Raw genomic sequence first — 51,024 nt, forward strand, 5'->3', positions numbered from 1 at the left:
AGAGGGCGATAAAGATAATATTATCGGGGTTATTAATATTAAAGAAGTGCTGACCGCCTGCATCAGCGGCGAGGTTTCTGTTGATTCCACCATCTCTCAATTCGTGAATCCGATCATTCATGTGATTGAATCTGCGCCGATCCATGATTTGCTTGTCAAAATGCAAAAAGAAAGAGTCCACATGGCAATCCTTTCAGATGAATACGGCGGAACTGCCGGACTGGTGACGGTAGAGGACATTATTGAAGAAATCGTTGGCGAAATCCGCGATGAGTTTGATATTGATGAAATCAGCGAAATCCGCAAAATCGGCGAAGGCCATTACATGCTGGACGGTAAAGTCTTGATCGACCAAGTGAACGACCTGCTCGGCATTCATTTAGAGAATGAAGAAGTCGATACGATCGGCGGCTGGTTCCTTACTCAGAAATACGATGTTGAAAAGAACGATTCAATTATCGAAGAAGGCTGTGAATTTATTATTAATGAAATTGACGGCCACCACGTCGCTTATATTGAAGTGAAAAAGCTCGCAGCAGAAGAGCTGATAGAAGTTGGAGAGTCGAAAGAAGCATAATTTGAAAAAGACACCCTTTATTGGGGTGTCTTTTTTTATTCTGGTTCGTTTTTGACGTGATCATACCTCTCTTCTGAAAACTGCTGCTAATAAATCGGTCATCCGCGGGAACTCTAAAAAGGTGCAACTGCGAGAAAAACGAACATCTCTGCATTATTATCGAAAAGGAGCGAAAACATGAAAGTTGTCGTAACTGGAGCAGCAGGTAAAATCGGACGCTGGGCTGTAAGAACAATATTAGAGGCCGGCCATGATGTGACAGCATCAGACAGAGTATTAAAAGAAGAATCCGCATCGAAAAAATTTATTCAAGCTGATTTACGGGATTACGGTCAGGTATGTCAGCTAATTATGGGCTGTGACGCTGTGATTCACCTTGGGAATATCCCTACAGATGTCAGGAATACATCACAGGCGATATTTGAAAATAATATGCTTGTTAATTTTAATATCCTGGAAGCCTGTAAAGATTTTAAAATCCGTAAGCTTGTGTGGGCTTCAAGTGAAACGGTGCTGGGATATCCATTTGTGCCGGACGAGCTCAGTTACCTTCCCGTAGACGAGGAGCATCCAACGATCGTAAAGTCATCTTATGCGATGGCAAAACGGCTGACCGAAATCCTCTCAGATATGTATTCAAAGCTGATCAATACACAAATTGTCACTCTCCGCTTTGCGAATATATATGAGCCTGATGAGTACGAAAAAATCCCAGGCATGCACTGGAACGAGCAGCAAAAGGATATTCAAAAGAAAAACGCATGGGCGTATTGTGATGTCAGGGATGCTGCACATGCTTGCCTTCTAGCACTCGAAAAAAACAATCTCGGAAATGACGTCTTCCATATTACTGCACCCGATACCATCATGAAAGAGCCGAGTGAAGACTTAGTAAAACGATTTTTCCCCGATGTATCTTTAAAGAGAGATATAAAAGGATATGAAACGCTGATGGCAATCGATAAAGCCCAAAAGGTCCTTGGCTATGAACCGCGTTATACATGGCGTTCTGTATTAAATAATGACGGCTCTCTTAAAGCACTGCCAGAGGATCAGCTATCATTATCAAAAATATAAACATCACAAAAAAGCAGCAGGCGATCACCGGACTCCTGCTGCTTTTTTTATATCATAATCATCTAAATTGATATCCAAATCCATTTTGAGGGCCATCTTCGCCAACTGCTTCCCCATATAGGGGCCCATTGTTAAACCAGACGATCCAAGACCGTTTGCCACTATGATCCCATTCCAGCCGGGAAGAGATCCGATCACCGGCACATCGCCTGGTGTAAAGGGGCGTAAGCCGACTCTTGCCTCTTGAAAGGTGCTGTTCGCTAAGCCGGGAGCCATTTCTAATCCTTTGCTCAGAAGTTCCTGCAGCCCGCCAGCCGTTATCCGCACATCACGTCCGCCTATCTCATCTTCACGTGTCGCACCGATGGCTATTCTATTGTCATGATAAGCTAAAAGATATTCTTTGGAAGGCGGCATCACTGCAGGCCAGCTGTCGATATGATTTACATTCGGCACCTGCACATACACAATTTGCGCTTTTTGCACACTTACTTTGAAGTGAATTCCCAAAGGCGCTAACAATTGGTCTGCCCAAACACCGGCACAAACAATAACCTCGTCAGAAGAATAGATTTCATTACCGACAGTTACGCCTGTGACACGATTCGAATGATGTCGAAGCGCAGCATCACCTTTTAAAATGACTGCACCGTTTCTTTGAGCAGATCTCAATAATGTATCTCGCAGCACTTCTCCATCCACGCGGGCGGCTCCGCTTATATGAACAGAATGGTACCGTCCAGCCAGCAGAGGAAACAAATCAGCTGTTTGGTTTTCATGAAGAAAGGTAATCTCACCAATTTCCGCGGCAGCTTGTTTACGCTCCCGCACACGTTTTTCGATCTTTTCTATCATTTCTTTATCGTGATGAATACTGAGAGCACCGACTTGAGCATAACCAATGTCCGTCTCGCCTTCTTTTCTAAGTTCTTCTATGAACCGAGGATAAAAGCGCGCTCCGTCCTTTGCCAGCCGGTACCAAGCCTGATCACGGCGAGGAGACAGCCATGGACAGATAATGCCTTTCGCTGCATGGGTGGCCTGGCCCTTATCTTTCCGATCTATAACAAGAACCTCTGCACCCATTTTGGCTAGCTGATATGCTGTTGATGCTCCCAAAATTCCAGCCCCGACTATTATCATTTTTTTCATGATCCGTAACCTTTCCCAATGATCAATACCTCATTTAGTATAGCTAATGGCCCAGGAAATTATAAACAATCGGGAAATGGGTGAATGCAATGACTGATGAATTAGAGTTGTTCCAGCTTCTTTTCAAGCTCTTTAATGCTGTTATTCAAAGCCTCTGTCATAGCCGCCAGCCTTTCCTTAGACGGAAGATGGGCAAAATCGGCCTGCTGCAAAGGTTTACCGATAATCAGCTTCATTTTTCCTTTTTTGAACAATGCCTTTCCGCTTGAAGGTCCTTTATAAGCGGCCGGAACAAGGGGCGCTTTCCCCATTTGCGCAATTGTCACTGCGCCTCTTTTTAAAGGCACATCCTCAGAGGTTCTTGTTCCGCTTGGGAAGATTCCGACAATTTCTCCTTCTTTCAGCAGCTTAATCGGCGTTTTAATGCTGCTTGGGCCGGGATTTTCCCGATCTACCGGAAAGGCATGAATTTTCTTCAGAAACGAACCGATCCATTTATTTTGAAAAAGCTCTTTTTTCGCCATGTAGTGTATTTGATAAGGAAGAATCCCGACTCCGAGTGTGATCACATCAACCCAGCCAGAGTGTGTACACGCGATGACAAAACCTGAATCGGCCGGAAGGTTTTCTTTGTTATACACCTTCACTCCTCCGCGAAGAGAAAGAATAACTTTTAAAGCATTTGCACAAAACTTATACATATCGCACTTCCTTTGTCGTAATCAATGATTCTTTCTGTTACTTATTATAACAACATTTTTTATTACCTGGTACTAATTTTTAAGATTTCTCTTTTCTTAACGTCAAAAAGCTGAGGAATCATCCTCAGCTTTTTGTTATATGCCCTCTCTTGTCGGAGGCGCCATAAATTCCGGTCCGACCGGGTTTGATATCGTCTGTTCCAATATGGTATTGATGTCTTTTTTATCTTCACTGCTCAGCGTCCAGCCGGTAATTTCTGATACCGCCTCTATTTGCTCAGGTTTTCTAGCCCCCCAAAGGGCGATCCCAGCTCCCGGCTGGTCTAAAATCCATCTGACGGCCAGATGAATCACTGATTTTCCATACCGTGTCTTCGCCAGCTCATCTAATTGATTGACAGCAGAAAGATACTCTTTAAATCTTGGCTTCTGGAATTTCGGATCGTGATTTCGGAGATCGTCTCCCTCAAACGAATGATCTTCTGTCATTTTTCCTGTTAACAGCCCTCTGCATAAACTGCCGTACAATAGTGTTGTCATCTGTTTGTCTTTCGCATACGGAAGCACATTCTCTTCAATTTCCCTTTCAAACAGATTGTAAGGAGGCTGGATTGTATGAAGCGGAGCAACAGCCCGAAATGTATCCATTTGTTCAACTGAAAAATTACTGACGCCGATCGCGCGGATTTTCCCGGCATCATATAATTCCTTCATCACTTCTGCTGTTTCCTCTATCGGGACAAGCGGATCAGGCCAGTGCACCTGATATAGATCGATATAATCCGTCTGAAGACGTTGCAGGGAATCCTCGACCTCCTGTATAATTCTCGCTCTGTTAGCATGGCGGAACAGCTGATTGTTTTTCCAATCCAGCGCCGTTTTAGTGGCAAGAACAACCTGATCTCTTGCCCCATGCTGCTTGATCGCCTTCCCGACAATTTCTTCGGACTGTCCGAAGCCATACGCCGGCGCGGTGTCAATCAGTGTGATCCCCTTATCAAGAGCGGCGCGGATGGTTTCGATCGATGTTTTTTCATCAGTGCCTCCCCACATGGTTCCGCCGATCGCCCATGTGCCGAGTCCAATTCGGGAGGCTTTTATTCCTGTGTCTGAGATACTGGTGTATTCCATTGTGCCACTCCTTCACTTTTTCACTATGGTTTCCCTGATGGAAAAAATGTTAAACATTTCTCACCACTATCTTTCAGGGCAAATTTTCGGTACTATAGAGTAATGGTGTTTAATTACGTATTAAAAAGCCGTTTGCATGTAATGTGCAACTTTAAACCTTTCTTATGCGTGTATAACATAGAGGGGAGAAAAGGCAGTGACGATCGATGAAATTTACCAAATGTACATGAATGATGTTTACAGGTTCCTGCTCTCCATGACAAAAGACAAGCATCTTGCCGAAGACTTGCTGCAGGAAACCTTTATGCGGGCATACATACACATTCACTCCTATGATCACAGCAAAGTAAAGCCCTGGCTTTTTCAAGTGGCGCGGAACGCCTTCATTGATTACGTCAGAAAGCATAAGAAAGAAGTAACCATTTCTGATGATTTGATTGGAAGTCTCTTTCAAACTGCTGTTCAGAGCCCTGCCCATCAGGTAGAGATAAAGGAAGTGCTGACTGGTTATATGTCCGAGCTCCCCGATAACTATCGGGAGGCGTTAACACTATATTATTTAAAAGAATTAAATTACAAAGAAGCATCCCATATTATGAATATTTCAGAGGCGAATTTTAAAAGTGTTTTGTTTCGTGCCAGACAGCGGCTGAAAGCACTTTATAATAGAGGTGTTAATGATGAATGAAGAATTTAAAAAGCGTTTTGATCAATATAAAAACGGTGAAATGAGCGATCAGGAAATGACCGCGTTTGAAGAGGAACTTGAGAAGCTCGAAGTGTATCAGGAAATGATTGATAGTGAGCTGCCAGACGATCATGATTGGGATGTCGACATCAGTCCTGAAAAACAAAAAGCCATTCTGGCCTACGGCAAACGGAAGTCTTATTTGCGTATTTCCGCGCTTGCCGTCATTTCGACATTAATGATTTTGCCGCTATGTACGCTGGGAAGCTACCTCTATTACGGAATGGGAGGAAAACACAGCACCGGCAATGAATTTATGGAAACTGCCGCAGTCACTGTAGCCCTGACTATGCCAAATGTTCTTGTCGATACTTCTGGACTGAAGAGCCAGGTGAAGCTGTTTGGCATGAATACAGAATTCCCGCTGCAAAAACAGATTGGCACAAAAACGGCCGCCGTGGGGAATGAACGGGTGGAAATGTTTTATGACAGAGTGAAAGCGCCGGTCGTCAACTACTATGACTTAGAAATCCATAAAGCCGGCCATTACTTTACACACCCATCAAGCGGATCTGAACAAACAACCGCAAAAGCAGAAAAAACATTAAAAACTTTGCCTGAAGGGACTGTTTCCGAGGTCTACCTTTCTTATGACCGGGCATATCCGACAAAAGAAGTGTATCAAAAATTCAGCGGCTATGATGTAAGCTTTTTGTGGAACGCGGTTGAAACAGAGAACAATACAAAGGATACCCCTTACGCAGAGCCGCTTGGCTACCCAGGGAAAGATTCAAAGTTCCTGACTGCGCTTAATACAAAAGGCAAGTCAAACGGCGACCAATTTATCGATGCTTTAACTTACATATCGAAGCACGAGAAATGGGCGCAGGTCATCTCAAAACGAAAAGATTTAAAAGTGGACTCCCGCTTGGATTATGTAGAGAAAAATGGTGTTAATGTATACGGCTCAGTCGTTACAGGACCGACCAAGGAAATCCAGCGCATGCTGAAAAACAAATCAGTAAAATCAGCAAATGTCGGCGAGGTGGAATTATGGAATTGGTAAGAATTTTTAAAGAACATAATGTATTTGGCTGGATATCTGTCGGGACAGCAATTCTGTCTTTGCTCTTGCTTAATTTGGCGATTATCAGCAATGTGACCTCTTATTCTTATCAAATGCTGCCGTTTGCCATGGCCGCCGTTCCGTTTGGCGTTATCGAGCTTTTCATCAAAAGAGGACGCACGGGTCCCGGCCTGCTCGGCGTTGTACTTAATCTCTTTGTGATTATCTGTGTGTATACCATCGTATCAGTGGATACCAACTTACAGTTTGGCTTTTAGCAGAAAAGACGCCTGAAACGGCGTCTTTTTTATTACAGCTGTTTTCTGAATAAATAACTTTCAATCGTAAATCCCATTTTATCCTTATAAAATCTGTGGGCGTCTTTGCGCTGAAGGCCTGATGAAAGACTGACAAGAGGATAGCCCGCATCTCTCGCCCAGTTTGCCGCATAATCCAAAAGAAGTTTGCCGTACCCTTTAGATCTATGAGACCCGCTTGTGACAAGATCCGCTATCCATACGTACTCTCCTTTATGAAGCGAGACCCTTGGCAGTGCGCCGCACAGCGCCCTGATCGCTTTATCCTCATATAAGGCAAACAGCATATACGACTCTTTTTGGACACAGCGCTCCAGCCTATGTAAATACGTCTTTTCATCCAGCTCTGTTCTTAATTCACGCATTACCGGATATGCTTCCATCCATTCTTCTCTAGTCGTTAATTGTTTGATATGAAGCATCTTATCAATCCCCTCTCCATTCGTTACAATGATAATATCCGATTTATGGCATTCACCAAATAGCCAAAACCTGAAAAAATGACCACGTCAGGTGCAAAGGAGAGATAAAATGGATATCACGCCGTTTCTGGACAAAACAAGCAAAACACCGCTGTATGAACAGCTTTACACCTATTTCAAACAAGAAATGACACATGCCAGAATCACCAAGGGAATGAGGCTTCCGTCAAAACGCAGGCTCTCCGGCTTGCTCGGTGTCAGCACGGCAACGGTAGAACGCGCCTACGAGCAATTAACCGCTGAAGGATATGTCAAAAGCAAGCCTAAAATCGGCTGGTTTGCGGCAGAAATTGAACCTGAGTTTCCGGCTGCTCCAGTATCATATCAACCGCCTCCTCAATCGGTCACTCATAAAGAAATAGAACCTGTTATTAACTTTCATCAAGGAAATGTCGACCCGGTCCACTTTCCCTTTAACGCTTGGCGAAAAAGCATAGTGAAAAGTCTCGATCTGTATTCTGAACAATTTCACACCTCAGGCGATCCTCAAGGAGAACCTGCACTCAGAGAAATGATAGCCCGATTTGTCAGACTGTCACGGGGTGTCAATTGTGACCCCAGCCAGATTATTATCGGAGCAGGCACTACTGTCCTTCTGCAAATTCTTTGCCTTACGCATCAGCCGGGAACAAAAATCGGTTTTGAAGAACCGGGATTTCACCGTTCAAGACGAATGTTTGAGGCCAATCACATGAACGTGATTCCCATTTGCACTGATGAAGAAGGAGTCCTGCCGGCTATCCTTACACACGAGAGCCCGCATCTTGTCTATACGACTCCCTCGCATCAATTCCCGCTCGGGAGCATAATGACGATCGCCCGAAGACAGGAACTGTTATCTTGGGCAAAAGAGGCAAACTCATTTATTATTGAGGATGATTATGATGGAGAATTCCGCTACAGCGGGCAGCCCATTCCATCTCTGCAAGGCCTTGACCCGAATGGCAGGGTCATTTATCTCGGCACTTTTTCAAAATCATTGCTCCCTTCCTTGCGGATCAGCTATATGATTCTTCCTGCTGCACTTATTGAACCCGTAAGAAAAAATGCGCTTTTGATGAAACAGACCGTCTCTTCCCATAATCAATTGGCATTGGCAGATTTCATTGAAAACGGCGAATGGCAAAAGCATTTGAACAGGATGAGATCCTTGTATCGAAAAAAACACGCTGTTCTGCTGGAAGCGATACGAACTGAACTGGGAGACAGTGTGGAGGTTCTCGGAAAAAACTCGGGGCTTCACATCCTGCTCCGGCTTATGTTTTCAGCCAGTGAGGATGAAGCAATAAAAGCCGCTGCCAAAAACAGAGTGAATGTCTATCCGGTATCTCCATCGTACAAAAGCCAGCCGCCGTTTGTTTCTGTCTTAATCGGTTATGGAGGGCTTTCTGAAGAGGACATCCGGCTCGGTATCAAAAAGCTGAAAACCGCATGGGAGCCGCTGATGAAATCATAAAAAACAAAAAAACAGGCCCCCAACGGAGCCTGTTTTTCTAAAAGGATATAATCCCGATTAAATTTAAGAACACAATAATAATAGCCAGCGGCACAACGAAACGGAGCAAATAAAACCATATATAAAAGAATGCTTTTCCGGGATGCGATCCTTGTCTCATTTCTGCCCACAGCTCCTGTTTCGATATTTTCAGCGGAATAAAAATAGAAATTAACAGGGCGCCTAATGGCAGCAGAACATTGCTGACAGTAAAATCGACAACGTCAAAAAACGTCTTATCAAATATGCGCACATCGCTCAGCATGCCATAAGATAAGCAAGATGGGATACCGACTAAGAAGATTAAAAACCCGCTTGTCCATGACAGTTTTTTCCTCTTCGTTTCATCGCCTTTGCCGATAATGGCTACAATCATTTCCACCATTGAAAAGGCAGAGGTCAGTGCGGCAAATAAAAATGCGACAAGAAAGCCGATGAAAAACAGGATGCCGAACGGAAGCTGTTCAAAAACGGCCGGAAGCACTGTAAACAGCAAAGTCGGACCTTCATTCGGCTCCAATCCGAAGGAGAAAACCGCAGGAAAAATAGCCAGGCCTGCCAAAAGTGTCACAATGATATTCATGACGACAATGGAGGCTGCAGACCGCGGGATATTTTGCGTTTTCGGCAGATAGGAGCTGTAAGTCACCATGACCGAAACCCCCAGTGTTAACGTAAAGAAAGCCTGTCCCAGCGCAAATAAAACAGACTCCGGCGTCAAATCGCCGAAATGAGGCACAAGCAAAAATTTCACGCCTTCAATCGCATGATCCAGCGTGAGCGACCGAAGAACAAGCAGGACAAACAATATAAACAAAATCGGCATCATCACCGCGCTTACCCGTTCAATCCCTTTTTGAACCCCTCTGGCGACAACCAGCACAGTCAGCACCATAAAGATAAGCTGAGCCGCGAGCGTCTGCACGGGATTTTGAATAACAGAACCAAAAAGTGCACCGTACTGTTCCTGAGTGAGTCCTGACAGTGAACCTGATGCTGTTTTCACTATATATAGTAAAATCCATCCTCCGATAACACTGTAAAACGATAAAACTAAGAAACAAGCCGCTACGCCGACCCATCCTGTGAGAAACCAAGCTGTTCGCGGCGCTTCTTTTTTATATGCATCAATGGCATTCGTTTGGTTCCGTCTTCCAAAGATAAATTCTCCCACTAAAAGCGGATAGCCCAAGAGAATGGTAAATAGCACAAAAATAAGGAAAAAGGCGCCTCCTCCATTCGTCCCCGCTACATAAGGGAACTTCCAAATCGCGCCTAAGCCGATAGCTGATCCAGCGGCAGCCATGACGAAACCGATTTTTGAAGCCCATTGGACTGGTTTTTGCTCAGACAATGATGTCACTTCCTTTCCAGCCTATATTATCTCTTATTTTCATGCTTATTTCTATATATTCATTTGATGAGAATAGAAAAGAGAGCGGCCAGGGTAAGCCGCTCTCTTCTTTGAGAGTTATTGATTTAATTTTGAATGCTTTCTTGAATATAAGAAATAGATCGCCATGCCAATTAACAGCCACACAAGGAAGCGGACAATCGTTACCCATCCAAGATTAAAAATTAAGACCAGGCAGAAAAGAATTGCTAAGCCCGGGATAACCGGAACCCCTGGGCATTTAAAAGCTCTCGGGAGATCAGGCTGTTTCTTTCTCAATACGATAACCGCCACAGAAATCAGCACAAACGCTGACAGCGTTCCGATGTTTACCAGCTTGGCAAGCTCATCAAGCGGAACAAGTGAACCGAGAAGCGCCGACATAATGCCGAAAAACCAAGTCGCTACATAAGGTGTTTTATGCTTCGGATGAACCTTAGAAAGCGAGCCCGGAACCAGGCCGTCACGAGACATAGCAAACATAACGCGTGTCTGTCCATAAAGCATCACAAGCATAACCGTTGTCATTCCCAAAACCGCGCCGATATCGATAATGCCTGCCACCCAGTTTTGCCCCGCGCTTTGAAGAACGAGAGAAACCGGATGATCGACGCCTGCAAACTGGGCAAACGGAACAACCCCTGTCATGATGGCTGATACAGTAACATATAAAATCGTACAAGCCAATAATGAGAAAATAATTCCTTTCGGCAGATCCTTCCCAGGGTTTTTCGTCTCTTCCGCAGCAGAGGATACAGCGTCAAATCCGATAAAAGCAAAGAAAACGAGCGCCGCTGCGCTGAATACGCCGCCAAAGCCCATTGGCATAAACGGCTGCCAGTTATCCGGCTTCACGTAAACAGCTGCCACCGCAATAAATAAGAGAACGACCAGCACTTTTAAAATGACCATTATGTTGTTGACTCTTTTAGATTCTCTGATACCTAAATAAAGCAAATACGTAATCGCAAGAACAATGACAAACGCAGGCAGATTAAAAATGGTAAATGTTCCTTTTACAGCCCCCGGAGCAGCCGTTAAGGCAACCGGAAGATGAATGCCCAGCCCGGACAAAAATGATTGAAAATACCCGGACCACCCGACTGAAACGGCACTTACCGCCAGCATATACTCTAAAATTAAATCCCACCCGATAATGAAGGCCAAAAGTTCTCCCATTGTAGCATAAGTAAATGTGTACACGGAACCTGAGACAGGCACACTTGAAGCAAATTCAGCATAAGACAATGCAGCGAATAAACAAGCCAGCGCTGCGACAACAAATGAAATGGTCAGTCCGGGTCCGGCAGTTACCGCCCCTGTCCCCGTCAGTACAAAAATCCCAGTACCAATAATGGCCCCAATCCCAAGCAATGTTAAGTCAAACGCCCCTAATTCTCTTTTTAAGGATTTTTCTCCATTTGTTGCAGCGATTAAATCTTGTATGCTTTTCTTCCTAAATACGCTTCCTTTCATTCCCCTTCAACTCCTAGCTGATGATTTCTTTATATTTTATTTGAATTTTCTGAATTCATGAGCGATAATGGCCGTTTTTCTTTTTTTCTACTATATTTGTACTGGTGATGAATCATTCCTTTCTCCTACTCAATATTATATATAAAAATCTGAAAATGAAAACTAAATTTTTAAAAAATTCGACAAATTTCTGCGGTAACATATTTTCATGCACAAAAAACCAGCAAATCTGCTGGTTTTTTGTACATTATGTTGAAATAAAACGGCCGCCATTTACATGAATCGTCTGTCCCGTCATATAGGAAGATTCGTCAGATGCGAGCAAGACGTACGCCCCCGCATGCTCAACCGGCTGTCCCGGTCTGCCCATCGGTGTATCAAGTCCATGCTGTTTCACTTTTTCTTCCGGGAATGTCGCCGGAATCAGCGGTGTCCAAATCGGACCGGGCGCCACCGCATTCACTCTGATGCCTTTGTCCGCAAGAGATTTGCTCATTGATCGTGTAAAGGAGACAATTGCCCCCTTTGTACTGGAATAGTCAATTAATGCGGTATCCCCTTCATAAGCGGTAATCGAGGTCGTATTAATGATTGCGCTCCCTTCTTTCAAATGAGGCAAAACTTTCTTCGTCATATGAAACATTGAAAAAATGTTCGTGCGGAAGGTTTTTTCAAGCTGTTCTGTTGAAATATCAAGAATACTGTCCTGCGGGTGCTGTTCAGCTGCGTTGTTAACCAAAATATCCAGCTTCCCAAAATGGTCTACGGTTTGCTGTACAGCCTGTTCACAATGCTTCTCATCTCCGACGTCACCCGGGATCAGCAGGCAGCGGACGTTTTCCTGTTCAATCTGTTTTCGCGTTTCCTCCGCGTCAGAATGTTCGTCCAGATAAAGAATGGAGACGTCCGCCCCTTCTTTTGCGTACGCGATTGCTGCCGCTCTCCCGATTCCGCTGTCGCCTCCTGTAATGATCGCGACTTTTCCTTTCAGTTTTCCGCTTCCTTTATAATCACGGTCCTCTGATAAAGGAAGAGGATTCATTTCGGACTCAATACCCGGCTGCCGGTCCTGCCGCTGCGGTTCTTGTCCTTCTGTTTGTCTGTCCATTGGGTTCATATTGATCACTCCTAGACATGATAATACTGATCGTTTACCACATCACAGCAGCGAATAAACCGCAAAATATGTTTATAAAAGTACTTCTTCAGGAATAGCCCCTGTATATTTAGCTGACGGGCGGAAAATCATGTTGTTTTCTGCTTGTTCCAGCACGTGTGCGCACCAGCCTACCATTCGGCTTGCTGAAAACGTCGGTGTAAACAATTCATCATCAAAATCAATTGCCTTCATGACAGCAGCTGCATAAAATTCAACGTTTGTGTACAGCTTGCGGCCCGGTTTGTAGATGTCCAGCAAACGAATCGCTTCTGCCTCTACATGCAGCGCCAGATCCAAATCACGGTCATCGCCTGCAACCTCTTCAGCTTTCTGTCTCAAAGCTTCTGCCCGCGGATCTTTCGTCTTATACACGCGGTGCCCAAATCCCATCAGGCGTTCTCCTTTTTCAAGCTTTGCTGTCAAATACGCTGCAGCATTCGCTTTTTCTCCAATGTCTTCAAGCATTTTCGTCACAGCAGATGGAGCCCCTCCATGAAGCGGGCCTTTCATCGTGCCAAGCGCCGCGGTAATGGCCGATACCAAATCACTCTCTGTAGACAAAGTGACCCGTGCCGAGAAAGTTGATGCATTCATGCCGTGCTCCATGGCCAGAATCATATATGTTTCAAGCGCTTTCTTTTTTGCTTCTGAAGGCTGTTCACCTGTGAGCATATAATAATAGTTTTCGACATGTCCGTACTGGGAAGATGGCTCAATGGATTGCTCGCCGCGCACCCAGCGTTTTCTGTAAGCGATAATGGACGGCGTGATGGCAATCAGCCGAATCGCTTCTTCTATTTTTGGATAAAACGTGTACGTATTTTCCCCTAATGCTGAAACAACCGTTCTCAGTACCGACATGTCGTCCATGTTGTTTGGCAGCGACTGAATCAAACGCCCGATGCGGTCAGGCAGGTTTCGCTCCGCAATCAGCTTTTTTTCAAATGTCTGTAATTCATCTGATGCCGGCAGTTTTCCAAATAAAATCAAGTAAGCGGCTTCTTCAAAGCTGTGATGCAGCGCGATGTCTTTTGCATGATGCCCTCTGTAGATAAGCCGACCTTTTTCGCCGTCAATATGGCTGATTGATGTGTCCACACATGTAATTCCCTTTAATCCGTAATGTACCATTTGTATTCCCCCTATCCTTTTCTGTTATTATAGTAAATATAATTTTTAAAAAATATTGAATATTTTAAAGGGAATTAATTAAAAATCTTAATCAGAGGGAGAATGGAAATGGATTTCAAATGGCTTCACACCTTTGTGACCGCAGCGAAATATGAAAACTTCAGAAAAACAGCAGAAACGCTTTTTTTATCTCAGCCCACTGTAACCGTTCATATCAAGCAATTAGAAAAAGAAATCAGCTGCAAGCTGTTCGAGCGAAAAGGCAGGCAGATTCAGTTAACCGATGAAGGCAGGGCTTATTTGCCGTTCGCACTGAGGCTGCTTGATGACTATGAAAACAGCATGGCAGAGCTCCACAGAGTGAGACAAGGCTACTCTCAAACCTTACAGCTCGCGGTTTCGCCGCTTATTGCCGATACCGTGCTTCCATCTGTTATGAAACGATACACTTCAATGAATACCGAAACAGAAATTGCAGTGAAAATTTTTGAATCGGCAGAAATCTCGTCTCTGATTAAAGCCGGCGAGGCGGATATCGGACTGAGCTGTTTAAAAGTCCAGTCTTCTTCTTTAACATGCCACTGTTTATATAAGGACCCTGTCGTCCTCGTTGCGCCTCCTGATCAGCGTTTCACATCAGACGAAGAAATTGATGCCAAAGAGGTGCTTGAGCAATACCTGCTTTTGACCCACAATCATCCTGACTACTGGGACGACTTACTCCGTCAAGTCAGAGTGACTTTTCCATTTGTGAGAACAATGAAAGTCACACAAACCCATATAACGAAACGGTTTATAAAAGAAGGACTTGGCGTTTCATTCCTCCCCTTATCTACAGTAAAGCGCGAATTAGAGGAAAAACAGATGATCAGAATTCCTTACCATTCTGTGCAGCTGCCTTATGCCGGTGCTTATGCGATCGCCCTTTATGAAAATAAGAAGGAAAAAAAGTTTTTGGACTTTTTATCACATTTTCATTTTTAGATGTAACCAAAACGAAGATGCTCCGTCTAATGAAAAAAACCCGTTCTATGAACGGGTTACTTCGTAAAATTAGAATCTTTTCGCACCGAGGTAGCGAGGCTTCCAGTAGCTGTTGTTCAGGCTGCTGATTTGTACACCGTCAGATCCTGCATGAACGAAACTGTTGTTTCCAATGTAAATCCCCATGTGAGAAGGGCCGGATTTATATGTTGTAAAGAAGACGAAATCACCGACAGACGGGCTGGCAATGCTCTTCATGGAACTCCAGTATCCTGCAGTGCTCGTTCTTGCCACACTTGTTTGTTTGTTTAATACGTACCAAATGAATCCGCTGCAGTCAAAACCGGAAGTTGTTGTTCCGCCCCATTTGTACGGCGTTCCAGTTAGCGCTTTTGCATCAGAAACCAGTTTGCTTACGTTAAGTGATGTAGATGATACTTTGCTGCTTGAACTAGATGAAGGTTTAGAGGAAGTGACAGGTTTTGAACTTGTTCCTTTCACCTTCAATACTTGTCCGACATAGATTAAATCTGATTTTAAGCCGTTGAGACTCTTTATTTTGCTAACCGTTGTGCCGTATTTTTTCGCGATTTTAGATAGACTGTCGCCGCTTACTACTTTGTAAGTAGAAGTTGCAGACGTAGACACGCTTGATGAGCCGGAGCTGCTTGAACTGCTTGAGCCCTTCACTTTCAGAACTTGTCCGATACGCAGAAGATCTGATTTTAAGCCGTTCAGTTTTTTCAGTTCATTGATCGTCATGCCGTATTTTTTCGAAATCTTCCAAAGACTGTCGCCGCTCACTACTTTGTATGTAGAAGAAGATGAACTGCTTTTTGAACCTGATGCTGCCGATTTACCGTTAATAGATAAAGTCTGTCCTGCGTAAATAATATCGGAATGAAGCTTGTTTTCTGATTTAATTTTACTTATTGTGGTGCCGTATTTTTTTGAAAGATCCCATAACGTGTCGCCTTTTTTCACCTTGACGCTTTGTGCAGATGCCGCTCCTGCAAATAAGGTCGATCCTAAAACTACTGCTGTTGTAGCTGTAATGATTTGCTTTTTCATGTTTTCCTCCCTAAATATGTATATCTATTATTATCTCTTTTTTTAATTAATCATCTTGTTTTCTATTATAAGGATGGATTCCCAACAGAAATAGTCTTGACTTCACGTGACAAATTTCTTAATTATTCGTTTTCAAAAAAAGTTTTTAAGGGTATTAAATATTTCATTTTCATTTCAAAGGTGACAAAAAACGAGTGCTTTTGTCATGTTTTTTGGGCGGTTTATCAACATTTAGGAAATAATTGAAGATGGTTTTGGGGATTTATGACATAGCGAAAGAATGTGGAACTTATAGGTTTCGATAAAAACTGCGGGCAATTGCAGTTTTTTTATTTAAACAACCATATCACGCATAAACCATGAGGTAAAGATTTTTCCGGAAAAATGAATGCTTTGATGAAAGAAAGGCAAGATAACGGACACAGACAATTTATATTCATCACAATCATTTACCTAATGTTTACAGGATCAACAGCCGCACTTAACAAACATTCCCTATCGTAATAAGCAGAACAAATTAAAGGAGGCCTGCAAAAAAATGAGTCTGTTTCAAAAAATGAAATCAAAATTGCTGCCAGTCGCAGCTGTTTCCGTGCTTACAGCCGGTATATTCGCCGGTGCAGAGCTGCAGCAGACCGAAAAAGCAAGCGCCAAAAAACAAAACAAAGATGAGATCAGAAATGTCATTGTGATGATTGGGGACGGCATGGGAGCATCATACATAAATGCCTACCGTTCCATGAAAAATAACGGTGAAACACCGAACAACCCAAAGTTAACTGAATTTGACCGGAACCTGACAGGCATGATGATGACGCACCCGGATGACCCTGACTATAATATTACAGATTCAGCAGCCGCCGGAACAGCATTAGCGACAGGCGTTAAGACATATAACAATGCAATTGGTGTCGATAAAAACGGAAAAAAAGTAAAATCTGTGCTCGAAGAAGCCAAACAGCAAGGCAAATCGACTGGGCTTGTCGCAACGTCTGAAATTAACCACGCCACACCCGCAGCATACGGCGCCCACAATGAATCGCGGAAAAACATGGACCAAATCGCCAACAGCTATATGGATGATAAAATAAAAGGCAAACAAAAAATTGACGTTTTGCTTGGCGGCGGAAAATCCTACTTTACCCGCAAGGACAGAAATGTAACGAAAGAATTTAAACAAGCGGGCTACAGCTATGTGACAACAAAACAAGCGCTGAAGAAAAATAAAGATCAGCAGGTGCTCGGGCTTTTTGCAGACGGAGGGCTTGCTAAAGCGCTCGACCGCGACAGCAAAACCCCATCCCTGAAAGATATGACTGTTTCAGCAATTGACCGGCTGAATCAAAATAAAAAAGGATTTTTCTTGATGGTTGAAGGCAGCCAAATTGACTGGGCCGCTCACGACAATGATACTGTCGGAGCCATGAGCGAGGTTAAGGATTTTGAACAGGCCTATAAAGCCGCTATTGAATTTGCGAAAAAAGATAAACATACGCTTGTGATTGCAGCTGCTGATCATACGACAGGCGGATTTACCATCGGTGCAAACGGCGAAAAAAATTGGCATGCGGAGCCGATTTTGGCCGCGAAAAAAACACCTGAGTTTATGGCCAAAAAAATCAGCGAAGGCAAACCGGTCAAAGATGTGCTCGCCCGCTATACAGATCTGGATTTCACACGTGAAGAAATGAAAAGTATTGAAGCCGCTTCACAGGCTGACAAAAGCAAAGGCGCCTACAAAGCCATCATCAAGATTTTCAACACCCGCTCTAACAGCGGCTGGACCAGTACCGATCATACCGGTGAAGAAGTACCGGTATACGCGTACGGCCCCGGAAAAGAGAAATTCAGCGGACTGATCAACAATACCGACCAGGCAAAAATCATATTTAACATTTTGAAAACAGGAAAATAAAAAGGATGCAGAACACTGCATCCTTTTTTCTTATAAATACCTGCGGTGAACCCCTTTTCCGTCATACGAAAACATCACTTGCTTATCCTCCAGCACAGATTCGATATGCACGCTTCTTCCCCACAGCTGGTATAAATAAGGAAGTACTTTCTCCAAGTATTTCAAATCCAGTTCTATGCCCTCATACCAATGCTTAATTAAGAGCTCGTTATTTTTCAGATAATCGCCTTCGTTTACTGTCAAATACGGAAATCCTCCGTTTACCCGCATGCTCACAAGCTGATCGCGGACAGCCTCCCACTCTTTATCGACGATTTTGTAGTCTCTGCCCTGCTTTTGGAACAGGTAAAGATCCTCGCGCATCACTAAATCTTTTGTTAAATAATTGCGGATGAATGAGATATCTGATTCAATCTCTCTGACCTCAAACATTTTCTCCCGGCCTGAGTTCGGCTTGACGCCCATTTTCTTCATTTCCTCAGTCGGATTGTTATACCGTTCCTCAATATCTTCAAAAATCTTCAGTCCCAAATAATAAGGGTTGATTCCCGTTTTTGACGGCTGGACAACCCCGGCATTCAGCTTGGCGAACTCTATCGCTTCATCAGAGGTTAAATCAAGCTCCCGGATAATTCTTTGATGCCAGTATGAAGCCCATCCTTCATTCATAATTTTTGTTTCCAGCTGAGGCCAAAAATAAAGCATTTCTTCTCTCATCATCGTCAAAATATCACGCTGCCACGGCTCAAGTTCCCTTGAATGCTCTTCAATAAAAAGCAGAATATCTTTCTCGGGCCGCGGCGGGAAAGGTTTTTTTGATTTTTTCAGTTGTTTTCTCGGTTTCTTTCCATCTAAATTCCATAGATCATCGTACGGCGTAGCCATTTCCTCAAACTCTTCTTCCTCATCATCCACACTCCACTGGAGCTTCGGACGCACCAAAGAAGGATCGATATGCTCCTGGATTGAAAGGATCGCGTCTAAAAAGGCCTCCACTTCCTTTATTCCGTGAATCCGTTCATAATACTTAATCCGCTCCGCCGTTGCCGCCATGCTTTCCACCATGTCACGCTTCGTGTTTTGGAAGCGGCAGTTGTTTTTGAAAAAGTCACAGTGGGCGAGAACATGGGCGACAATCAATTTATTTTGAATCAGTGAATTGCTGTCCAGCAAAAAGGCGTAGCATGGGTCTGAGTTAATGACAAGCTCATAAATTTTGCTTAATCCAAGGTCATAATGCAGTTTCATTTTGTGAAACTGTTTCCCGAAGCTCCAGTGGCTGAATCTTGTCGGCATCCCGTACGCGCCGAATGTATAAATAATTTCAGCCGGGCAGATTTCATATCTCATCGGATAGAAATCAAGGCCGAATCCTTTTGCAACTTCGGTAATTTCCTCAATTGCCCGCTGTAATCCCTTTTTCTCCTCCGCGTTCAACCGAATCCCCCCTACTTGGACTTATCTATAATGTATGAGCCCGCCTGATAAAAGATGATAAGTCACATTTTTGCCTAAAAAAAACTCGCCCTGCACATTGGCCTGTTTGCCAAATGTGTCAGTGGGTAAAAACAGACCATATTACGAAAAAAAGGAGCGATACCAATTGAATGCAGCAGACATGTTTTCTTCTTATCTCAGTAAATTGCCAAACCTCATCATTGCTTTGCTTGTCTTATTAATCGGATGGGCTATCGCCAAAATCATTGAAAAAGCGGTGTACAAAGGGCTCAGAAAAACAAAAATCGACGACAAGATCTTTGCTGAGAAAAAGCCGTCACGCTATTCATCGGAAAAAATCGTAAGCAAGGTCGTTTATTTTATTGCTTTGATTATCGTCTTTATTTTATTCTTTAACATTTTGCACCTGACAACAGTGGCTTCGCCTTTTGTCAGCATGCTTTCTGCTATTGCAGCAGCTGTTCCGAGCGTGCTGAAGGCCGGATTGATTCTGCTGTTAGGCTGGGCGGCAGCTTCTGTGTTAAGCTTTCTTGTCAAAAAAATCGGGATGAAGCTGAACACGAGCGAAAAACTGCGCAAATGGAACTTGGTATCTGAAGGGAAAGATATTCACCAGGCAGTTAACGCCGCTTCACAAATTGTCTTTTACCTCGTGCTGCTCATATTCTTGCCGGGAGTCTTATCTTCACTGAATATCAGCGGAATTTCAGGCCCGTTTACAAATATGATGGAAAGCGTACTCGCTTTTCTGCCGAAATTATTCGCTGCGGCGCTGATCGTTTTAATCGGCTGGCTCATCGCCCGCCTGGTCCGTGACATCATCACAAATTTCCTAGCAAGCATCGGTACAGAAAGATTCGCTGCTCGTATGGGATTATCCATTTACTTAAAGGATACAAGCCTTTCAGCTGTCATCGGAACCATTGCTTATGTGCTGATTTTAATTCCGGTTGTCATTTCAGCGCTTGATCGTCTTGATGTCGCCGGCATTTCTCAGCCAGCCGTCTCTATGCTCAATACCATCTTAAACATGCTTCCGAATATCATTATCGCCATCGTACTGATTTTAGCCGGTATATGGGCCGGAAAATGGGTAAACACAATGGTGTCCGGACTGCTCCGCCGTGCAGGCTTTGATTCTTTATTAGGAAAAATGGGCGTAGAGCCTGGCGCATCCGCAAAGCTGTCACTCTCCCAAGTTGTCGGTATGATTGCGCAAATCATTGTGATCCTGCTGTTTACAGCCGAGGCGCTGCAAATTGTTCAGCTGCATTTACTCGTTGAGATCGCAGGAGGCATCATCGCGTATCTGCCGAATGTCCTTGTCGCAGTATTTATCCTCGGAATCGGCCTTTACGCCGGAGAATTGGTGCGCAAGGTACTGGCCAGCATGATCAAAGGTCAGGAGTTCAAATCTTTAGCTGCGATTGCAAAGTATACAATCATCGCACTGGCTTTCTTTATGGCACTAGATCAGCTCGGAGTCGCTGACACAATTGTCAATTCCGCATTTATCATCGTGCTTGGCGGATTCGCACTTGCATTCGGTTTATCATTCGGTCTTGGCGGAAAGGATTTTGCTTCACGTTATCTTTCTAAATTCGAACGCAAAATTCAAAACACCGAGGTTGATACGAAAAACCGTTCAAAACAAAATCCTTCCAATGACATGAATTAAAAAAAAGCGTGTGCCCAGCAGGGTGCACGCTTTTTTAGGGAAATTCCTTTTTTTTCATTTTATAATAGATTATGATAAGATATAGAAAATGTCTTATTCCGAGGTCTTAATATGAAGTTAACAAATTATACAGATTATTCATTACGAGTTTTGATTTTTCTTGCTGCAGAACGTCCCGGAGAACTTTCAAATATAAAACAGATCGCCGAAACGTATTCTATTTCAAAAAATCATCTCATGAAAGTCATATACAGGCTCGGTCAGCTCGGATATGTAGAAACGATACGCGGACGTGGAGGCGGCATACGTTTAGGCATGGATCCTGAAGACATTAATATTGGAGAGGTCGTCAGAAAAACAGAAGACGATTTTAATATTGTTGAATGTTTTGATGCGAATAGAAATCTCTGCATTATTTCTCCAGTGTGCGGCTTAAAACACGTGCTTAATGAAGCGCTTATGGCCTATCTTGCCGTTTTAAACAAATATACGCTGCGAGACCTTGTCAAAAACAAAGAGGAAATTATGCAGCTTTTGAAAATGAAGGAATAGTTGATGATTCCTTCTTTTTTTATGCCCTTTTTCCTGCTTTCTGTTAAGATAATATGACTGATTTTAAAAAAAGGCAAAACGATGAGTTGAATCTGCCGATATAAAAAAGAAACAGCATATTCAAAATCATTGGGGGAAAAAGGAGAGCTCAGATGAAAAAGAAATTAGCAGCAGGGCTGACAGCATCCGCGATTGTCAGCACAACACTAGCGATTACACCCGCTGAAGCAGCAACGATTAAAGTCAAAAGCGGAGATTCCTTATGGAAGCTGGCGCAAAACTACAACACAAGTGTAGCGGCCATCACATCCGCCAACCATCTTTCGACTACCGTCCTGTCAATCGGCCAGACGCTTACCATCCCAGGCAGCAATTCCGGCACTTCATCATCTTCTTCAGGCTCAACAGCAAAGAAGAGCGGAAATTCTGTTTACACAGTGAAAAGCGGCGATTCACTATGGCTGATTGCCAATGAGTTTAAGATGTCGGTACTGGAACTGAAAAAGTTAAACGGATTGAGCAGCGACATGATTCGTGCAGGGCAAAAATTAAAAGTATCCGGAAAGGTTTCTTCAAATTCCAGTTCCGGCACTTCAAGCAGCTCTAAATCATCTAAATCGAGCTCAAGCTCTTCAGCTTCGACTGGCACTTACAAAGTGCAGCTAGGTGATTCGCTTTGGAAAATCGCGAACAAAGTCAATATGTCCATCGCTGAATTGAAGGTATTGAACAATTTAAAATCAGATACCATTTATGTGAATCAAGTGTTAAAAACAAAATCAGCGGGTTCTAATTCGTCATCCAAAGACAATTCATCCAAATCGAATCAATCAGCATCAGCAACAACGAAGTACACCGTAAAAAGCGGAGACTCACTTTGGAAGATCGCAAACAAATATAACCTGACTGTACAGCAAATCCGAAACAGCAACAATCTGAAATCAGACGTTCTGTACGTCGGACAAGTGCTGAAGCTGACCGGCAAATCAAGTTCCGGCACATCAACAACACCGTCTTCGTCAAATTCAAGCTCCGGCACAACGACGACTACATATACGGTGAAGAGCGGGGATTCCTTATGGGTGATCGCTCAAAAGTTCAATGTGACAGCCCAGCAGATCCGGGAGAAAAACAACTTGAAAAACGATGTCTTACAAATCGGCCAGAAGCTCACGATTACAGGCAAAGCTTCATCTTCAAATTCAAGTTCCGGATCTTCAGGCAGCACGATCTCAACAAGCGCGAAGATTAACAAAATGATCGCGGCCGCTAAGGAGCAGCTTGGCGTTCCATATCGCTGGGGAGGAACGACACCGGCCGGATTTGACTGCAGCGGATTCATTTACTATGCGCTAAACAAAGTGACATCTGTGTCCAGATTAACGGCGGCCGGCTACTGGAACACCATGAAATCTGTCAGCCAGCCTGCAGTCGGAGACTTTGTCTTCTTTTCGACATACAAAGCCGGCCCTTCTCATGTCGGAATTTACCTCGGAAACGGGGAATTCATTAATGCCAACGACTCAGGGGTTGTCATTTCAAATATGAACAACTCATACTGGAAACAGCGCTACCTCGGAGCAAAGCGTTATTTCTAAAAACAAAACTGTATGGCCTTTGTCGGCTGTACAGTTTTGTTTTTAAAGACGAAACACATTGATGCTGATCATATGTTTTGTCACAGGGTGAAAATAAACCTCCGCACGCACGGAAAATGTTTCATCATTCTGTTTGACGGTCACCCGAAAGACATCCTTTGTCTGCTGGTCATTCACCTCGGTCCGCCCCATATAAGCGTAATCGGAAAAAGAAGCCCCTTTATATTCATCTTGAATTTTACTCCAAGCGAGCTGTTCCCACTTTTGAACAGACTCGTTCATGTTTTCTGAATGCCCTTTTGCAGCCATCGATAAGATGATGAAACCGCAAAACAGAAGCGCAATGGCATACGGCAGAGATTTCATGTTTTCAGTCTCCTGTACCCAGATTATTTTCATCTTAGGTTTTCCAAAACCGCTTGCTTCATTCAGACATTTTCATTTTATGTCTCCCTCATATTGCTACCCCAGTTCTGACGCAGACGCCAAGTTTTGCCCCGTCAATAACAGCTGATGCGGCATAAACTAATCCTGAACTTCTCACACAGGAAAGGAGAAGCGATTGATATGGATTATGCTGATTACGACAAAGCATTGTATTACACCCATCGTTCCCAATGGGATAATTTATTAATTTTAATGGTGCGGACAGAGGATGATTTGTTATCAAAACGAATTGAGCATTTTTTGCATGCATACCATTTTGAACAGGATTATGCTGTATTAGAAAAGGTGCTGTATTCTCTTCTCCGCTATATTGACCATGCCACTGAGCTGACATATGAGGATCAATTAGCGCTTCTCACATAAAAAAACCCCCGGTGTTTAGACGCCGGGGGTTCCTGCATTTGCGAACATGTGCAATTCTTCCATCAGCTCTTTTATGCTGGCCGCCATGTGTTCCGTTACTGTTGCGTTTTCCACATCAATCGTTACCGGATCAAGCACAAGCTGCCTCGGAATAGCATTGGCATATAAGCCCCGCATCACGGTTCTCATATTGTTCAGCGCATTGATTCCGCCTTTTCCGCCGCCTGCTGCTGCCAAAAGAGCTACTGGCTTATATTTAAATTGTTCGCTGCTTAAAAAATCCAGTGCATTTTTTAAAGCGCCGCTCATGCCGCTGTGATATTCAGGAGATAGTAATACAATCGCATCCGCTTTGCTGACGCGCTGCTTCAGCTCTTGTACCCGCATAAGCTCGGCCTGTTCGGCTTCACCGTTAAATAACGGCAATATAAATTCGCTCAAATCAATCAAATCCGTTTGATACACAGATGAAATATAGGCTGCCGCAATTCTTGTCCTGCCATGTGTTCTCGGCGAGCCGCTAATCACTAATATGTTCACTTTGTGGTCTCTCCATTCAGGTTGTATTTCACTGCAAAAAGCGCTGCTTGTGTACGGTCCGCCAGCTCAAGCTTTGCTAAAAGATTAGACACATGGGTTTTTACTGTTTTTTCTGAAATAAACAACGATGCTGCGATTTCTTTATTGCTTTTTCCGCAAGCAATTTCGTTTAGCACATCTCTTTCCCGCCGGGTTAATTGATAAAATTTTTCTTTTTCCGGTTCATTCTGTTTTTTCATATGTGTCAGGACATGGGGCATAATAGCTGAAGACAGCATATATTCGCCTGAATCAACCTGTCTCAGTGTTTTCACCAATTCCTCCGGCTCCGTATCCTTTAGCTGATACGCCTTCGCTCCTGCCTGAAGCGCAGGGATTACATGCTCCTGATCAGAGTAGCTCGTCAGCACGACGATATGGACACCGGGAAATTGCTGTACTGCTTTTTTTGTTGCTGCTATTCCATCCATATCCGGCATCGACAGATCCATCAGAACGAGATCAGGCTTTGTTTCTTCGATGACACGGAGAGCCTCAATTCCGCTTGCCGCTTCTCCGACAACTTCAATGTCGTTCTTGGTGGCAAAGAAAAAACGAAGCCCCTTCCGGACAACATGGTGATCATCCGCTATTACAATTCTCATCTCACTGTCCTTCCTTTCTGATTGGTAAGCGGAAGCCTGACAGACAGCTTCGTGCCAGCTCCAAGCTCTGACTCAATGAAAAATTCCGCGCCGGCTTTTTCTGCCCGCTCTTTCATTCCTTTGATGCCAAGTGAAGGCAGTCCGTCGTGCGCTTCATAACGAAACCCTGCCCCATGATCAATAATATCCAGTTCTGCATAGGACGAAGAAGCAGTAATTCTGACATACGCTGTATCAGTCCCGGCATGCTTTTTGCAATTATTGAGGGCTTCTTGCACGACACGCCACAGCATATGCTCCTCTTCATCACGAAGGGCCGGACATCCTTTTTGTGTAAAGACGACATTCAATCCGATCAGAGTGCCGTAGCTTTTAATGGCTTCAGCCAGCCCTTTTTCCAATCCTCCGGGACGAAGCTGCCAGATTAAGGACTTCATTTCAGCCAGCGCGTCCTGCGTTAACGTTTGAATAAAATCAATCATTTGCTGCAGGGTCTCTTCTTGTGTTAATGTCTTTGCCGCTTTTGCTGTTAAACTGACGGAAAACAGCATCTGGTTGACTGAATCATGCAGCTCCTGAGCGAGACGGTTCCGCTCCATTAAAAGAGCGTTTTTTTGTTTGTATTCAGCAAGTCTCATCCGCTGTATCGCCGTTCCGATCTGAAAAGCAACCGCCTCCAGCAAATGAAGCTCCTCCTCATCAAAAAGTGTCTTTCCAGCCGCCGCCACATTTAATAAACCAAACCGTCTGTCTCCATCTTCTAAGGGAACGGTTGCATGATGCGTAATCCCTTCTGTGTCAAAACAATGCAGCTTTTCAGCTGATTCTATGCGTTTACAGTTCATAATATTGGCTGCTTTTCTAAGTCCGCCGTTATTGAATTTCGTCAGGCAATAGCACTCCCCTTCACACATCAGCACTTTTTCCCTGCGGCTTAAAGCAGGCGGCAGGTATGCGTCTGCTGCTAACGTATAGGAACCGTCCTCTTCAATGAGAAAGATCCATCCAGACTGAAGATTCGTTAAGCTCAGCAATTCTTTTAAAACTTCATTCAGCGTTGCTTTGACATCGTGTCCTTGATTCAAAGTCTCGGCAATGGTTTTCAGCGTTCTTAATTTTTCCACCCTCGGTTTGGTCACGTCTCTCACTCCGGCTATGGTTATTATCTAAGATTATACCAGTTTTTTGAATATTGTTACTTCACATGAAGGATGATTTTCTTTCAGACTTTTGGATGAGAAATAGAAAAAAGCTGGATCACGCAATGTGATCCAGCTTTTTTAGAATTACTTTGCTGTTGCTTCGACAATTTCGTCAACTGTCTTCATGACATCGTCAGAAAGTGCGGCAAGACGCTGTTCACTGTCTTGTAGGGATGTTCCTTTTACGGCGAAATAAAATTTGACCTTCGGCTCAGTACCAGAAGGACGGAGGCAGAACCAAGATCCGTCTTCCAAGAAATATTTCAATACATTTGATTTTGGCAGGTCGATGGCTTCTTCTTTATTTTCCGTCAAAACCATCCGTTTGCTTACAGCGTAATCCTCTGCTGAGACAACCTGTTTACCGGCCATTGTTTGCGGCGGATTTTGTCTGAAGGAAGCAAGAATCGCTTCAATCTGCTCCGCTCCCTGTTTTCCTTTCAGCGTCAGTGATTTCAGCCCTTCACGGTAAAAACCATATTCTTTGAAGATATTCATTAACGCTTCGTATAATGACGTTCCTTGTTTCTTATAGAACGCGCAAACCTCAACTGCCAAAAGTGCGGCCTGAATGGCATCCTTGTCGCGGGCGAAATCTCCGATTAAATAACCATAGCTTTCTTCATATCCGAATTGGAAAGTGTACTGGCCTGAGGCTTCGTATTGTTTAATCTTTTCCCCGATAAACTTAAAGCCCGTCAGTGTATCAATCGTATCGAGTCCGAATGAAGATGCGACATCGCGGCCGATTTCACTTGTTACGATTGTTTTGAGAACGACGCCATTCTCAGGCAGGATTCCTTGTTTTTTCTTTTCAGAAAGCAAATAATGAAGCAGCAACGCGCCGGTTTGGTTTCCTGTCAGCACTGTATATTTGCCTTCATCATTTTTCACCGCAATGCCAAGGCGGTCCGCATCTGGATCTGTTGCAATAAGAATATCTGCATTTTGCTCTTCGCCGAGCTTAATAGCGTATTCAAATGCAGCATGCTCTTCCGGGTTCGGAGATGTTACAGTTGAAAAGTCCGGATCTGGCCGTTCCTGTTCCTTCACGACCGTGACATTTTGATAGCCAAGGGCTTCGAGCCCGCGTCTGACCGGTTTGTTTGCGGTTCCATGCAGCGGAGTGAAAACCACTTTCACATCCACTTCTCCGGATAACTCAGGGTGAACGGAAATAGATGTCAGTTTTTCAGTATAGACCTTATCAATCTCTTCCCCGATGATCTCTATTAAGCCTTTTTCTCTTAACGCTTCTTCATCGTCGACCGTGATTGTCAGTTCATTTTCGATGGCGTTTACCTGCTCAATGACGATGTCTGCTTCCCGCGGAGGCAGCTGGCCGCCGTCATCACCGTACACTTTGTACCCATTATATTCAGGCGGGTTATGGCTAGCCGTCACAACAATTCCTCCGTAAGCGTTCAGTTGTCTGACAGCGAATGACAGCTCCGGCGTCGGGCGAAGCTCATCAAATACGTACGTTTGGATGCCTTGTGTAGCAAGCGTTTTTGCCGCTTCCATCGCAAACTCCGGTGATTTATGGCGGGAATCATACGCAATGACAACGCCCCGTTTTTTCGCTTCCTCACCCTGCTGCAAGATGTATGCCGCAAATCCCGCTGATGCCTTGCGCACCGTGTAAATATTCATCCGATTCGTACCGGCGCCAATTTCTCCGCGCATACCCCCAGTTCCGAATTCAAGGTTTTTATAGAAGCAGTCTTCAAGAGCCTGATCATTACCCTCTAATTCAGTGAGGAGCTTTTTTAATTCAGGATCTAAATTTTCTGTCTGTTTCCAGCGTTCATAGCTCTTTCTCCAAGTCATAATTCGTCCTCCTATGTATCAGCCATATGCCATTATTTTAATATGAAGAGAGCGTCTCTGTCACTTGATATCTTGAGATCTGACGCTTTCTGGCTCATAAAAGAAAAAACGGGCTGCAGACAGCCCGTTATTTTTATTGTTCGACCGGTACAACCGCATCGTGTAATAGCTTGTTAAGGTTTTCTGTATGTTTGTTTTGCGTCTGCTCATCCCACTGGAATCGCTCGCTCATAAAATCAATAACGGCGTCTTTATATGTTTTTACCCAATTGATATCAAAAAATAAACGTCCCGTTCTGCGGACAAAGAAGTCAGCAGGCGTTGCAGTCAATTCTTCTTCAATGCTGTATTCTGCCTCGGCAAGGATATGAACCGGGATATTTCGCTTCGCAGCCTCGTCTTTCAGTGCCTCGACCCGATTAAAGACACGCTCTACGTTGGAGCCGTATCTGATAGCCAGCTGTTTCGCATCTTTTTCTGATAAGCCGGCCGCAATGCCTTCTTTCGTTTTCGCCGTCACGAAGGATGCAAGGTTTTTAGAACCGCCGACGTGCCCGCCTGAAATCGGCATGTTTTTCGTTTTGCATGGGCCGAAATCCTTTTCGCCTTCCTCTTTTAATCGATCACGAACAAGATCGACAATGTGCTCCGCCATTTTTCTGTACCCGGTCAGCTTACCGCCGGCAATAGTGATCAAGCCTGAATCTGACGTCCAAATTTCATCTTTGCGTGAAATCTCGGAAGGGTCCTTTCCTTCTTCATGAATGAGCGGACGCAGACCAGCCCAGCTTGATTCGATATCATCCGCTTTAAGATTCAGTTCCGGGAACATGTAATTGATTGAATTGATGACGTAATCGCGATCCTCAGTTGTCATGCGCGGATGCTCCAGGGCCTCTTTGTAAACGGTATCGGTTGTGCCCACGTATGTTTTGCCTTCACGAGGAATAGCAAACACCATGCGGCCGTCCGGTGTATCGAAATATACCGCTTGTTTCAAAGGAAAGACAGATTGGTCAAATACAAGGTGAATACCTTTTGTATGCTGAAGGTGCTTTCCGTTTTTAGAATGGTCTTTTTCTCTGAGCTGGTCTACCCAAGGGCCTGTCGCATTGACGATTTTTTTCGCGTATACTTTATATTCTTTTTTCGTCAAAACGTCTTCAATTAATACACCGACTGCTTTGCCTTTTTCATAAAGGAGTTCTTTTACTTTGGAATAATTCACAGGCTCTGCCCCGAATTTGACCGCTTCCTTCATGACTTCGATTGTCAGTCTCGCATCGTCAGTGCGGTATTCAACATAGTAGCCGCCGCCTTTTAAGCCGTCTTTTTTCACCAAAGGCTCTTTTTGCAGCGTTTCTTTTGCTGAAAGCATACTTCTGCGTTCTGATTTTTTTACGCCGGCTAAGAAGTCATAAACTCTTAAACCGATAGAGGTTGTGAATGAACCGAATGTGCCGCCTTTATGAAACGGAAGCAGCATCCATTCCGGTGTGGTAACGTGCGGGCCGTTTTCATAGACAATCGCCCGCTCTTTCCCTACCTCAGCGACCATTTTCACTTCAAATTGTTTTAAATAGCGCAATCCGCCATGAACCAATTTTGTTGATCTGCTTGATGTTCCAGCCGCGAAATCCTGCATTTCGCTGAGTGCGACCTTCATGCCCCTTGATGCCGCGTCAAGAGCTGTACCAGCTCCTGTAATTCCTCCTCCGATAATAAATAGATCATATGTTTTTTTCGTCATGTCTGTCAGCATGCGATCCCGCTCAAGACTTGAAAATTGATTTTTCATTATTACGTTTCCTCCTTGTTGTCACGGTAAGTAAATAGAAAAAGAGACCACAACAGCCAAAGTGCATGTTCACACTTTGGTGCTGTGGTCTCTCCTCATCTCAGGACCGTTCTTATTAACTTGTAACCATTATAACATACTCTTATTTTATTTAAAAGCCATAGCTGCTTTAACGGCTTTTTGCCAGCCTGTATACAGCTCATTTCGTTTTTCTTCTTCCAATTTAGGTTCAAAACGCTTATCCAGATTCCACTGGTTAATAATTTCAGAACGATCCTTCCAGAACCCCACAGCGATACCTGCCAAATATGCCGCGCCAAGCGCAGTTGTTTCATTGATTTCCGGTCGTTCCACAGGCACATCCAAAATATCCCCTTGAAACTGCATCAAAAAGTTATTTTTAACAGCGCCGCCATCCACCCGAAGCGTTTTCAATGAAATGTTAGAATCCGCTTCCATTGCATCAAGCACATCTTTCGTCTGATAAGCCAATGACTCCAGCGTGGCACGGATAAAATGTTCTTTTGTTGTGCCTCTTGTCAGGCCGAAAACTGAACCGCGCACATCGCTGTCCCAGTAAGGCGTTCCCAAGCCGACAAAGGCCGGAACGACATATACGCCGTCAGTTGAATCAACTTTCTCCGCGTATGATTCGCTAAGCGAAGAGTCCTGGAACATTCTCATTCCGTCTCTGAGCCATTGGATGGCTGAGCCTGCGACAAAAATACTTCCTTCTAAAGCATATTCAACTTTACCGTCAATGCCCCAGGCGATTGTTGTCAGCAGCCCGTGTTCCGACTTAATTGCTTTTTCCCCTGTATTCATCAGCATGAAACATCCTGTGCCGTATGTGTTTTTCCCCATGCCTGCTTCAAAGCACGCCTGGCCGAACAGCGCGGACTGCTGGTCGCCTGCCGCTCCAGCAATCGGAATATTTTTTCCGAAGAAGTGATAATCAACTGTCTCCGCATACACATGAGAGGACGGTTTCACTTCAGGGAGCATTGATTTCGGAACGCCTAAAACCTCAAGCAGCTCATCGTCCCATTTCAAATCGTAAATATTAAACATCAGCGTTCTTGAGGCGTTGGAATAATCCGTCACGTGCGCTTTTCCGCCTGACATTTTCCAAATGAGCCATGTATCAATCGTTCCAAACAGCAGCTCGCCTTTTTCCGCTTTTTCTCTTGCGCCTTCCACATTGTCTAAAATCCATTTCACCTTCGTGCCAGAAAAATATGGATCTATCAAAAGGCCTGTTTTCTCTCTGAATGTATCATTATATCCTTTTTCACGAAGCTCCTCGCAGATTCCAGACGTCTGTCGGGACTGCCAAACGATCGCATTATACACAGGCTTTCCTGTATCCTTATCCCAAACAACCGCTGTTTCCCTTTGGTTGGTAATGCCGATTCCGGCAATTTGAGAAGCGCTGATTCCCGATTCAGAAATGACTGATGCGATAACAGCAAGGACAGATCCCCAAATTTCATTTGCATTATGCTCAACCCACCCTGGATGCGGGAAGTATTGTGTAAATTCCTTTTGAGCGGAGTGAACGATTTTGCCTTCTTTATTAAACAGAATCGCTCTTGAACTTGTTGTCCCTTGATCTAAGGATAAAATGTAAGTTTCCATAAGATGTCTCCCCTTTGCTTAAATATATTTTGAATTTGATAGTGTTTTAGCTGCATGTTTTTTCGTATAGCCATAGAGTCCTAACAATACCACAACCAATACAACGCTTACAATCCAGAAACTGCTTGTAATCTGCCCCTGAAACGCTGCGCTGTAAAATACACCGCCGAATGATCCGCCCAAAATCGGGCCGGCAACAGGAACCCATGCGTACTTCCAGTTTGATGAGCCTTTCCCCGGAATCGGCAGAAGTGCATGGGCAATCCGCGGGCCTAAGTCGCGGGCGGGATTAATTGCATATCCCGTAGTTCCTCCAAGAGAAATACCGATAGCAACGATGAGAAAACCGACGATTAAAGGGTTAAGTCCCTCTGTAAACTCATTTGCCCCAATCGCCAAAATTCCAAGCACAAGGACAAATGTCCCAATAACCTCACTTAAAACGTTTGCAAACGTATGCGGAATGCTGGGTCCGGTTGAAAAAACACCCAGCTTGGCAGCGGGATCATCGGTAGACTTCCAATGCGGCAGGTAATGAAGGTAAACAATCACCGCACCGATCATTGCTCCGATCATTTGCGCCGCAATGTAAACCGGAACCTCTTTCCACGGAAAATCACCAACAAAAGCAAATGCTATCGTTAACGCGGGATTGAGATGGGCGCCGCTGATGCCGCCGACCGCATAAGCGGCCATTGCCACACCTAATCCCCATCCAAATACAACAACAATCCAGCCAGATTGATATGAAAGCGATTTCTTCAAATTGACTCCTGCACAAACACCTGCGCCAAAAATAACAAGCAGCATCGTACCGATTAGTTCTCCCCAAAATGCTGTCATAGATAATTCCTCCTAAGGTTGCGATTAAGAAGTATGATAGAGAATAAAAAAACCACAACAAACCGCTTTACGGATGTATAACTTTTACCGTAAAGAGCTGCTGTGGGTCTCCGGATTCTCCATCACATTGTATTAACCTAGTGCAATTGTATCAGTGGATGAAAGCGGTGTCAATCACTTTCTGTCAAAAAGTTTTCATATTTTTTCCATAATTTGGTGTTAGATGTGGTGACAGTAACGGCACCAGCTTTCAGTGCCTGTTCTACATCTTGTTCTGTGCGGATGAAACCTCCCGCAAAGATAGGGATACCTGTTTTCTCTTTAATTTCCTGAATAAGTGACGGCACGATGCCCGGCAGCACTTCAATGAAGTCAGGCTTATGCTTGCCGACAAACTCCATGCTTTTTTCCATTGCGCTTGTATCAAGCAGAAACAAACGCTGGATCGCATAGATTTTCTTTTGCTTCGCTTTTGCAATCACGTTTGATCTTGTTGAGATAATCCCCGCTGGCTTGATATCCTGGCAGATAAATTCCGCTCCGTATTCATCATGTTTGATCCCTTGAATTAAATCGACATGCACCATCATCTTCTTCCCGTGCTTTTGCGCCTCTCTGATCACGCCCTTTAATTGTCCGAGATGAATATCAAGTATCACGCCGTACGAAAACGAGCTGTTTAAAAACTCATCAAATTGCTTCATATTGCGAATAGCCGGTAAAATAGGCTGGTTGTGAAAACTCATAGTGTGCTCCTTTAACAAATCACTTTTGTATCAAATCGTCAGTATGCTTTCCTTCACCGTTTTTACGATAAATGCAAGGTCTTCTTCTGTCAGACAAAATGGCGGCGCGAGCTGAATGACATTGTTATATCCGGCGACTGTATCGCCGTTTTTGCCGATGATCAGCCCTTTCTCTTTGCATGCCGCAACCACTTGGTTCACTTGGTCAGCGCCAGCCGGCTCTTTAGTCAGCTTATCTTTGACAAGTTCGATTCCGACCAGCAGCCCTTTTCCCCTTACATCTCCTACTGCAGGGTGTTCTCTCAACGACTGAAGCTCACCTAAAAGCTTTGCTCCGAGATCGCGGGATCGCTCAATCAGCTGTTCATCCTCCATAATTTGCAGGTTTTTCAAAGCCAATGCGCAGGCTGCCGGGCTGCCGCCGAATGTGTTGACGTGGCGGAAACGGTCATAAGGAGCTTCTCCTTGGTATGCTTCAAAAATCTCCCGTTTAACTGCGGTCGCTGACAATGGCAGATACGCGCTTGTAATCCCTTTCGCCATTGTAATGATATCGGGCTTCACGCCGTAGTGCATAAATCCGAACGGCTCGCCAGTCCGCCCAAATCCGCAGATGACTTCGTCACAAATCAGCAGGGCGCCGTGGCGGCGGCAGATTTCCTCCACTTTCTTCATATATCCGTCCGGCGGCATTAAAATGCCTCCGCCAGTAATAATGGGCTCCATAATGACACCGGCAATCGTTTCGCTTAATTCCCATGTCATGATGCGGTCAATTTCATTTGCGCTCTCTAGCGTATCGGCGTCTTCAGGATTTCGGTAGACATCAGGCGGGGCGGCGTGCAAGAATCCTTGGCTTAACGGTTCATATTTATATTTCCGCTGTGCCTGGCCGGTTGCAGAGAGTGCTCCCAACGTATTGCCGTGATAGGCTCTATATCTAGAGATGAATTTATAACGGCTGTGGTCGCCGTTTTCCAGATGGTACTGGCGAGCGATCTTAAAAGCGGTTTCATTTGCTTCCGATCCGCTGTTGGAAAAGAAAATCACATAATCGCCGCCAAGCCACTCATTCAGCTTCTCCGCCAAGTGAATCGCAGGTGCGTGACTTTGCGTTAACGGGTAATACGGCAGTTCCTTTAATTGTTCATAGGCAGCCTCCGCAAGCTCTTTTCTGCCGTAACCAACATTAACGCACCACAAACCGGACATCGCATCAAGATAGCGGCGTCCGTCTATATCAGTCACCCAGGCTCCTTCCGCCTTTTGGGCAATCAGACTGTCCGCTTGATGCGCTCCCTTCATAGCATGCCACACGAATTGCTCATCCTTTTGCTTTAATCCCTGATTTTGCTGAATGTTTTCCATCCCCATCATCTCCATTTCATTAGCGTTCAATAAATAAATTGAAACAGACCTTCTCTTATGTGATGTCTAGGTGATGATTTCCCTGACTTCAATATAAAGCCAGACGACAAAGGAGTCAATAAACCGCCGGGTAATTAAAACATCCTCTTTCATCAAGAAGAAAGAGGATGCAGCATCCAAAGCAGGACCGGCAAAGTGACTATGCTCAGCATTGTGCTGATAAAAGTGGCACTGGAAACGACTTCGGGCCTTGTATTAAACTGAACGGCCATTAAGGTCGTATTGGCAGCGGTCGGCATGGCCGCTACGAGAATCATGATTTGCTTCGTCATGTCATCCACAGGCAAAATCAATGTGAAGGCCAGCGCAATTAACGGTGATACCATAAGCTTCAGCAGTAGAGAATAAGAAATTTTTCTATATTCAATATTCCTGAAAGAGATCAGCGCAAGCTGCATGCCAAGAATAATCATGATCGTCGGAATCGTCGCATTTCCGACCAGTTCAATGCCTGTCATTAACTCTTTAGGGATTGAAATATGCATAAGCTGAAGTATTGCGCCTAAAAGTGCTCCGTACGCCACAGGCATACGGATAACCCGAGTCATCACCGTTTTACATCCGCCTTCCTCCGAACCGCCCTTTGCAGCGTAATACATGCCGATAGTACTCATAATTAACTGCTGCAGCACCATTAACACAACAGCCGTATCCAGCCCCGCCGTCCCAAACACAAGCAATACGACAGGCGTGCCGTAATTACCGTTATTCATAAAGGCTGATGAGAGAATCATGGCACAGCGATCTTGGTTCGAATACTTATGAAAAAAGGATAAAAAGGAGACCAACAGCACAAGAACCAGGCATAGACCCAGCACAAAAATAGACAGATACACATAGTCCATCGTCAGCTTGTTTGAATAAAACGTATCAAAAGCCAAAAAAGGAGACATTAAATATAAGGACATTTTGGACAGTGTCTGTATATCAAAACCGAGTGTTTTCTGTCCGATATAACCAATTGCGAAGATTCCGAAAACAGGAACTAAAACAAGCAGAAACTCCATAGGGCACCTTCTTTTCCGATGTACACACATTTATTTCTATTTTAAAGAAAGAACGGAAGCGTTTCAATTCCGCTTTTTTTAAAAAAAGCCCGCCAATTCAGGCGGGCTTTCGCATTATTTTTTATAGTGAATATGATAAATATCGCGGCGTCTGTCTTTGAGCTGACGCACTGTTCCGTTTTGGCGCTGTCTTCTGAGAATTTCTAAGTCAACATCGCCAATGACGACCATTTCAATATTCGGGTTGGTTTCCCCAACGATGCCGTCTCTTGCGAATTCAAAATCAGAAGGGGCAAAGATGCCGGACTGAGCATATTGGATATCCATATTTTCCGTTTGCGGCAGGTTTCCAACCGTTCCGGAAATGACGGTATAAATTTGATTTTCGACTGCTCTTGCCTGTGAACAGTATCTGACACGCAAGTAGCCTTGGCGGTCTTCCGTACAAAATGGCGTAAAAATAATTTTTGCACCTTTATCGGCCGCAATGCGGGCAAGCTCAGGAAACTCAATGTCATAGCAAATTTGGATCGCAATTTTCCCGCAGTCCGTATCAAACACACGTACCTGGTCGCCCGCGCTGATTCCCCACCATTTGCGTTCATTCGGCGTAATATGCAGTTTATATTGCTTCTCAATCGTTCCATCACGTCTGAACAGGTAGGCGATATTATAAATTTTCCCTTCCTCTTCTACAAAATGAGATCCGCCGATAATGTTGACATTATACTTAACAGCCAAGTCTGTAAACAGACTGATGTAATCCTCAGTATACTCGGTAATTCTCTGTACCGCCAAGCTTGGTGAACGTTCCTCAAGGAAGGACATCAGCTGGGTTGTGAAAATTTCCGGGAACACTGCAAAATCAGACCTCGCGTCAGATGCGACATCGACATAGTACTCTACTTGATTTGCAAATTCCTCAAAGGAATAGATTTTTTTCATTTCGTATTGAATGACACAAATTCTCACAGGGAAGGCCGATTTATAATAACGCTTTGTCTGCTGCGGCAGATAATCGACATTATTCCATTCCATGAGCGTCGCATATTTGATTGAAGCTGTATCATCCGGAAGATAATCCGGGTTAATCCGCATCAGGGTAAAGCCGTTCATCAGCTGAAAAGAAAGGACAGGATCGTAAATTTGATGGCGTGTTACCTGTTCAACATACTCTCTCGCAGTCATTTCATCAGCATATTTATGATAGTTCGGTATCCGTCCGCCTATGATGATGCTTTTCAGATTTAAACGTCTTGCCAAATCCTTTCTTGCCTCATACAAACGATGGCCGATTTTCATCCGTCTGTAATCAGGATGCACCATGACCTCGATCCCGTACATGTTTAAGCCATCCGGATTGTGATTGGTGATGTATCCGTCATCTGTAATGTCCTGCCACGTATGGCGGTCATCATATTCATCAAAGTTAATCAGGAGGCTTGAGCACGAACCGATAATTTCACCTTCGAATTCTGCACAAAACTGCCCTTCCGGAAAATGCTCCAGATGGCTGATTAAATGCTCTCGCTTCCACGGCTCCATGCCTGGAAAGCAGTCCTTTTGAAGGTCGATAATGTTGTCAATATCTTTCTCTTCGATATTACGGATGACCATTTTCTTTTCAAAACGGGTCAAATCTAATTTCTCAGACAATCTACTCGCTCCTTTCTAGTTTTGTGCGTTCAGATGATCAAGCAATAGGGCGAGCTCCATCTCCGCCATTGATTCGAGCCTGTGATCATATTCTTCAAACATCAAGGTGCCTGTTACTTGATTTGGAACGATGACACACTTCATGCCCGCTCGCTTGGCAGCAATCGAACCATTGACGGAATCCTCAAATGCGAGACATTCCGACGGCGATACTCCAAGATTCTTTGCCGCTAACAAATACAGCTCGGGATTGGGCTTGACCTCTTCTACATCATCAGCTGTCTGAATCACTTCGAATTCGTCAAACAGGCCAAGTTGCTTTAAATGGCCGGATACCCATTTATAATCTGAGCTGGAAGCCAGTCCTACTTTTAAACCTAAATCCTTTGCCGCATTCAGATACGCTTCAACACCAGGTCTCGCTTTTTCTGTTTCCATGCGTTTTGCAAACCGGTCTCTTCTCAGTTTTGTCAGCTCTTCATGGTTCAGCTTTTTGCCTATCTGCTCTTCTAAGTATTCAAATGGCCGAAATCCCGCCGCTGTTCCGATAACCTTGCCCCAAACGGATAACGGCAGAACTGAGCCATGTTCCTCAAAAATTTCCTGAAGGACTTCATATTCATGGGTTTCTGTATCAAGAATAAGCCCATCAAAATCAAAAATTAACGCTTTTATCACTGCGTACAACTCCTTTGGCCCGAATTGAGACATATGTATACACTATACCCCGAAACGTCTCTGCTTTCAAAAAGTAAGGGTTTATGTGAAGAAAGAGCCTGCACATTGCAAGCTCTTTCTTATTAATGCAAGTTTTGATGAGAAATGTTTGTCAGCGCTTCTCCAGCAGACTCGTTCGACATCTGATTGACAGCCAGGTCTCCAAGCGCAACGATCCCGACTAGATTGTTTTGATCTACAATAGGAAGGCGGCGGATTTGGTGCTGGGCCATCAGATGCGACGCGTCTTCCAGACTCATATTAGGATTTCCTGATACGAGGTCTGTTGACATCACTTCTGAAACGGGTGTCTGGCCATCTCGGCCTTGAGCTGTGGTTCTCAATGCAATGTCACGGTCAGTCAGCATTCCTTTTAAAACACCTTGCTCTACCACGGGAACCGCCCCGACGTTATGCTGTTTCATCAGAGAAGCCGCTTCCTGAATCGTTTGATTCGGAGAAACGGTTGCTACCTGCGTTGTCATTGAATGTTTAACTGAACTCATTGGTCAGCACCCCTTTCAATCATTAGTATGTTCAGACACCGGATGATTAAAAAGGGAGTTGCAGGAAAGGTTTTGTGGTATGATTTCTCTGATGCAAAAAGAGCTTTTCTCGAAACGGAAAAGCTCTTGCCGCAGATTATATCAGCCTTCTGTGACCCGAAAAGGCATTGTTTGTTTTCGGTTGAAAATCAGATAAAGCAAACGGAAAATATACTCCGCAATCATTCAGCATCTTGCTGTTTTTATCAAAAATGGCTTGATCACTCAAGTCATCGTGCGGTGAAGGCTTTGTCAGAATAATATGTATCATTTGCAGACAAGCCATAATTTGAAAAGCTTCTTTTAATGTTCCTTGGTAATATTGGTTATTTAAAGACAGAACGCCTTTCTTTTTAAAGCGCTGAATGTCCAGTTCGGAGAAATAAAGAGGAAATACATGATGGAAAAGCTCCATTGACAGTTCCTTGATAAAGCTTTCCTGTTCTTCAGTTGCTGCGTTCACGATTCTCACGTCTATCACCTTTCTTGCCATCGAATATCCAAAGTCTTTCTCAAGAATATCACAGAAAAAAACGCGAAAGCTAAGGTAAGTGTTTCCTATGAGAAGCAGCGGCCTTTCGCGCAAAAAAGGAGCCATTTGATCATGAAAGAAAAAGGCAAAGGGCTAGAGCTGATAATCAGTGAAAAACAGGACGGACAATGGCTGTTTTCTGTGCTGAAAACAGAGCTCAAAGCTTCTAAACCCGTTATCCAAGAATGGATGACTTATCACAATATAAAGGTCAATCACGAGCCTGTCAAAAACAACATACTCGTAAAAAAGGGTGACCGCCTTTTTATTGATCTTCAGGAAAACGAAGAGTCCTCCGTCATACCTGAGTATGGAGAGCTTGATATTTTATTTGAAGACCGCCACATGTTAATCGTCAATAAACCAGCTGGTATTTCCACTCATCCCAATGAAGTAGGCCAAACCGGCACACTCGCCAATTTGATCGCATATCACTTTCAGGTGAATGGCGAAACAATCAAAGTGCGCCATGTCCACCGTCTTGATCAGGATACATCAGGCGCTGTCGTATTCGCCAAGCACCGTCTGGCGCATGCCATCTTAGACCAGCAGCTAGAGCAAAAAACGCTGAGGCGTACGTATCTCGCAATTGTTGAAGGAAAACTGAAACCAAAAAAAGGCAAGATCGATTCGCCGATTGGAAGAGACAGATCACACCCGACAAGACGGCGGGTTTCGCTAGGCGGACAAGCCGCCGTCACCCATTACCGTACCCTTGCTATCAATGCGAGAGAACAGCTCTCGCTTGCTGAATTAGAGCTGGAAACAGGCAGAACACATCAAATCCGTGTGCATATGGCAAGCATCGGCCATCCGCTTACTGGGGATACACTTTACGGAGGCGGGAGCCAATTTCTTAACAGGCAGGCACTGCATGCCAAAAAGGTACAGGCTGTTCATCCGATTACCGAAGAGCTGGTCGTTGCCGAAGCACCTCTTCCCGCTGATATAGAAAGCCTTTGCCATACGTATTTATCATGAAAGAAAAGCCGCAGGGATTGTCCTGCGGCTTTTTTTACGAAATACGTTTTCCGTAAATAATATAACGTTTCGGGGCATCCCCGACGTATGAAAAAGGATAGCAGGTGGTCAGAATGAGCTCTTCCTTTTCGTGCTGCAGCGTAATAATGGAGGTATCATCCTTATCCACGATTTTTGTTTTTTCAATTTCATATGTGAAATCACCATATGAAAGGATGATGTTGAGCCGGTCACCTTTTTCAAGCTCTCCTGTTCGGCGAAACACGGTGTCCCGATGTCCTGACAGTACAATTTGCCCGTTTTCATCTGGATAATAGCTGTCCTTGTAATGCCCCACACCCTTTTCTAAATCATCTGCATCGGTCCCTTCCACGATCGGAAGCTCCGCATTGATTTTCGGTATTTCCAGTATGCCGCTTGCTTGGCCGGTCTTCGGCTTAAACGATGATTTTTTCTCGGCTTGATTATCGTTTTTCTTCGTGCCTGCAATGGCCTGCGGCTGTTCAGCCGCCTTTTTTGCTTCTTTTAATGTCTGCTCTGTTTTCATGCTGGTATCAATCAGTTTGAAGCCCCCGTAGCCTGTGATCACAAGACCGATCACAATGATCACAAGAGGAATATATTTTTTCACGTCGTAGCGGCACTCCTTTTCCTTCTGATATATAAATACGTTCCGGACAGTGAGACCGCTGCGCCGATCACAATAAAGTTGTAGTATCCTGCTGACGTATCCGGAAGCTCATGATCAGAACCGCTTTCCTCACTTTCTTTATGCAAAGGCAGTGTGTTTATACGGCCGGCGGCAGTGGCAGGCTGTTTGGTCTCTGTTAATTCTTCAAAGGTCGAAATGACTGCAGGCGGCAGCTGATGGACCGGAGCTGTGCCCGGGGTCTCTCTTAGATCAGGCTGTTCTTCCCCAGGTGTCGGATTTACCTTGCCCGGATCGTCTGTTCCCGGACTGTCTGCCGGGTCTTCAGTGACTGGGTCTTCAGCCTGACTGTCTTCAGCCAGTTTTATTCTGCCTTCTTTCGTATATGAAATCGGCTTATCAAAGCTTTTTACATACTCTACAGTCGCTTCTAAATCCTCAGGCCCTGTAACCGGATGTTTTCCAAGCAATCCGATTGGCTGGTATTTGGCTCCTGTCGCCGTCGCCATAAAATGATTAACGGTCAATGTGTATGTGGCATCCGGCTGGATTTCGGTTCCGTCTGCCATCTTTATATCAACCGCTTTGCCTGTTTCTGTATCCCACGTATACGTAAACCCGCTTATGCTGTAGTCAGGGCCGAAAATCGGTGAGATTTGCGCATTGATGATCTCCCGCAAATCTTTTCCTTTAATCTCAAGCTTCGTCAGCACATTTCCAAACGGCTGAATGTTATAAAGGTCTCCCCATGTAATTGGGCCTTTCTTCAGTCCTTCCCGTATCCCGCCGCCATTCATTAGCGCAAAATCCGTTTTCATCGCCGCTCTCATGCCATCAGCAATCAAATTCCCAAGTGGTGTGTCGCCATCATTAGAATAACCGCCTTCCATATCAACAGCCGCCTCACCGACTACTTCGCTGATAATCGGTTCAGCAAGGGCCTGATACTTGCTTAAAATAGCTGAGGCGCTGGCATCAGGTTTTTTCTTGCTTTGATCGACATATTCGATATCAGCCGATTTTTTGACGATGTCTTTTGTCTGTTTATTGATTTCCAGATCTACGACACCTATCGCTTTTCCGTATTCAAACGCCTGAACGATCAGCTTGCCGTTCACTTCACCATTGACGACCTTATGGTTATGCGCTGCAAAAATGATGTCTATCTCAGAATCTGATTTGTTTGCAAGGTCAGCAGATTCGCCTGTTATTGTACTGCCATTTTGTTCGGCAGACATATGTGCGAGCACTGCAATGGCCCTGATGCCTTTTTTCTTCAGCTCTTCGGCAGTGTCATTTACCGCTTGTATTTCATCGGTAAACTCAATATCCTTTATTCCGTCAGGCATGACCATTCCGGCCGCCGACTGTGTGACAACCCCAATAAAAGCAACGGGTATGCCCTCTACGTTTATAATGTCATAAGCCGGCAAAAAGGGTTCTCCGGTAGACTTCATTTTACAATTGGCGCACACAAGGGGAAAGTTTTGTCCGTCATAGCCGCTAGTGCCTTTCGGGTGATCTCCCCCTTTTAACATTCTCATGAGTTCATCCGTACCTTCATCGAACTCGTGATTGCCCACAGTTCCGACATCAAATCCGATATCCTCCATCAGCTCGACAGTTGGTTCGTCTTGAAGAAGAGATGATACGGGCGAACTTCCTCCGATCATATCCCCGGCGTGCACAGTGAGCGTGTTTTTCTTTTCCGCTTTTTTTTCTTTCAAATAGGCAGCTGCATAGTCCATGCGTCCGAATGTGCCATCTAGAGTGCCGTCTCCATCAAGGTCAAGCTCGTATTGCTGATCGATTTTCCCATGTAAATCGTTCATGCTTAAAATTCTAAGCGGTATATTTTCTTGGAGAGAGGTTTGCTTTTTCTTGTAACCGGCACTCTCTGCTTCAGCTGCTGAAGCAAAGAAGATCCTGTTTTCCACAGCCACCTGCTTCCAGTCTGCTGGCGAAACATAGGTCTTGTTTGATGAGTCTCCCACATACCTTGTCAGCCCTTTTCCCTGCTCTCTGGCTCTAAATTCAAACGGCATTTCCATTAGAGGATCCGCTTCATTCCAAATGCCTTTTTGCTCCTTTTTAGCATTGGCGGCTGCGGCCTGAAATTCCTGATAATCCTCTTCATTTTCAACGGGCCAAATAAAATATGTTGGAGCATAGCCATTTTTCACGAGTTCTAAATTTACATTTGCCCCTGTCTCAGTCACAACCTGTCCAAGAAGTCTCCCATAGCTGTCCATGGCTTCGCTGCCGACTTTTACAGTAATGTGATCTCCTGGAGACAAAACAGTTTTTAAATAGTCAGAGGCTTTTTTTCCAAATCTTAATTGATTTTCATCCGCTTCATTTTTTGGTGTGTGGTATGTTTCTGGCGTGTCTACATTTACAAAGCGGATTTTTGCCGTGCCAAGTATCGGTTTTTTGACATGAATGGTGTCACCGTCTACAACGCGATCAACCACAGTTTCATATTCGCCTTCTGAAGACGGCGGGGCAGGCTGCTCTTGAAGCAGCTTCATGTCTGCTGATTTTCGCGGAAGAAGCTGAAAGGATTGATATCTGCTCAACACGCCAGTGATTTCATACCATTTATCCTCAGTCAGTTCATCAATGATACCTGTCTCACTCATAACACGCAGTGTCATTGCGTGGTGATCATTATCAATCATCGTAACATTGTAACCGCCGCCTGCTTGAGAATTTGGAATGGAAGAAATATAAGCTTTGACTGTTACAAGACGCCCTTCATATTGATCACCCAAGCTGCCATTGACCAGTTCATTGATCGTTGAAAATTCAGGGACAGGGAGAGGCTGATTTGATTGGGTAATACGGATGCCTGATGTATCCGGAACTATTTCAGTAAGCCCTTGGTAAGTCGTTATTTTCCCTGTCACCGTAATGTCCATTCCTTCTTTTAACTCAGGGAAATTCTCTGGTGCTGCCGAATAAATGTTGATGCCGCCTGTGTCATCCTGCATAAAGGTCGACAGCTTTCCGCCTCCGATTGCGCTCTGATCGGCAGTAACAACGCCTTTAATCGTGACATGTTCATTCATTCGGCCGCGCGCTTCCTGTATTGTAATAGGCTGTGCTGCCGGCGGAGATTCAGCGTCATCCTTTAAGACCATTGACTGAACCTTCTTAAGACCTGCCGTATTAAAATAATGTTCAAGCTCACCTTGAACAGCTATCTTTTTCCCAAGAAGCAGCGGGTTCGTTTGCAGTCCGAATTGGCTTCTAAACGCTGAGGGGATTTGCACGGGAAGAATGTGATCGGGTGATGTCTCGTTTTTGCTGTCCGCTATAGCAACGTTATAATCATTTGAAAAAGGGCTTGTCAGATTGTAATGCTGGGGTGAAACGGCTTGGCCGATTGTATATCCTTCGACAAGAGCTTGCCCCTCTTTTTGCTGTATCGCTTTTTCAACCGATATTGGTTCTGGCTCAGCAGCTCTTACAGCTTCATAAGCGGACATGACATTCAAGAAAATGAAAAGTATGATCAAAACAACATGCAAAAAACGCCTCATCAGTTTTCCTCCCTTACATCTTGCATCATTCGTTTATTTGATAATCACTTCGACAATCAGTATATAAATCCTGTCAGGCGCTGCATAAAACACCGCAGACAAGCACAAAATACAGCTGATCTGAAAAAAAAGGAGGAATTCGGTTTGGATCAGCAATTTCAGCAGCAATCACAGAATAAAGGGATACCAGGCAAACCACATCAAAATCACGGCGGACATGAAATGTTTGATATGCACGAGGTGCTTTCCGGAACGCTTACTGTGCTTGATCAGTTTATGATGCTGAGACAATTCTGTAAGGATCAGGAATTATTAAACATCCTTGACCGTCAATATCAATTCATTACATCTCAATATAACTTAACGGCAGAGTGCTTCAAAACAGGAAGCGAGCCTTCACAAAAAACGGCAACTTATATGATGAAAGAAGACAACCAGACTGTTTACGGTATGCAGCCGGCACAGCCTAAGAAACCTGTTCAATCCATGAATGACATTGATGACAGCATCATCAGCCGCCAAATGCTTTGCGCTGTTAAGGCACAGGCATCTATGCTGACGATGGCTTCTCTAGAAATGACAAATCCGGCCGTAAGACGTGTACTGTCTGCGCAAATTCAGCAGTATGTCGAAATGGCTTTTGAGATTTTCCTTTACCAAAACAAACATGGTTATTACCAAGTTCCGCAGCTTGACGCGCAGGATATGGAACAACTGAGAAATTCATTTGCCCCTGCACAAGGACAAATGCCTCCGACTCAAGGCGGTATGGGCCAGCAGGGACTTCATTAAATAAAAAAGGCATTGGATAGAAACTATCCAATGCCGCATTTTCTTCAAACGTTCTGGTAAAATCTTTTTCAAATTGATCAAGACTATCCTGCGTCGCCGCTTTAAACCCTTTTTTAAAATCCCCTTTTTTCGCTGTTTCATTTATAATCTCCAAAATAATGTCTTTCCCGTATGTTTCCGTCAGCTCATTGATCATATAAAAGCTTTGCAAATAAACATCGGTTTCATATTCCGATCGAGCTTCCTGCCAGTTCTGATCTGTCTGCAAACGGTCAAACGGCACGACAGTAAACGTGATCGGATCTATGAGCAATTCATAGTTCGCGATCCACTCGCTTAATCCTTCATGGAACCATAAGGGGAACTCATCAGGACCTGCTTCGAGCTCCCGTAATTTCTGATGAAACGCATGGTGTGTGTACTCATGAATCAATAATCTCTGATACAGATAAACCGCTACATCATCACCTTCTAAAAGCTGCTTTTTCTCTTCAGGCAATAATCCGATCAGCTGCTCCCGCTCAGAATAAAAGCCGACAACATCCAATAAACCGGAATAAGCCTCCATCTGTTTTTCATTAGGAAAAAAAATAATATCAATAGGCTTATGATTCGAATAGTCAAGCATGACCTGATTAATACTCACCGCATATTCAAGCGTTTCTTTCGTTAATGGCAGTAAGGATTTTTCCTTAGAAGTGTAATAAACATCGGCCTGTTTAAATGACTCTTTCTTCATGTGCTTCGTCACTTGTTCTTTCGTTATCCCAGATGTCTGCCCTGGCAAAGACAGAATATACATCGTGCTTGATACGATGGCCGAGCTTACGGCCAGCATCACAAGGACTCCGCACAGGAATAGAGCGGATGCCGCACGCTTTCCTATGCCACCCTGCAAACGTCTCCCTCCCTGAGCCGGTCCGTCTTGTACCTTTTATTTTTACTCTATGCAGCCTTAGTTCACAGCGTGTCATTTCTGCAAAGAAAAAAGCCGCACAAGTTATGCGGCTTTTTATCTGTTATTCAGCTTGCGGAAAGACACGTTGTACTGTTTGACTGAATTCATCAAAGAATCCTGCAATCGGATCACCATTTTGAATCCGTTCGCCATACCCCTGCATCCGATCAACAAAGTCTGGATTTGCAGAAACATAAACATTGTCCATGTTCTTATCAGTGTCTCTAACTTTATCGGAAATTTTCTTTTTCAGATCTTTTCCAACTTCTTTTTTCCCATTTGTTAATACAACTGCAACATACGCTTGATTTCCGGCAACAATCACATTCGCGTGTTTAACTTCTTTCATATCGGTAATTTTATCGGCTGCATCATCAGCAACTTCCAACTTACGGTTATCATTACCGTTATTGTCATTACCATTATTCGTCATATTATTGTCAACGTTGTCACGGCTATCATTTGCATTGTTGATATTTCTTGTGCCGTTATCATTTGCCGGATTGCGGTAGTTAACATTTTCAGGCTCTGCATTATCACGTCTGCCCTCACCCTGATTGGCCATACTGCAGCCAGTCATAAGCAAAGGGATAAGAAGCATGGACGCAAGGACTTGTTTTTTTCCAAGCATGTGAATTCCTCCTTTATCACTTTACTTATAGGTTTTTCTAATTGGCTCTAAATATGCATGAAAAAATAACGGAAATGCTTTCCCGGGAAATAAAACGGTTAATTTGTCTAATCAGAGGGGAAAATATCAATACACTTATAAAGGAGGGATCACGTTGTTCAATCAGCGAAAAGGAATCAGTCCGACAGCCTTAGTTATCGGTTCAACTGTGCTTGTTGCTGCTTTATCACCGCAGATCCGGCAAAAAATCAGCGGGTTTATTACAGGTCAAATGAGCAACCGGAATTCTCAAAATAAGTCGTTTGATGTTTCTAATGTTGGAGATATGATGAAACAGGCGTTTGGCGGGAATAATCAAGATCAATCTCAAAATCGTCAGCAAAATGGCCGGCAGCAGCAGCATGCAGGCCAGCAGCAAAGCCACCCTCAACAGCATCAGTCTCAGTCTAAGCATAATCGCCAAACGGACACAACAACAGCCAGAAATAGACAGCAGCAATATGCAGAGCCAATCCATTTCGAACAAAGCGCAATGAATGTAATGGATGACAACACTGTAATGGAAATGCTGGAAGACTTAGAACCCGGCCGTTAAAAAAAACGTGTAATCCCCCGTGGGATTACACGTTTTAAAATGACTAGGCTTCTTCCGCTTCGATCACATTGGATCGATCTTGGAATACACCAGAATCTATTTCCTTCGTAACTTTGCTGGTAATCAGGCCTGATGTCATACTTCCGCTGACATTCAGCGCAGTACGTCCCATGTCAATCAACGGTTCGATAGAGATTAATAAACCGGCGAGCGCGACAGGCATATTTAACGCTGATAAAACGAGCAGCGCAGCGAATGTAGCTCCGCCGCCAACCCCGGCGACACCAAACGAACTGATGGCAACAACCGCGATAACTGAGATGATAAACGCCGGATCAAACGGATTTTGACCGATTGTCGGGGCAATCATCATCGCCAGCATAGCCGGATAAATGCCTGCACAGCCATTTTGGCCGATAGATAGCCCGAACGAGCCGGCGAAATTCGCAATTCCTTCCGGGACACCCAAGCTTCTTTGTGTTTTAATATTCAGCGGCAAAGCGCCTGCGCTTGATCGTGACGTAAATGCAAACACGAGTACAGGCAGCGCTTTTTTCAAATAAACAACCGGATTTAATCCGCTGATCGTCAGCAGAAGCAAGTGGATGATAAACATTACAATTAACGCGGCATATGAAGCAATGACAAACATACCCAGTTTCAAAATGCTGTCAATATCACTTGTCGCAATCGTTTTTGTCATAATGGCCAGCACACCGTAAGGCGTCAGTCTCAAGATGAGAGTAACAACACGCATGACAATGGCGTAAACAGCATCAATCAATTTTTTGAACGTTTCAGCCTGTTCCGGCTGTTTCCGTCTCACACCTAGAAATGCAATGCCCAGAAAAGCGGCAAAAATAACGACTCCGATAGTTGATGTCGGTCTAGCCCCTGTAAAATCCAAAAACGGATTTCCAGGAAGCAGCTCAATCATTTGCTGCGGCAGTGTTTTCGCTGTCATCTCCTCTGATTTCTGTTCAAGCTCCTGTCCCCGAGAAAGCTCTGTATTTCCTTGGTCAACCTGAATCGCCTGAAGATCAAAGGAAAGGGCGGACGCAATACCAACCGCCGCGGCTACCGCTGTAGTCGCAACCAAAATCCCGATAATCAAACCGCTGATTTTCCCGAGATTTTTTGTCAGCTTCATCTTTGTAAAAGCTCCTAGAATGGAAATAAAAACAAGCGGCATGACAATCATTTGAAGCAATTTGACATATCCGCCCCCGGCAATATTAAACCAGTCGGCTGTTTGAACCACAATGTTTGAAGTCGGACCGTATATCAGCTGAAGCGCAAATCCAAAAACGATCCCCAGCCCCAGGGCAGTAAACACACGTTTTGAAAAAGAAACATGTTTCTTCTGCATGGCAAATAGCCCAATAATGAGTAAAAGTAAAATAAATACGTGCAAAATGACTAGCAAAGTCTCCAATTGAGGCAAACTCTCCCTTCAAAATTTTTCTTATATACTATATTACACAAATTCCGATAGTTCAAGTAAGAATTATTTCAACATCAATATTTGGATAAAAAAACCCAATGAATACCGTTTTTGTTCTTTTCATTCCCCCCTTTCTTTAGTAACTTATATAAGGGTGATAATATTGCTGAAAGAACTGTTCGTAAATTTGACCATTTTAATCACATTTAATTATCTGTTCACCCACCTGTTTAAAGAAAGGTTAATACATAAAAAAGACCGCCTGTCCTTTCAGTTAATAAAAGGAACTGCCTGCGGTCTCCTCGGGGTTATTCTTATGAATTTTGGTTTGACGTATCACCATTCAATCATAGATTTTAGAAATATCCCTATTATGATCGCCGCTCTTTATGGAGGCTGGGTGTCTACGGCGGCAGCCCTGATGATAATCGCAGCAGGCCGCATGCTGATCAGCTTGAATGAATCAGCGCTGTATTCCATGATTACAATTTGTATCGCTGCCGTGCTGTCACTTATTGCATCAAGGAGAGAAAAAGTTCAGCTGAAACACGTTCTGTTACTTTTAATCATTTCAAATGGTTTCATCTCCTTTTTCTTCTATGTATTTGTTGATATCTATTCACTTAAGCTTCACTTTTACTTTTGGCTGATTTCAATTATCGGCGGCATGCTCAGCCTATATATTATCGAGCATGAAACAAATGCACATCTTTTATTTAAACAGTATAAGTTCCAGGCGCACTTTGACTTTTTGACAGGTATTTATAACCGCAGAAAGTTTGAAGAAATCACACAAGACCTGTATCAACAGGCTGCACACACTCCATCTTTACAATTTTCGCTTATTTATATGGATATCGATCACTTTAAAACCATTAACGATCAATACGGCCATCATGAGGGGGATCAGGTTCTAAAAGAGCTGGGATCCCGACTAAAACAAAATATCCGCAACACTGATCCTGCCGCACGGATCGGCGGCGAGGAATTTGCCGTCCTCTTGCCAAATTGCACGCCCGAGAAAGCATTCCAAATCGCCGAACGGATCAGGCACTCGATTAGTCATACACCGATTGTATTAACAAACGGGGAAAAACTTGCCGTTACGGCCTCACTGGGGGTAGCCCATTACCCCCGAAACACAGATAAGCCGGAAACCTTGCCGGTTCTTGCTGATCAAATGCTGTATAAAGCGAAAGAAAGCGGCCGAAACAAAGTATGGTTTTCTGAAAAAAAAGAATGAATTCATTTTTTGAATTCATTCTTCCAATCTGAAAGACGATGTAAAGGCAAAAAAGCGGGAACAAGCATCCCTTGATACTCTTTCTCTATAAATGCCGCTGTATCATCTGATTGATAGAGTTCAAGGATGGTTTGCAGTGTTTCGCGATCTCTGTCCTCAGCTCTGACAACAATTACATTCATATCTTCCTTCCCGGTTTGTCTGCCGCCCTTTAATGTATGCTTCTGCGGGTTCAGTCCCGCTTTTTTTGCGGCGGCTGTTTTCATCACAAACACGTCGGCTCCGCTCAATTCATCCTGTTGGCGTACGGTTTTCAATTTCAAGTGTTTCGGATTATCTTTTATCACATCAATTGAACCGGTTCCATTAAATCCGTTCTTCAAAGTAAGCAAACCCGCTTCCTGCAGCAGCGTAAGGGCTCGCCCAAAATCGAGCGGTTCATCCGGGACAGCAACAACAGCACCGCGCGGAATATCTTTGATTCGCTGATATCGTTTTGAATAAATGCCCATAGGCGCTATGTATGTCGTGCCGAGCGGTGCCAGTTTATGTTTGTATTTCTTTGAAAACGACTGAAAATATGAAATGGATTGAATAGCATTGGCATCAATCTCTTTGTTAGCCAGCGCAATATCTGATTCTGCATAATCAGAGAATGGAATCAGCTGAATATCAAGCCCTTCCGCTTCAGCCTTTTTAACGATATAGTTCCATATCGCTTCGTCCGACTCAGCAATTCCAATTTTTATCGTTTCATGTTCTGCTGACGGTGAGCATGCAGTAAATGACATGAAAAGAATAAGAACAAAACTGCATACAAGCCACTTTTTCATTGTGACACCATACTCCTATCTATTTATTAGAGCATGCAAGCAATATCAGACATAAAAATCAGACGCTCTTAGTTGATAAACGTTGTCATTTGTAACATTGGTTAACTTTACCTTACTCATATCAGATAGGGTTGTCAATTACTATTACCCTACCTTTGCGTAAAGAGAAATTAAAGTAAAAAGTCCTGCAAACATATGATCACGTATCGAAAAAACAGATACATTTCGGCAAATAAATATCAAAATGAAAAATAATATGTTATTTTCCGAAAAAAGTTTCGTTTAACAGTTGTTTTTTCTCAAAATTACTGGTAGA

46 protein-coding genes and 1 pseudogene (1 of these 47 only partly in view) are annotated in these 51,024 nt (G+C 44.1%); 16 read left to right on the plus strand and 31 right to left on the minus strand.

Going from position 1 to position 51,024, the window contains the following annotated elements; all coding sequences use genetic code 11:
- Both CJU60_RS10305 and CJU60_RS10310 read left to right on the plus strand, forming a co-directional pair.
- Positions 1-577, plus strand: partial view of a hemolysin family protein gene (locus CJU60_RS10305; protein WP_024120740.1) — the 3' end only. 758 nt of this gene lie to the left of the window's left edge; 577 of the gene's 1,335 nt are visible here — the last part of the coding sequence; the start codon falls outside the window, past its left edge; its stop codon occupies positions 575-577.
- 177 nt (positions 578-754) lie between these two features.
- Positions 755-1,654, plus strand: coding sequence for an NAD-dependent epimerase/dehydratase family protein (locus CJU60_RS10310; protein WP_095713732.1), 900 nt, complete (start codon positions 755-757; stop codon positions 1,652-1,654).
- 24 nt (positions 1,655-1,678) lie between these two features.
- Here CJU60_RS10310 and CJU60_RS10315 read toward each other — a convergent pair whose 3' ends face one another.
- The 3 genes from CJU60_RS10315 to CJU60_RS10325 all read right to left on the minus strand — a co-directional run bounded on the left by CJU60_RS10315 (position 1,679) and on the right by CJU60_RS10325 (position 4,638).
- A complete protein-coding gene (locus tag CJU60_RS10315; RefSeq protein WP_095713733.1) occupies positions 1,679-2,806 on the minus strand; it encodes an NAD(P)/FAD-dependent oxidoreductase in 1,128 nt (375 codons plus the stop codon).
- Positions 2,807-2,907: 101 nt separating this feature from the next.
- Positions 2,908-3,507 (minus strand): 1-acylglycerol-3-phosphate O-acyltransferase, encoded by a 600-nt coding sequence (locus CJU60_RS10320; RefSeq protein WP_024120737.1) that lies wholly within the window; start codon positions 3,505-3,507, stop codon positions 2,908-2,910.
- A 135-nt stretch (positions 3,508-3,642) separates the two neighbouring features.
- Entirely contained in the window at positions 3,643-4,638 is a 996-nt protein-coding gene (locus CJU60_RS10325; protein WP_095713734.1) for an aldo/keto reductase, read from the minus strand.
- Positions 4,639-4,834: 196 nt separating this feature from the next.
- Here CJU60_RS10325 and sigM point away from each other — a divergent pair, with 196 nt between their 5' ends.
- The 3 genes from sigM to CJU60_RS10340 are packed head-to-tail and all read left to right on the plus strand — an operon-like array spanning position 4,835 to position 6,670.
- Complete coding sequence (gene sigM, locus CJU60_RS10330) at positions 4,835-5,326, plus strand: RNA polymerase sigma factor SigM (RefSeq protein ID WP_024120735.1); 492 nt, start codon at positions 4,835-4,837, stop codon at positions 5,324-5,326.
- A complete protein-coding gene (locus CJU60_RS10335; RefSeq protein WP_095713735.1) occupies positions 5,316-6,392 on the plus strand; it encodes an anti-sigma factor in 1,077 nt (358 codons plus the stop codon). Before sigM ends, CJU60_RS10335 begins: the two co-directional genes overlap by 11 nt.
- On the plus strand, positions 6,380-6,670 hold the full coding sequence (locus CJU60_RS10340; protein ID WP_024120733.1) for a hypothetical protein: 291 nt from the start codon (positions 6,380-6,382) through the stop codon (positions 6,668-6,670). The genes CJU60_RS10335 and CJU60_RS10340 overlap by 13 nt, the downstream gene beginning before the upstream one ends.
- 32 nt (positions 6,671-6,702) lie before the next feature.
- On the opposite strand, the gene CJU60_RS10345 is transcribed toward CJU60_RS10340, so the two are convergent.
- Positions 6,703-7,131 carry a GNAT family N-acetyltransferase gene (locus CJU60_RS10345; RefSeq protein WP_095713736.1) on the minus strand — a complete coding sequence of 143 codons (429 nt, stop codon included), beginning with the start codon at positions 7,129-7,131 and terminating at the stop codon, positions 6,703-6,705.
- A 109-nt stretch (positions 7,132-7,240) separates the two neighbouring features.
- Between CJU60_RS10345 and pdxR the strand changes: the two genes are divergently transcribed.
- Positions 7,241-8,647, plus strand: a complete 1,407-nt coding sequence (gene pdxR, locus CJU60_RS10350; RefSeq protein ID WP_095713737.1) for a MocR-like pyridoxine biosynthesis transcription factor PdxR — start codon at positions 7,241-7,243, stop codon at positions 8,645-8,647.
- A 37-nt stretch (positions 8,648-8,684) separates the two neighbouring features.
- Here pdxR and CJU60_RS10355 read toward each other — a convergent pair whose 3' ends face one another.
- The 4 genes from CJU60_RS10355 to citA form a co-directional block, all read right to left on the minus strand.
- On the minus strand, positions 8,685-10,040 hold the full coding sequence (locus tag CJU60_RS10355; protein WP_059352610.1) for a sodium-dependent transporter: 1,356 nt from the start codon (positions 10,038-10,040) through the stop codon (positions 8,685-8,687).
- A 117-nt stretch (positions 10,041-10,157) separates the two neighbouring features.
- The gene (gene bcaP / locus CJU60_RS10360; protein ID WP_095713738.1) at positions 10,158-11,555 is read right to left on the minus strand and encodes a branched-chain amino acid transporter BcaP; all 1,398 of its coding nucleotides are present in this window, start codon (positions 11,553-11,555) and stop codon (positions 10,158-10,160) included.
- A gap of 247 nt (positions 11,556-11,802) precedes the next feature.
- Positions 11,803-12,672: an SDR family oxidoreductase gene (locus tag CJU60_RS10365; RefSeq protein ID WP_095713739.1), complete on the minus strand. Its 870-nt coding sequence runs from the start codon at positions 12,670-12,672 to the stop codon at positions 11,803-11,805.
- 72 nt (positions 12,673-12,744) lie between these two features.
- On the minus strand, positions 12,745-13,845 hold the full coding sequence (gene citA, locus CJU60_RS10370; protein ID WP_095713740.1) for a citrate synthase CitA: 1,101 nt from the start codon (positions 13,843-13,845) through the stop codon (positions 12,745-12,747).
- Between the two features lie 108 nt (positions 13,846-13,953).
- Here citA and citR point away from each other — a divergent pair, with 108 nt between their 5' ends.
- The gene (citR, locus tag CJU60_RS10375) at positions 13,954-14,829 is read left to right on the plus strand and encodes a transcriptional regulator CitR (RefSeq protein WP_024120726.1); all 876 of its coding nucleotides are present in this window, start codon (positions 13,954-13,956) and stop codon (positions 14,827-14,829) included.
- Positions 14,830-14,898: 69 nt separating this feature from the next.
- On the opposite strand, the gene lytE is transcribed toward citR, so the two are convergent.
- A complete protein-coding gene (gene lytE, locus CJU60_RS10380; protein ID WP_024120725.1) occupies positions 14,899-15,900 on the minus strand; it encodes a peptidoglycan endopeptidase LytE in 1,002 nt (333 codons plus the stop codon).
- 538 nt (positions 15,901-16,438) lie between these two features.
- Between lytE and phoA the strand changes: the two genes are divergently transcribed.
- Positions 16,439-17,815, plus strand: a complete 1,377-nt coding sequence (gene phoA / locus CJU60_RS10385) for an alkaline phosphatase PhoA (protein WP_095713741.1) — start codon at positions 16,439-16,441, stop codon at positions 17,813-17,815.
- Between the two features lie 30 nt (positions 17,816-17,845).
- On the opposite strand, the gene spoVR is transcribed toward phoA, so the two are convergent.
- Positions 17,846-19,252 carry a stage V sporulation protein SpoVR gene (gene spoVR, locus CJU60_RS10390; RefSeq protein WP_024120723.1) on the minus strand — a complete coding sequence of 469 codons (1,407 nt, stop codon included), beginning with the start codon at positions 19,250-19,252 and terminating at the stop codon, positions 17,846-17,848.
- A 166-nt stretch (positions 19,253-19,418) separates the two neighbouring features.
- Here spoVR and CJU60_RS10395 point away from each other — a divergent pair, with 166 nt between their 5' ends.
- From CJU60_RS10395 to lytF, 3 genes are all read left to right on the plus strand, one after another.
- Positions 19,419-20,951, plus strand: coding sequence for a mechanosensitive ion channel (locus CJU60_RS10395; RefSeq protein WP_095713742.1), 1,533 nt, complete (start codon positions 19,419-19,421; stop codon positions 20,949-20,951).
- A 111-nt stretch (positions 20,952-21,062) separates the two neighbouring features.
- Positions 21,063-21,503 (plus strand): nitric oxide-sensing transcriptional repressor NsrR, encoded by a 441-nt coding sequence (gene nsrR / locus CJU60_RS10400; RefSeq protein ID WP_010333538.1) that lies wholly within the window; start codon positions 21,063-21,065, stop codon positions 21,501-21,503.
- A gap of 152 nt (positions 21,504-21,655) precedes the next feature.
- A complete protein-coding gene (gene lytF / locus CJU60_RS10405; protein WP_095713743.1) occupies positions 21,656-23,101 on the plus strand; it encodes a peptidoglycan endopeptidase LytF in 1,446 nt (481 codons plus the stop codon).
- Positions 23,102-23,143: 42 nt separating this feature from the next.
- Here lytF and CJU60_RS10410 read toward each other — a convergent pair whose 3' ends face one another.
- Positions 23,144-23,467 carry a YqzG/YhdC family protein gene (locus CJU60_RS10410; RefSeq protein WP_024120720.1) on the minus strand — a complete coding sequence of 108 codons (324 nt, stop codon included), beginning with the start codon at positions 23,465-23,467 and terminating at the stop codon, positions 23,144-23,146.
- A 201-nt stretch (positions 23,468-23,668) separates the two neighbouring features.
- On the opposite strand from CJU60_RS10410, the gene CJU60_RS10415 reads away from it, so the two are divergent.
- Positions 23,669-23,911: a YhdB family protein gene (locus tag CJU60_RS10415; protein ID WP_024120719.1), complete on the plus strand. Its 243-nt coding sequence runs from the start codon at positions 23,669-23,671 to the stop codon at positions 23,909-23,911.
- A gap of 15 nt (positions 23,912-23,926) precedes the next feature.
- Here the strand turns inward: CJU60_RS10415 and CJU60_RS10420 are convergent, their stop codons facing one another.
- The 14 genes from CJU60_RS10420 to CJU60_RS10485 all read right to left on the minus strand — a co-directional run bounded on the left by CJU60_RS10420 (position 23,927) and on the right by CJU60_RS10485 (position 38,998).
- Entirely contained in the window at positions 23,927-24,451 is a 525-nt protein-coding gene (locus CJU60_RS10420) for an NADPH-dependent FMN reductase (protein ID WP_024120718.1), read from the minus strand.
- Positions 24,448-25,095, minus strand: coding sequence for a response regulator (locus tag CJU60_RS10425; protein ID WP_095713744.1), 648 nt, complete (start codon positions 25,093-25,095; stop codon positions 24,448-24,450). Before CJU60_RS10425 ends, CJU60_RS10420 begins: the two co-directional genes overlap by 4 nt.
- Positions 25,092-26,234, minus strand: a complete 1,143-nt coding sequence (locus CJU60_RS10430) for a GAF domain-containing sensor histidine kinase (RefSeq protein WP_095713745.1) — start codon at positions 26,232-26,234, stop codon at positions 25,092-25,094. Before CJU60_RS10430 ends, CJU60_RS10425 begins: the two co-directional genes overlap by 4 nt.
- A gap of 147 nt (positions 26,235-26,381) precedes the next feature.
- Positions 26,382-28,127, minus strand: coding sequence for a phospho-sugar mutase (locus CJU60_RS10435; RefSeq protein WP_024120715.1), 1,746 nt, complete (start codon positions 28,125-28,127; stop codon positions 26,382-26,384).
- Positions 28,128-28,260: 133 nt separating this feature from the next.
- Positions 28,261-29,928 carry a glycerol-3-phosphate dehydrogenase gene (glpD, locus tag CJU60_RS10440; protein ID WP_095713746.1) on the minus strand — a complete coding sequence of 556 codons (1,668 nt, stop codon included), beginning with the start codon at positions 29,926-29,928 and terminating at the stop codon, positions 28,261-28,263.
- Between the two features lie 144 nt (positions 29,929-30,072).
- Complete coding sequence (gene glpK / locus CJU60_RS10445) at positions 30,073-31,563, minus strand: glycerol kinase GlpK (RefSeq protein WP_095713747.1); 1,491 nt, start codon at positions 31,561-31,563, stop codon at positions 30,073-30,075.
- A gap of 18 nt (positions 31,564-31,581) precedes the next feature.
- The gene (gene glpF / locus CJU60_RS10450; protein WP_095713748.1) at positions 31,582-32,406 is read right to left on the minus strand and encodes a glycerol uptake facilitator protein GlpF; all 825 of its coding nucleotides are present in this window, start codon (positions 32,404-32,406) and stop codon (positions 31,582-31,584) included.
- Positions 32,407-32,576: 170 nt separating this feature from the next.
- The gene (gene glpP / locus CJU60_RS10455; protein ID WP_095713749.1) at positions 32,577-33,152 is read right to left on the minus strand and encodes a glycerol uptake operon antiterminator GlpP; all 576 of its coding nucleotides are present in this window, start codon (positions 33,150-33,152) and stop codon (positions 32,577-32,579) included.
- 30 nt (positions 33,153-33,182) lie between these two features.
- Positions 33,183-34,535 (minus strand): aspartate aminotransferase family protein, encoded by a 1,353-nt coding sequence (locus tag CJU60_RS10460; protein WP_095713750.1) that lies wholly within the window; start codon positions 34,533-34,535, stop codon positions 33,183-33,185.
- Between the two features lie 137 nt (positions 34,536-34,672).
- A complete protein-coding gene (locus CJU60_RS10465) occupies positions 34,673-35,587 on the minus strand; it encodes an AEC family transporter (RefSeq protein WP_095713751.1) in 915 nt (304 codons plus the stop codon).
- Positions 35,588-35,701: 114 nt separating this feature from the next.
- Complete coding sequence (locus tag CJU60_RS10470; RefSeq protein ID WP_024120710.1) at positions 35,702-37,243, minus strand: bifunctional GNAT family N-acetyltransferase/carbon-nitrogen hydrolase family protein; 1,542 nt, start codon at positions 37,241-37,243, stop codon at positions 35,702-35,704.
- 15 nt (positions 37,244-37,258) lie between these two features.
- Positions 37,259-37,921 (minus strand): HAD family hydrolase, encoded by a 663-nt coding sequence (locus tag CJU60_RS10475; RefSeq protein WP_024120709.1) that lies wholly within the window; start codon positions 37,919-37,921, stop codon positions 37,259-37,261.
- A 122-nt stretch (positions 37,922-38,043) separates the two neighbouring features.
- Positions 38,044-38,466, minus strand: a complete 423-nt coding sequence (locus tag CJU60_RS10480) for a CBS domain-containing protein (protein WP_024120708.1) — start codon at positions 38,464-38,466, stop codon at positions 38,044-38,046.
- Positions 38,467-38,602: 136 nt separating this feature from the next.
- Positions 38,603-38,998 (minus strand): YhcU family protein, encoded by a 396-nt coding sequence (locus CJU60_RS10485; protein WP_024120707.1) that lies wholly within the window; start codon positions 38,996-38,998, stop codon positions 38,603-38,605.
- A gap of 111 nt (positions 38,999-39,109) precedes the next feature.
- Between CJU60_RS10485 and CJU60_RS10490 the strand changes: the two genes are divergently transcribed.
- Positions 39,110-40,018, plus strand: coding sequence for an RluA family pseudouridine synthase (locus CJU60_RS10490; RefSeq protein WP_024120706.1), 909 nt, complete (start codon positions 39,110-39,112; stop codon positions 40,016-40,018).
- Positions 40,019-40,052: 34 nt separating this feature from the next.
- On the opposite strand, the gene srtA is transcribed toward CJU60_RS10490, so the two are convergent.
- Together srtA and CJU60_RS10500 are read right to left on the minus strand one after the other, a co-directional pair.
- Positions 40,053-40,649 (minus strand): sortase SrtA, encoded by a 597-nt coding sequence (gene srtA / locus CJU60_RS10495; RefSeq protein WP_095713752.1) that lies wholly within the window; start codon positions 40,647-40,649, stop codon positions 40,053-40,055.
- Positions 40,646-44,212, minus strand: a complete 3,567-nt coding sequence (locus tag CJU60_RS10500; RefSeq protein ID WP_095713753.1) for a DUF6359 domain-containing protein — start codon at positions 44,210-44,212, stop codon at positions 40,646-40,648. The genes srtA and CJU60_RS10500 overlap by 4 nt, the downstream gene beginning before the upstream one ends.
- 144 nt (positions 44,213-44,356) lie before the next feature.
- Between CJU60_RS10500 and CJU60_RS10505 the strand changes: the two genes are divergently transcribed.
- On the plus strand, positions 44,357-45,004 hold the full coding sequence (locus tag CJU60_RS10505; RefSeq protein WP_024120704.1) for a spore coat protein: 648 nt from the start codon (positions 44,357-44,359) through the stop codon (positions 45,002-45,004).
- Here CJU60_RS10505 and CJU60_RS10510 read toward each other — a convergent pair.
- Positions 44,936-45,902, minus strand: a pseudogene (locus tag CJU60_RS10510) (hypothetical protein). The gene CJU60_RS10505 and the pseudogene CJU60_RS10510 sit on opposite strands and share 69 nt — an antisense overlap.
- A 121-nt stretch (positions 45,903-46,023) precedes the next feature.
- Complete coding sequence (locus CJU60_RS10515) at positions 46,024-46,593, minus strand: YhcN/YlaJ family sporulation lipoprotein (RefSeq protein ID WP_024120703.1); 570 nt, start codon at positions 46,591-46,593, stop codon at positions 46,024-46,026.
- Between the two features lie 154 nt (positions 46,594-46,747).
- Between CJU60_RS10515 and CJU60_RS10520 the strand changes: the two genes are divergently transcribed.
- The gene (locus CJU60_RS10520) at positions 46,748-47,188 is read left to right on the plus strand and encodes a hypothetical protein (protein ID WP_095713754.1); all 441 of its coding nucleotides are present in this window, start codon (positions 46,748-46,750) and stop codon (positions 47,186-47,188) included.
- A 43-nt stretch (positions 47,189-47,231) separates the two neighbouring features.
- Here the strand turns inward: CJU60_RS10520 and CJU60_RS10525 are convergent, their stop codons facing one another.
- Positions 47,232-48,623 (minus strand): L-cystine transporter, encoded by a 1,392-nt coding sequence (locus CJU60_RS10525; protein WP_095713755.1) that lies wholly within the window; start codon positions 48,621-48,623, stop codon positions 47,232-47,234.
- 172 nt (positions 48,624-48,795) lie between these two features.
- Between CJU60_RS10525 and CJU60_RS10530 the strand changes: the two genes are divergently transcribed.
- On the plus strand, positions 48,796-49,875 hold the full coding sequence (locus CJU60_RS10530; RefSeq protein WP_095713756.1) for a diguanylate cyclase DgcK: 1,080 nt from the start codon (positions 48,796-48,798) through the stop codon (positions 49,873-49,875).
- A 2-nt stretch (positions 49,876-49,877) separates the two neighbouring features.
- On the opposite strand, the gene CJU60_RS10535 is transcribed toward CJU60_RS10530, so the two are convergent.
- Positions 49,878-50,708: a MetQ/NlpA family ABC transporter substrate-binding protein gene (locus tag CJU60_RS10535; protein ID WP_095713757.1), complete on the minus strand. Its 831-nt coding sequence runs from the start codon at positions 50,706-50,708 to the stop codon at positions 49,878-49,880.
- Positions 50,709-51,024 lie beyond the last annotated feature (316 nt).

The sequence above is a fragment of the Bacillus sp. 7705b genome (assembly GCF_002289525.1).
Lineage (GTDB): Bacteria > Bacillota > Bacilli > Bacillales > Bacillaceae > Bacillus > Bacillus halotolerans.

Coding starts and splice junctions, on each gene's coding strand:
- citA (WP_095713740.1), bottom strand. CDS start 13,845: ATGGTACATTACGGATTAAAGGGAATTACATGTGTGGACACATCAATC.
- CJU60_RS10345 (WP_095713736.1), bottom strand. CDS start 7,131: ATGCTTCATATCAAACAATTAACGACTAGAGAAGAATGGATGGAAGCA.
- CJU60_RS10535 (WP_095713757.1), bottom strand. CDS start 50,708: ATGAAAAAGTGGCTTGTATGCAGTTTTGTTCTTATTCTTTTCATGTCA.
- CJU60_RS10485 (WP_024120707.1), bottom strand. CDS start 38,998: ATGGCAAGAAAGGTGATAGACGTGAGAATCGTGAACGCAGCAACTGAA.
- bcaP (WP_095713738.1), bottom strand. CDS start 11,555: ATGAAAGGAAGCGTATTTAGGAAGAAAAGCATACAAGATTTAATCGCT.
- CJU60_RS10410 (WP_024120720.1), bottom strand. CDS start 23,467: ATGAAATCTCTGCCGTATGCCATTGCGCTTCTGTTTTGCGGTTTCATC.
- CJU60_RS10415 (WP_024120719.1), top strand. CDS start 23,669: ATGGATTATGCTGATTACGACAAAGCATTGTATTACACCCATCGTTCC.
- CJU60_RS10490 (WP_024120706.1), top strand. CDS start 39,110: ATGAAAGAAAAAGGCAAAGGGCTAGAGCTGATAATCAGTGAAAAACAG.
- glpP (WP_095713749.1), bottom strand. CDS start 33,152: ATGAGTTTTCACAACCAGCCTATTTTACCGGCTATTCGCAATATGAAG.
- glpK (WP_095713747.1), bottom strand. CDS start 31,563: ATGGAAACTTACATTTTATCCTTAGATCAAGGGACAACAAGTTCAAGA.
- CJU60_RS10515 (WP_024120703.1), bottom strand. CDS start 46,593: ATGCTTGGAAAAAAACAAGTCCTTGCGTCCATGCTTCTTATCCCTTTG.
- CJU60_RS10310 (WP_095713732.1), top strand. CDS start 755: ATGAAAGTTGTCGTAACTGGAGCAGCAGGTAAAATCGGACGCTGGGCT.
- lytF (WP_095713743.1), top strand. CDS start 21,656: ATGAAAAAGAAATTAGCAGCAGGGCTGACAGCATCCGCGATTGTCAGC.
- pdxR (WP_095713737.1), top strand. CDS start 7,241: ATGGATATCACGCCGTTTCTGGACAAAACAAGCAAAACACCGCTGTAT.
- glpF (WP_095713748.1), bottom strand. CDS start 32,406: ATGACAGCATTTTGGGGAGAACTAATCGGTACGATGCTGCTTGTTATT.
- CJU60_RS10425 (WP_095713744.1), bottom strand. CDS start 25,095: ATGAGAATTGTAATAGCGGATGATCACCATGTTGTCCGGAAGGGGCTT.
- CJU60_RS10320 (WP_024120737.1), bottom strand. CDS start 3,507: ATGTATAAGTTTTGTGCAAATGCTTTAAAAGTTATTCTTTCTCTTCGC.
- CJU60_RS10435 (WP_024120715.1), bottom strand. CDS start 28,127: ATGACTTGGAGAAAGAGCTATGAACGCTGGAAACAGACAGAAAATTTA.
- phoA (WP_095713741.1), top strand. CDS start 16,439: ATGAGTCTGTTTCAAAAAATGAAATCAAAATTGCTGCCAGTCGCAGCT.
- CJU60_RS10500 (WP_095713753.1), bottom strand. CDS start 44,212: ATGAGGCGTTTTTTGCATGTTGTTTTGATCATACTTTTCATTTTCTTG.
- CJU60_RS10340 (WP_024120733.1), top strand. CDS start 6,380: ATGGAATTGGTAAGAATTTTTAAAGAACATAATGTATTTGGCTGGATA.
- lytE (WP_024120725.1), bottom strand. CDS start 15,900: ATGAAAAAGCAAATCATTACAGCTACAACAGCAGTAGTTTTAGGATCG.
- CJU60_RS10465 (WP_095713751.1), bottom strand. CDS start 35,587: ATGGAGTTTCTGCTTGTTTTAGTTCCTGTTTTCGGAATCTTCGCAATT.
- nsrR (WP_010333538.1), top strand. CDS start 21,063: ATGAAGTTAACAAATTATACAGATTATTCATTACGAGTTTTGATTTTT.
- CJU60_RS10315 (WP_095713733.1), bottom strand. CDS start 2,806: ATGAAAAAAATGATAATAGTCGGGGCTGGAATTTTGGGAGCATCAACA.
- CJU60_RS10480 (WP_024120708.1), bottom strand. CDS start 38,466: ATGAGTTCAGTTAAACATTCAATGACAACGCAGGTAGCAACCGTTTCT.
- CJU60_RS10335 (WP_095713735.1), top strand. CDS start 5,316: ATGATGAATGAAGAATTTAAAAAGCGTTTTGATCAATATAAAAACGGT.
- CJU60_RS10460 (WP_095713750.1), bottom strand. CDS start 34,535: ATGGAGATGATGGGGATGGAAAACATTCAGCAAAATCAGGGATTAAAG.
- CJU60_RS10365 (WP_095713739.1), bottom strand. CDS start 12,672: ATGAACCCAATGGACAGACAAACAGAAGGACAAGAACCGCAGCGGCAG.
- citR (WP_024120726.1), top strand. CDS start 13,954: ATGGATTTCAAATGGCTTCACACCTTTGTGACCGCAGCGAAATATGAA.
- CJU60_RS10325 (WP_095713734.1), bottom strand. CDS start 4,638: ATGGAATACACCAGTATCTCAGACACAGGAATAAAAGCCTCCCGAATT.